Origin of the sequence: Rathayibacter sp. AY1A2, assembly GCF_002930935.1 — a bacterium.
GTDB lineage: Bacteria > Actinomycetota > Actinomycetes > Actinomycetales > Microbacteriaceae > Rathayibacter.
In genome coordinates this window covers 1-52,923 of the sequence record NZ_PSTP01000023.1, presented here as the reverse complement: position 1 = coordinate 52,923, position 52,923 = coordinate 1, and the positions used below count along the sequence as shown (strand labels likewise).

The window sequence follows — 52,923 nt, the reverse complement described above, 5'->3', positions numbered from 1 at the left end:
CCGCCGGCCCCCGCCGACGGCTCCGGCCCTGCCGCGCCCGTCGCCCCGCAGGCGCCCTCCGAGAGCACCTCTCCCGACACCGAGGACGCCCCCACCGGAAGCTGACACCCGACCACCCGCCCCGCTCGCGCGGGGGAACGCCGACGGCCCGGAGGACACTGTCCCCCGGGCCGTCGGCGTTCGTCAGCGCGCGTCGCGGCGGCGGCGCGTGACTCCGAGCGCGAGCGCTCCACCGGCGAGCAGGGCGAGGGCCGCCGCGGCGGTCCAGCCCGTCTCGACGCCGGTGCTCGCGAGTCCCGAGCCGGTCCGCGGAGGAACGGCGCCGGCCGGAGCAGGAGCCGGCGTGCGGGTCGGCTCGGCCGTGGGCTGCGCGGTCGGCGCCATGGTCGGCTCAGCCGTCGGCGCCACCGTCGGCTCGACGGTCGGCTCGACAGTCGGTACCGGAGTCGGCACCGTCCCCGCCCCGAACACGGACTCCGCGGAGCCGAGCGACGCGAGCACAGTCTCGCCGTTCGCGTCGTCCACGCCGTCGTTGTCGGTCACCGCGAACACCTCGCCGGAGCCGGTGATCCCGAGGCCCTCGAGCTTCTCCTGGGTCCAGCCGTTCCCGGCCTGCAGCGCGGGCAGCACGTCGACCGCGAGGGTCTTCTCGAGCATCGGCAGCGTCTCGCCGACCGCCGCGCCGGCCTCCGTCGGCAGCGGCACCGTGTACACGGCCTTCAGCGCGGCGTCCGGCCCGTTGAGCTTGTCGCGCTCGATCACCGCGAGCGTGCCCGCGGGGGTCAGCGTGATCTCCGAGAGCCCGTTCCAGTCGCCGTCCGCCCCGGACACGGCCTCCAGCGGGTAGCCGAAGAAGCTCCAGCTGTCGGCGGCGACGTCGTAGCGCCCGATCCGGACCACTCCGTCGGCGTCGATCGAGGCCTCGCGCTGCAGCGCCGTCCAGACGATCTCACCGGCGGCGCCGTCCTCGACGGTCACTCCCTCGAAGCCCTGCTTGCCCAGTGCGGAGGCGAGCTCCGCGGGCAGGGCGATCCGCTCGGTCACCGCGGCGTCCGCGTCGAGCCGCAGGAGCGCGTTGCCGTCGCCTGTCCCGCCCTCCGTCACGGCCCAGAAGCCGCCGTCGACGCGGGCGGCGATCCCCTCCAGATCCAGAGCGGCGGGCTCGCCGCCCTCGGTCACCGTGAGGGTCGTGTCGAGCAGCGCCGGCGAGACGGAGGTGTCGATCGAGTGGAGTGTGCTCGGCGCGTAGGCGCTGTCGCTCACCGCGTACAGGCGGTCGGGCGCCGCCGGGTCGGTCGAGAGGCCCGAGAGCGCACCCCAGGGCAGCGGCGATCCGTCGACGTCGGCCGACAGTACGGTCGGGAACGCGGGGGCGGAGGCGCCGAGCGCGTAGAGCTGCACGCTCGCGCGGACGGCGGCCTCGGCGTCGTCGGTCTCGCTCGAGACGACCAGCAGGTCGCGCTCGGGCAGGGCGAGCAGCCCCTCCGGGCCGGGCGTCGACGGCAGCGCCTGCACGAAGCGCGGCGCGGTCGGCTCCGACACGTCGTAGACGGCCACGAAGTTCGCCCGCTCGGCGCCGACGAACACGTAGGGGACGCCGTCGAAGGTGGCCGAGAGCAGGCCCTCGGGCTCGGAGCCCTTCGCGTCGGAGCGCTTGTCCGGGTAGAGCCCGAGGCGCACCGCGAGGTGGTCGAACGAGTTCCCGGCGTCCCACTGCACGGCCCCGGTCGCGGCGTCGAGGATCGACCAGCCGCGCGTGCCGCCCTTCCAGTCGCCCTCGTTCGCGATCGCGACGTGGTCGTCGCCGACCCAGCCGATCGCGTCGGGCTCGCGCGGGACGTCGGTGATCGAGCCGGTCAGCGAGATCGAGTCGTCGTCGAGCGTGTCGATGCCGCCGACGGAGGCGGTGCCCGCGGTGTACGAGGCGGTGACGGAGCGGGTGGCCAGGTCGACGATCGCGACGGCGTTGTTCTCCTGCAGCGTCACGGCGACGGCCGTGTCGGCCGGGTTGATCGAGACGTACTCGGGCTCCGGGTCCGACGGGGTGTCGAGGCCGGCGAGACCGGTGAGGTCGACGTGCTCCGGCACCCAGGCGGAGGGGTCGCCCGCGAGGTCCATCACCACGAGCTCCCCGGCGGGCGCCTGCGGGAGGTCGCCCTCCTCGCCGCCCTCGGGGGCGAGGTCCTCGTCGCGCTGGTTCTCGATCGCGATGACCGCGGTCGAGCCGTCGGTGGTGACGTCGATGGAGTCGGGCTGGCCGCCGAGCTCGATGCTCGCGACGGGCGCGAGGTCGTCGGCGTGCAGCACGCTGACGTGGCCGGAGGGGTTCGCGAAGTCGCCGTCGCTCGTGTCGACCACCGCGAGGACGTACTCGCCGGTCGCGTAGACCGACGTCGGCTCGCCGCCCACGCCGACGCCGCCGCGCGGCTCGAGGGCGTCGGGGTCCGAGATGTCGAGGACGTCGATGCGCTGCCCGGCGGAGTCCGTCGAGTAGACCAGGCGGCCGTCGGGCGACGCGCTCGAGATCTCGGCGACGGCGGAGTCGGCGGACGGGTCGGCCGCGTTCAGGTAGGCCGGCACCGTGGCGATGCGGGTGAAGAAGGAGTCGCCTGCGGCGGAGGCGGGCAGGGCCGCGGCTCCGAGGGTGCAGCCGGCGAGGGTGACGGCGAGGGCGAGGGCGGCGGTGCGGGTGGGGGTGCGGGTGCGGGTGTGACGAGAGGACACGGGTCTCCTGAGCGGCTTCGAAGGAACCCGCCCACGCTGGCCGCCCCCGGTGAACGCCCCGCCGCCCGCAGGTGTCCGCCCGGCGAACGCGCGGTGGCGGAGCCGCGACCGGGCGGGGGTCTCGAGACGCCGCGTGCCGCAGTCCGCCGCACGGACGCCTCGAGATCCGCCAGGCGGCGTGGTCAGCGCGCGAGACCCTCGGCGGCCGAGCCCCAGGAGCCGAGGGCCGCGCGGACTCGCTCGTCGCGCGCGAGCGTCAACGCCTCCGCGTACCCCTCCTCCAGCACGTCGTCGAGCCGCACCCGCGCACCCGTCTCGGAGGAGCGGACCGCCGCCTCCACCATCGCGAGGCTCCGCACGTTCGAGTGCACCTCGCCCGAGGGCACCGCCCCCGAGCCCAGCACCCGCACGAACTCCGCGAGCGAGCCCGCGATCTCCTCGGGCACGGGCTCGAGCGTGGCGGTCCGCACCGCCTCCGACTCGCGCGACTGCCACTCCGGAGCGCCGTCGCCGTCCCAGTGCGCGGTGCCGCCGGCCCCGTTCACGCGCCAGTCGCCGTTCCACGAGGTCTCGAGGCCGTCGGCGCACCAGCTGCCGGTGTAGCTGAAGCGCACTCCGCCGGCGAACTCGAACACGGCGCTCGCCGCGGCTCCGTCGGCGTACCAGCTCCAGCCCGGGTTGTACTCCTCGCAGTAGACCGCGACCGGGTCGCTGTCGAGCAGGTACCGCGCCGCGTCGAAGGCGTGGATCGCCATGTCGACCAGGAGCACGTGGTCCATCTCGTCGCGGAAGCCGCCGAAGCGGGGCGCCTTCGCGAAGTGCACGGAGGCGGTGCCCAGCTGCCCGAGCCCGGCGATCTGCTCGCGGAAGGCGGTGATCGCCGCGTAGTAGCGGCGCGACTGGCTGGTCATCAGGAGCCGGCCCGAGGCCTCGGCCGTCGCCGCGAGCACCAGCGCCTCGGCGATGGTCGGCGCGATCGGCTTCTCGGAGAGCACGGGCAGCCCGGCGAACAGCGCCTCCGAGCTGACGGGCAGATGCGCCCGCGGCACGGTCACGTTGACCACGGCGTCGGCGCCGGAGCGCGCGGCGACCTCGGCGACGGAGGTGCCGACCGCGACCGGGCCGACCCCCTCCTCCTCCGCGGCAGCCGTGGCGAGGTCGACGTCGAGGTCGACGAGGCCGACGAGCTCGGCGTCCGGGGAGTCGCGGATGGTGCGGATCCAGGCGCGGCCCATCGCGCCGGCGCCGACCTGGACGAGGCGGACCGTCATCGGACGAGCGCTCCCTCGTAGTCCTGGCCGTTGTGGAAGTCCTCGGTCTCGTAGCGCTGCAGCACCGGGAGGCTGCGCTCGGGGCGCGAGGAGCGCACCCACTCGACGCCGTTCGCGATCACGCGGCGCACCTCGGCCTGGTGGTAGACGGGGTAGTCCTGGTCGCCGGGGGAGAAGAAGAAGATGCGCCCGTGGCCGCGCTTCCAGGTCATGCCGGAGCGGAAGACCTCGCCGCCCGTGAAGGTCGAGAGGAACACGAGCTCGTCGGGCGCCGGCACGTCGAAGAACTCGCCGTACATCTCCTGCCGGGGGATCACGAAGGGGTGCGGGATCCCCTGGGCGATGGGGTGCGTGGGGTCGACGGTCCAGACCAGCTCGCGGTCCTGCTCCGAGCGCCAGCGCAGCGTGCAGGTGGTGCCCATGAGCTTGCCGAAGATCTTCGACCAGTGGCCGGAGTGCAGGACGACGAGGCCCATGCCCGAGAGGACGTGGCGCTGGACGCGCTCGACGATCTCGTCGGAGACGTCGCCGTGGGCCATGTGGCCCCACCAGACGAGCACGTCGGTGGCGTCGAGGACGTCCTCGGTGAGGCCGTGCTCGGGCTCGTCGAGCGTGGTGGTGGAGACGGTGGCGCGCTCGCCGAGGTTCTCGCGGATGCCGTCGGCGATCGTGCTGTGCATGCCGTCGGGGTAGATCGCGCGGACCTTCTCCTCGATCTGCTCATGGCGGTTCTCGCCCCAGACGAGGACGCGGACGGGGGAGGAGGGTGTGGTCACGGTGTTCCTTCTTCGACGGTGGAGACGGTGCGGCAGTGGGCGGCCCGACACAGGGTTAACCGCTTTACCGGCCGCGTCTCCTAGGATGCGGGAGACGTCCGCCCCGCGTCAACCACGGCCGGGCGGCGCGAGCGGAGGAGGCGCGGTGGCCACGATGAGGGACGTCGCGCGCCTCGCGGGGGTCTCGATCGCGACGGTCTCGTTCGTGGTCAACGACACCAAGCCCGTCTCGCCCGAGACCCGCGAGCGGGTGCGGGCGGCGATGCACGAGCTCGGCTTCCGGCCGCACGCCCTGGCCCGCGCCCTCGCGCGGCGCCGCTCGGGGATCGTCGCGGTCGTCTATCCGCTCGTGTCGAGCCGGCCGCTCAACACCGCCACCTCGTTCCTGCTCGGAGCTGCCGAGGCCGCGGCGGAGCAGGACCACTCGATCGTCCTGTGGCCGACGGTCGGCGGCTCCGACCGCCTCGCCGACCTGCGCGCCGACGGCCTGATCGACGGCGTCGTGCTGATGCAGGTCACCAGCGAGGACGAGCGCGTGCCGGTCCTGCGGGACTCCGGCACGCCCTTCGCCCTCATCGGGCGCACCCGCGACCCGTCCGCCCTCGACTGGGTCGACATCGACTTCGAGGGGATGGTCGAGGAGGCGCTCGGCCGGCTCGCCGGCCTGGGGCACGCGCGGGTGGCGCTCGTGCTCGGCCCGGACCGCGACGCCGCGGCCGACTTCGGCCCCTACGCGCGCACCCAGGAGGCGTTCGCGCTCGCCTGCGCGGCCCGCGGCGTCGAGGGCGTGCTGCTGCGCTGCGAGGAGTCGCCCGCCGGTGGCCGCACCCTCGCCCGCTCGTTCGCCCCCGCCTCCGCGACCGCCGTGGTGATCGTCAACGGGGGCGCCGCCGTCGGGTTCGCGCACGAGGTGCGGCACCGCGGGCTGCGCGTGCCCGAGGACCTCTCGATCGTCCTGCTCGCCTCCGACCCCGACGTCGCCGACCTGGCCGACCCGGCACTCGACCTGCTCGTCGCGCCCGGCCGCGAGCTCGGCCGCCGCGGAGTGGAGGCGCTGCTCGCCCGCCTCGCCGACCCGGCGGCGCCGCTCCTCCAGGAGCGCATCGGCGGCCCGTGGCGCCCCGGCGGCTCGGTCGCCCCTCCGCACTGACGGGCGCCCCGGGAAGCCCCGGGAGCGCGCGCTACGGCACGATCGAGTCGATGTAGCCGCCGTCGACGCGCACGGCGGCGCCCGTGGTGGCCGAGGCGAGCGGGGAAGCGAGGTACGCGACCATGTGGGCGATCTCCTCCGGCTCGATGAGGCGCTTCAGCAGCGACTGCGGCCGGTGCAGGCGCATGAACTCGCGCTGCGCCTCCTCCCACGGGAGCTCGCGGTCGACCAGCTCGTAGACGAAGTCCTCGACGCCGCCCGTGTGGGTCGGCCCGGCGAGCACGCTGTTCACCGTCACCCCGGTGCCGGCGGCGGCCTTGGCGAAGCCGCGCGAGACGCCCAGCAGCGCGGTCTTCGACACTCCGTAGTGGATCATCTCGGCGGGCGTGACGACGGCGGAGTCGCTGCCGATGTAGAGGACGCGGCCCCACTCGCGCTCCATCATCCCGGGGAGGTAGGCGCGGGTGAGGCGCACGCCGGTGAGCACGTTGACCTCGAAGTAGCGGCGCCACTCGTCGTCGTCGATGGAGAGCGCATCGGCGGAGCCGAAGATCCCGAGGTTGTTGACGAGCACGTCCACGTCGGCGGCCGCGCGCAGGAGGGAGGCCGTGCCCTTCTCCGTCGACACGTCGGCCGCGACTCCGCGCACCCGCGCCTCCGGCGCCGCCGCGCCGACGGCCTCGATCGCCCGGCGGATCGACCGCTCGGAGCGGGCGTTCACGATCACCTCGGCGCCCGCCTCCGCGAGCGTCGTCGCGATGGCCAGCCCGATGCCCTGCCCCGACCCCGTGACGAGGGCCGTGCGCCCGGTGAGATCCAACCCGATCATGCTGCTCCGCTCCGCGCAGCCGGCCGCCGGCCGCGCTCGGGGTCGAGCATGCCACCGAGCCCTGACATCCGGCCCGCTTCCGGCTGAGGACGCCCGCGGGTCGCCGCGGCATCGCTCGGAACGGCGGAGACCGTTGCCAACCGGACACTCGTGCGTTACGGTCTAATCAATCGGCAATACGTATTACCCGCGGGTAGTAGGCCGATGACCCAGACTGTCGACGAGGACGAGGCGGACGCGTGACCCCGATGCAAGCAGATGTCGCCGTGATCGGCGGCGGCCTCGGAGGAGTGGCGGCGGCGATCGCCCTCGCCCGCAACGGCCTCACGGTCGTGCTGACCGAGCAGTACCCGTGGCTGGGCGGCCAGCTCACCTCGCAGGGCGTCCCGCCGGACGAGCACACCTGGGTCGAGCAGTTCGGCGTCACCGCCGACTACCGGCGCCTCCGCGACGGCATCCGCGGCTACTACCGCCGCAACTACCCCCTCACCGCCGAGGCGATGCGCGACGACCGCCTGAACCCCGGCCGCGGACTCGTGAGCAGGCTCTGCGCCGAGCCCCGCGTCGCCGTCGCCGTGCTCGACGAGATGCTCGCCCCCTACCGCTCGAGCGGAGCGATCCGCGTCGTCACCGGCGTCGTCCCCTTCGCCGTCGACGGCGGCCCGGGCCGGATCGAGCGCGTCCTGCTGCGCGACGCGGTCTCGGGCGAGGAGCTCGCCGTCTCCGGACGGTACGTGATCGACGCGACCGAGACGGGGGAGCTGCTCCCCCTCGCGGAGGTCGACTACGTCACGGGCTCCGAGTCGCGCGACGAGCACGGCGAGCCCAGCGCTCCCGCCGTCGCCGACCCGATGAACGTGCAGGCCGTCACCTGGTGCTTCGGCTTCGACAGCGCGGACGGCGACCACACCATCGAGCGCCCGGCCGACTACGACTACTGGCACGAGTACGAGGTGCCGTTCTGGGGCGGGAAGCTCCTCTCCTTCACCGCGCCGAACCCGAGGACGCTGCGCCCCGAGACCCGCACGATGCACGTGAACGCCGTGGGCGACACCCGCACCGCCGACCAGCGCGCGCAGGGCGGGGACACCGACCTCTGGATGTTCCGCCGGATCCTCGCGACCGAGACCCTCCGACCGGGCGCGCTCGACAGCGACATCGTGCTCGCGAACTGGCCGATGCTCGACTACCTCGACAGCTCGATCCTCGACGTGCCGGAGCCGGAGAAGCACCTCGCCGGCGCCCGCGCGCTCTCGCTGTCGTACTTCTACTGGCTCCAGACCGAGGCGCCCCGGCCCGACGGCGGCCGCGGCTGGCCCGGGCTCCGGCTCCGCGGCGACGTGATGGGCACCGCCGACGGCCTCGCGCAGGCCCCCTACATCCGCGAGTCCCGCCGGATCCGCGCGCTCACCACGGTGCGCGAGCAGGACGTCTCCGTCGCCGCCCGCGGGACGGGGAGCCCCGCGCGCTTCGACGACTCCGTCGGCGTGGGCATGTACCGGATCGACCTGCACCCGACCACCGGAGGCGACAACTACCTCGACGTGGAGTGCTCGCCGTTCGAGATCCCGCTCGGCGCCCTCGTGCCGCGCACCCCGACGAACCTGCTGCCCGGGGGCAAGAACATCGGGACGACGCACATCACCAACGGCGCGTACCGCCTCCACCCCGTGGAGTGGAACATCGGCGAGGCCGTCGGCGAGCTGGCGGCCCTCGCCCTCGCCGAGGACCTGTCGCCCCACGAGATCGCCGCCGACCCCGCCCTCGTCGCCCGCCTGCAGGCGAGGCTCGAGTCGCGCGGCGTAGAGACCCACTGGCCCGACGTCGTCGGGTACTGACCGGGAACACCGAGAAGACCATTGGAGAAAGAGAGACGATGAGACCAGCGAAGAAGCTGATGGCCTCGCTCGCCGCAGTCGGAGTGATCGCCGCCCTCTCGGGCTGCGGCGCCGCCGGCGGCGGGGACGACTCAGCACCCGTCGCTCTGAGGATGTCCGTCTGGACCTCCGACGAGAAGCAGCTCGCCCTGTTCGACTCGATGGCCGACGAGTACATCGCCGACCACCCCGAGATCGAGTCCGTGACCTTCGAGTCCCTCCCGTTCGCGGACTACAACTCGACCCTGACCACGCAGGCCGCGGGCGGCAACGCCCCCGACCTCGCCTGGGTGGGCGACATCGCGAAGGACCTGATCGACGCCGGAGCGCTCGCTCCGCTGACCGAGACCTTCGAGGGGACCGAGGGCTACGAGTACGACGACATCCTGCCCAGCGTGGCGCAGTCGTTCAGCCAGGACGGCGAGCTCTACGCGTACCCGTTCTCCAACTCGCCGTTCGCGCTGTACGTGAACCAGGACCTCATCGCGCAGGCCGGGCAGACCGTCGACCCCGCGACGCTCACCTGGGAGGACGTCGACCGCATCGGCGCGGCCGTCAACGAGTCGACCGGCAAGGCCGGCTACATCATCCGCGACTTCGACTTCTCGGGCTGGCTGAGCCTCGCGAACCTCTGGGCGGGCTGGGGAGCCCAGCCGTGGAGCGACGACGGGACCCAGTGCACGATGGACTCGCCCGAGATGGTGGAGGCGTTCCAGTTCTTCCACGACTCGGTCTACGTCAGCGGCGCGACCCCCGGACCCGGCGTGACGGCGGACTTCTTCGCCGGCGACGCCGCGTTCACGACCGCGCAGGTCTCGCGGGCGAGCCTGCTCGACGGCTCGTTCCCGTTCGAGATCTACCCGCTGCCCGTCGGCCCCGCCGGCGAGTACGGCAACATCGGCCAGGCCGGCATGGCCGCGCTCGCAGGCGGCGACCACGTGGAGGAGGCGACCGGCTTCCTCTCGTTCATGACCAACCCGGAGAACTCCGCCAAGCTCGCGCAGTTCTTCCCGCCGCCCCGCGAGTCGCTGCTGTCCGGTGAGGAGCTGGCGAAGGTCAACACCCGCCTCAGCGCCGAGCAGCTCGACCGCGTCGTGGTCGACGAGCTCGCCGACGTGTCCGCCACCCCTCCGGTGACGAGCCCCGCCGAGATCACCTCGGTCGGCAAGACGGCGCTGGACCGCATGTGGTCGGCCGACGCCGACGTCGCCGAGGTGCTCGGAGGCGTCTGCGACGCCATCGCGCCCGTCCTCCAGGGGAAGTGATCCCGTGACCGCGACCTCGACGGACAGCCGCCGATCCGCTCCCGCCGGCGCCTACTGGAACCTCCGGCGCCGCGACGCGCTCGCCGGCTGGCTCTTCATCGCGCCCCAGCTGCTCGGTGTGATCGTGTTCGTGCTGCTGCCCGTCGGGCTCGCGGTCTGGTTCAGCCTCAACGAGTGGAACGTCTTCACCGGCTCCATGACCTTCGTGGGCGGCGAGAACTACGAGCGGGCGATCAACGACCCGAGCATCGGCGCGGTGCTCGGCACGACCGCGGTCTTCTCCGGGGGAGTGGTCGTCCTGAACCTCGCCCTCGGGCTGGGCCTGGCCGTGCTGCTCAACCGGAGGATCCCGGGCGGCGCCCTGTTCCGCACGCTCTTCTTCTCGCCCGTCGTCATCTCGGTGGTCGCCTGGACCCTCGTCTGGGGCTTCCTCCTCCAGGACAACGGCGCGATCAACGGCCTGCTCTCGCTGGTCGGCCTCGACGGGCCGAACTGGCTCCAGGAGGGACCCACCGCGATGGCGAGCGTCATCGTCACGCAGGTCATCCGCAGCGTCGGCGTCAACATGGTGCTCTTCCTCGCCGCGCTGCAGGGAGTGCCGGGCGACCTCTACGAGGCGGCCCGCCTGGACGGCGCGAGCCCCCGCGCGATCTTCTTCCGGATCACGCTGCCGCTCATCTCGCCCACCCTGCTCCTCACCGCCATCCTCACGATCGTCGGCTCGCTGCAGGCGTTCGCGCAGGTCGCCGTCCTGACCGAGGGCGGGCCGGAGCTGTCGACGACAGTGCTCGTCTACTACGTGTTCCAACAGGCCTTCGAGTTCAGCGACATCGGCTACGGCGCGACGCTCTCGCTGATGCTGCTCCTCTTCGTCCTGATCCTCACGGTCGTGCAGTGGCAGCTGCGCAGGAAATGGGTCTTCTATGAGAACTGACGCCGTCGTCGAGCAGGGGACCCCGCTCACGCCACGCCTCGAAGCCGTCCCGGAGCCGCCTGTCAAGCGCCGCCGCGGCCGCAGCCCGCTCATGACCGCCCTGCTCGTCGTGACGCTGATCCTGCTCGTGCTGCCGTTCGCGGTGCCGACGTTCTGGATGATCGCCTCGTCGTTCAAGCCGGTGAACGAGATCTTCTCGAACCCGCCGACCCTGCTGCCGGACTCGCCGAGCCTGGCGGGCTACGCCGAGGCGTTCCGGTTCCAGCCGTTCGCGCTCCAGTACTGGAACAGCCTCTACATCGCGGTCACGGTCACCGTGGTGACGCTGCTGGTCTCGAGCCTGGCCGGCTACGCCTTCGCCCGCATCCCGTTCCCGGGACGCAACGCGGTGTTCCTCGTCGTCCTGACCGGCCTGCTGGTGCCGACGGAGGTGACGATCATCCCGCTGTTCCAGATCTTCCGGCAGCTCGGCTTCATCGACACCCACGTGCCGCTGCTGCTGGTGCCGATGGTCGGAGCGCCGGCGGTGCTGGGCACGTTCATCATGCGGCAGTACTTCATCGCGATGCCCGGCGAGCTCGAGGAGGCCGCGCGCCTGGACGGCCTCGGCCGCTTCGGGATCTGGCGGCGCATCTTCCTGCCGCTGTCCAAGCCCGCGCTGTCGGCCGTCGCGATCCTGACCTTCCTCGGGTCCTGGAACATGTACCTCGAGCCGACGGTCTACCTGACCTCACCCGAGCTCTTCACTCTGCCCCAGGCGCTCACCCGCTTCACCGACGCCTACGGCGGGGAGATGTGGGACGTGCAGCTCGCCGCGGCGACGATGACGGTCGTGCCCGTGCTGGCCGTGTTCCTCCTCGCTCAGCGGCAGTTCGTGGAAGGGCTCGCGCACTCCGGTCTGAAAGGCTGACCCGGTGTTCACGGATCGCCCCCTCGCCGCCCTCCGCGAGTTCCGTGCGGAGGTCGCGGAGCCCGACGACTTCGACGCCTTCTGGCGGGCCACCCTCGCGCTCGGGCGGGAGGGCGGCCCCGCCGTGAGCGCCGCGCCGGTCGACGCGGGCCTCCCGCTGGTGCGGGTGCGGGACGTGCGGTTCCCCGGCTTCGCGGGCGAGCCGATCGCCGCCTGGCTGGTGACCCCCGCAGCGGACCCGGGCGCCCCGCTCCCCGTGGTGATCGAGTACCCCGGGTACGGCAGCGGACGGGGCCGTCCGATCGAGCACCTCTGGATCGCCGCCGCCGGGTACGCGCACCTGGTCGTCGACGCGCGAGGCCAGGGAGCCGGACGCCTCGCCCGCTCCGGAGCCACCCCCGACCCCCACGGCAGCGGACCCGCGTACCCCGGGGTCACGACCCGCGGCATCGAGTCGCCCGAGACGTACTACTACCGGCGCATGATCGCGGACGCGGCGCTCGCCGTCGACGCCGTGGAGGCGCTCCCCGGGCTGGACCCGGACCGCGTGTCGGTCTTCGGCGGCAGCCAGGGCGGAGCGCTCGCGACCGCCGCGGCGGCGCTGCGCCCCCGGGTGCGCGCGGCGATCGCCCTGGTGCCCTTCCTCTCCGACGTCCTCCGCGCCACGACCGTCACGAACGAGGCGCCCTACGTCGAGATCGCCCGCTACCTGGCGACCCGCCCCGAGGACCTCGACGCCGTCGAGCGGACCCTCTCCTACGTCGACGGCGTCCACTTCTCGCGGCGCCTGCGCTGCCGGGTGCACCGCTCGGTCGGCCTGATGGACCCGATCTGCCCGCCCTCGACGGTCTTCGCCTCCCACAACGTCTCCGGCGGCGAGACGTCGATCGACGTGTGGCCGTACAGCGGGCACGAGGGCGGCGGGGTCGGCGACCGCGAGCGGGCGCTGGAGGTGCTGCGAGAGGTCTTCGGGTGACCGGACGGGCGTGACCCCGCGTCTCAGGACGCCGGCGCCTCCTCCATCCCGAGCTGCATCGCCAGGTCCATGGCGCGCAGGCGGGCCGGCGAGACGTCGTAGGGCAGGCTCCGGATGATCTCGCCGGCGCTCCGGGCGCGGGAGCCCTGCGCGGGATCGGGGGCCGGCGCGGGGTCCTCGGGCGGGTGCGCCTCGTCCCACGCGTCGAAGATCGCCTCGTCCTCCTCGAGCTGACCGGACTCCTCGACGACGCGCATCAGCCGGGCCTCGAAGGCGTGCCGCTCCTGCGCCACCTGCTCCACCCGGGGGTCGTCCTCGGCGACCGTGTCGTCGAGGGTCTCCTCGGCGGCGTCGACGCGGTCGGCCTCCGCCCGCAGCGCCGGATCGGCGGCGAGGACGACGAAGCGGCCGGCCTGGGAGACGGCGCCCAGCGGGCCGAACATCCGCTCGGTGACCAGCAGGGTGTCGAGGTCGGCCTGGCGCAGCGAGCCCTCGGGTGCGCCCTCGAGGCGGCGCGAGACGATGTCGTCGAGCAGCCCCAGCCGGCCGCCGAGGGTCCGCATGCGCCGGACCGAGGCCCGCTTCCGCTGCAGCTCCTCCTCCTGCGCGGCGAGCGCGTCGTCCAGCCGCGCGAGGACGCCCGCGACCTCGTCCTCGCGGTCGGCGCTGTCCTCGGCGCCGGCCGGGGCTGAGACGGCGAAGGCGTCCCGGATGTCCTCGAGCGCGACCCCGGCGTCGGCCAGGCGGCGGATCCAGAGCAGCCGGATGATGTCGTCGTAGCCGTAGCGCCGACGACCGTCTCCGCCCCGCTCGCGCTCGGGAAGCAGGCCGAGCCGGTGGTAGTGGCGGATCGCCCGCGGAGTGACGCCGGCGAACGCGGCGGCGTCGCCGATCTGCACCTGGCGGGGCGGGGCGGGGAACGACTGCATGGGGGACCTCTCCGATCGGGACCTTGTGCATCGAGCAGACCACATGACGCAGGGGCAGGAGCAAGCCGACCCGGCCTGCTCCCGCCCCTCGTCCCCTCGCGCTCAGCGCGCCAGGCGCACCGTCGCGATCTCGAACGGACGCAGCTCGAGGCGCACGTCGGCCGACTCCGCCTCGACGGAGCTCTCGATGCGGACCTGCTCGGTGGGGCGCTCCATCAGGTCGGTGCGGGTGACCGCCCGGACGGCGAAGGCGGCGCGGAGGGTCGCTGCGGCGCGGCGGCCGAGCGACTCGTAGAGCCGCACGATCACGTCGCCGCTCCCGTCGTCCGCCGCCTTCACGGCCTCGACGATCACCGAGGGGTCGTCGATCGACACCAGGGGAGCGACGGGCGCGGCGCCGGTGAGCCTGCGGAGCGGGGTGTTCAACGCGTAGCCGGCCTCGACGGCGTCGGGCAGCTCGGCGCCGACCACGAGCGAGACCGCGAGGCGGTGGCGGCCCTGGTCGGCGTCCGGGTCGGGGAACAGCGGCGCGCGCAGGAGCGAGAGCCGGACCGTGGTCGTCGGTGTGCCGGCCGCGGCGCGGTCGCGGGTGATGTCGTGCCCGTAGGTGGAGTCGTTGACGACCGCGACGCCGAAGCCCGGCTCGCCGACGTGCACCCAGCGGTGCGCGACGGTCTCGAAGCGGGCGGCGTCCCACGTCGTGTTCACGTGGGTCGGGCGGTGCACGTGGCCGAACTGGATCTCGGACGTCGCCCGGTCCGAGAGCAGGTCGAGCGGGAAGGCGAGCTTGAGCAGCTTGCGGCGCTCGTGCCAGTCGATGTCGAGGCCGAGGTCGACGGCCGCCCGGCCGATCTGCAGCGAGACGGTCTGCACGACCGTGGAGCCGCCGAACGAGCGGGTGATCACGACCGCCGGCACCTCGCGGCCGAGCGGGTCGCTCACGGTGCCGGCGCGGACCGAGTCGACGCCGACGAGGTCCTCCACCGTGCGGCGGTAGTTGTCGTCGAGGTCCCAGGCGTCCCACTTGTTCGGGGTGTCGCGGTGGAGCTGGAGGAGCCCCGCGGCGGCGTCGGCGGGCACGACCTCCCGGCCGCTCGCGAGGTCCACGACCGACTCGAGGAGCCCGGAGGCGCCGATCCGCACCCGGACGAGCCCGTTGTCGAGCACGTGGGCGTCGCCGTCGGAGCGGAGCGTCGGGGCCGAGTGCTCCGCGGCGGGGTCGGCCGCGGCCGCGCCGAGCGCCGGCACGCCCCCGACGGCGAAGGGGGAGGAGTTCACCAGCAGCTCCGCGGAGCCCTCGCCGGCGAGGGCCCGGACGGTCTCGGCGATCATCTCCTCGATCCGCTGCGCGATGCGGGCGTAGTTCTCCTCCGCCTCGCGGTGCACCCAGGCGATGGAGGTGCCGGGCAGGATGTCGTGGAACTGCTGCAGGAGGACCGTCCGCCACATCTCGCGCAGCTCGTCGGCCGGGTACGGGACCCCGGCGCGGACGAGGGCCGTGGTCGCCCACAGCTCGATCTCGCGGAGCAGGTGCTCGCTGCGGCGGTTGCCCTGCTTGGTGCGCGCCTGCGACGTGTAGGTGCCGCGGTGGAACTCGAGGTAGAGCTCGCCCGACCAGGTGGGCGCGTCCGGGTACTCGGCCTGCGCCTCCTCGAAGAAGCGGCGGGGCGTGGACAGCTCGACGGTCGGCGAGCCCTCGAGGCTGCGCGTGCGGCGGGCGGCCGCGATCATCTCGCGGTTGGGGCCTCCTCCGCCGTCGCCGTAGCCGAAGGGCACGAGCGACATGGTGCCGCTGCCCTTCTCGGCGTACTGGCGCTCGGCTCGGGCGAGGTCCTCGCCGGAGAGGTCGGAGTTGTAGAGGTCGACGGGCGGGAAGTGCGTGAACACGCGGGTGCCGTCGATGCCCTCCCACCAGAAGGTGTGGTGGGGCATCGTGTTGGTCTCGTTCCACGAGATCTTCTGCGTGAGGAACCAGCGCCCGCCCGCTCCGGCGATGATCTGCGGCAGCGCGGCGGAGTAGCCGAAGGAGTCCGGGAGCCAGACCTCCTCCGTGTCGATCCCGAACTCGTCGAGGAAGAAGCGCTTGCCCTCGAGCAGCTGGCGCACGAGCGCCTCGCCGCCGGGCATGTTCGTGTCCGACTCGACCCACATCCCGCCGACCGGCACGAAGCGGCCCGCGAGCACGTGGCCGCGGACGCGCTCGAACAGCTCCGGGTGGTCGCGCTTCAGCCACGCGTACTGCTGCGCGGAGGAGGCGGCGAAGACGAAGCCCTCCTCGCGCTCGATCAGGTCGCAGACGTTGGAGAAGGTGCGGGCCACCTTGCGGGCGGTCTCGCGTTCGGGCCAGAGCCAGGCGGAGTCGATGTGGGCGTGGCCGACGGCGTGCAGGTGGTGCGCGCTGGCCGAGGCGGGGCGCTCGAGGACCGTCCGCAGCGCCTCCCGGCCCGCGGCGGCGGTGCCGGACACGTCGTCCGGATCGAGGACGTCGACGGCGCGGTCGAGGGCGCGCACGATCTCGGCGCGGCGCTGGGAGGACTCGGGCAGCTGCCCGATCAGCCCGACGAGCACGGCCATGTCCTGCTCCAGCTCCCAGACCTCCCGGTCGAGCAGCCCGAGCTCGAGGCGGCGGAGGCGGTAGAGCGGGTCGGACGGCAGGGCGCCGTCGGCGGGGCGGCCGCCGAGCGCCGTGGGGGTGAAGGACCAGTCGCCGGTGATGTTCGGGTTGGCGGCGGCCTCGATGTAGAGCTCGACCGTGCGGTCGCCCGCCTCGCGGCCGGGCAGCCGGTCGAGCGGGACCGACTGGTTGAACGGCTCGACGGCCTTCACGACCGTGCCGGTCGCGGTGAAGACGAGCCCCTCCGCCTCGAAGCCGGACTGGGCGCCGGTGTAGCCGAGGTCGACGACGAGCTCGGGCTCGCAGCCGTCGACGCCGACCCAGGAGGCGGGGATCTCGCCGCGCACGTGGAACCACACGGTGCCCCACGGGGCGCCCCACGGCTCCCCGATGCGGGCGGGCGCGTAGGACGCGGCCCGCGCCTGGTCGAAGGGGACCGGCTCGCCCGGAGCGGTCCACGACTCGATCCCGAGCGGCTCGACCGCCCGGTGGATCGCCGGCCGGAGGCTCTCGGCGCGGAAGCGGGCGATGCGGGCTTCGATGCGGGTGCTGTCGTCATGCATGCGTTCTGGTGCTCGTTCCGTGTGCGGTGGGGGAGGGCGGCGGCGCGGAGGGCGACGCCGCCCGGGGTCAGGAGGCGATGACGACGCGGTGCCCGTCGGGGAAGACGGCCACCTTCCGCCAGGTGTCGCCGGAGCGCTCCCAGCCCTCGTTGACCTGCCCGGCCGGAGGGGTCGGGATGGTCTCGGGGGCGCGGGCGACCGTGGTGTAGCCGGCCGCGCGCTCCACCCGGCCGCGGCCGAGCTCGAACGAGGTCAGGCGTCCGTCGTCGACGATCAGCGAGCCCTCGTCCACTCCCGCGGCGCCGCGCTCGATGAACGGGTTCACGAGGCGCGTCTGGGAGGAGTCGCTGCCCAGCACGATCGCCTTCTGCTGCGGGAAGCGGCCGAGGCTGAGCCCGTAGAAGCCGCCGAGGACGGTGAGGTTGCGCACCTCGAAGTCGGCCCCGCCGTTCGTCAGGCCGACGCCGAGGCAGTTCGCGCCCGAGGTCGGGAAGAAGTTCGGGTTCACGATCATGTGGCTCGTGCCGGCCTCGATCAGCACCTCCCAGCCGTCGCGGGAGCCCTCCGAGCGGAAGTTGATCAGGGTCAGGCCGGAGTTGACCGAGCGCCGGTTCTCGTTGCGGATCGACCGGAGGCCGACCGTGCCGCCGATGGCCTGGCAGTCGAGCAGCGTCATGTTCGTCGGCGCGAGGAGGAAGCCGCCGAGGCCGGGGCTGATCGCCTCGACGTTGGTCATCGAGCCGCCGATGGAGGCCTTGCCCGAGTCCTCCACGCCCCAGCCCGCGGGGGCGACGATCTTGATCTTGTTCCAGGAGTTGGCGTACGAGTACTCGTCGTCGACGCCCGAGACGAAGGTGGCGCGCTCGCGGAAGATGCCCGACTTGCCGGTCTTCTGGATCCACAGGTTGCGGAACTCGCAGTTGACCAGCGAGCGCAGCGACATCCCGTGGCCGCCGGAGGGCGTGCCCGTCATCTCGAAGTCGGCGAGGACGACGCCGGTGGCCTTGTTGTTGTTGGCGGGACCGGCCGCGTCGCCGGTCTGGCCGGAGACGGTGAAGATGTCGCGGGTCGAGCCCTCGATCTGGACGATCCTCGTCTGGCGCATGCCGGCGCCGACGATCTTCGGCCCGGCGTAGCCGTAGGGCGGCCCGTTCTCGGGCTGCACCGGGTAGCCGCGGTAGTCGACCGCGAGGCCCGTCACCCGGATCTCGCCGGCGGGCAGCGACACCTCGCCGCCCGGAGCGGTCATCGCCTTGTCGATGGCCGCCTGCACCGCGCGGGTGTTGTCTGCGCCGGCGCGGTCGTCCCAGCGGAACTCCTTGTCGAGCGGCGAGATCGGCCCCTCGGTGACGCTCAGGCGCTTCTTCTGCCCGGGAGCGTCGGCCGGGGGCGCGGCGGCGGCCGGAGTGGCGGCGCCGACGGCCCCTGCCGCGCCGGCGAGGGCGGCGGCGCCCCCGGCGAGGAAGAGGCGGCGCGAGTTGTCGGGCCTGCGCTGCGGATCGTGCTCGGGCTGCTGATCGGGCTTGTGCTGCCGATCGGGCCTCGGGGAGGCCGTGGTCTGGTTGTCTGGGTCTGCGGGATTCATCATCGTCGACGTTCCGCCCTCTCTCGCCCCGGATGGGCGTACGGCGATCCTTCGTCATCGGTAGCCTGAGGTCAAGACGTAATACCTATTACCAGGATGAAGCAGAGGTGTCCGGGTGCCGCGGATCACGCAGAAGGACATCGCGCGTCTCGCGGGAGTCAGCCAGACGACGGTGTCGTTCGTGCTCAACGACAAGGGCGAGCAGCTCGCCCGGGTCCCGGAGGCGACGCGGGCGCGGATCCTCAAGGCGATCCAGGAGACGGGGTACGTCGCCGACCCCATCGCGCGCCGCCTCAAGCAGGTCGGCACCGGCATGATCGGCGTCTACACCTACGAGAGCCTGTTCCCGCTCGACCGCGAGGACTTCTTCCACCCGTTCCTCGCCGGCATCGAGGAGGAGGCGCAGAACCGCGACATCGACCTCCTCCTGCTGACCAGCGGTCGCGTCGGCGGCCGTCGCGGCGGCCTCAGCGGCGGCACCACCCGGCTGCGCCTGGCCGACTCCTGCATCCTCCTCGGGCAGCGCATGCCCCGCGAGGAGCTCGAGTTCCTCAACGCGAGCGGCTTCTCCTTCGTCAGCATCGGCCGCCGCGACGACGCCGGCGGGCCCGTGCCCTACGTGGCCGCCGACTACGCGTCGATCGTCCGCGAGCTGATCTCCTGCGCGCGCGCCCTCGGCCACACCCGCTTCGCCTACGCCGGCCACGGCGAGGGCGTCGAGTCGTACACCGACCGCATGGCCGGCGCGCGGGCCGAGCTCGGCGACGGCTTCCTCCACCTCGTCCCGGGGCCGGAGGCGTCGCCGCGGGAGTGGATCCGCCGGATCGCCGCCGAGGGCGTCACGGTCGTCCTCGCCGAGCAGGAGGAGCAGTTCGTCCTCCTGCAGGAGGCCGCCGAGGCCGAGGGGGTGGCGGTGCCGGGCGACCTGTCGCTGGTGTCGCTCTCCGGATCGGCCGACCGCACCGGCTGGCAGGCCGGCTTCGAGCTGCCCCGGCGCGACATGGGCCGCCGCGCCGTGCAGATCCTCATCGAGGGCGACCCCGCGCGACGGGAGCAGCAGCTCCTCCGCTGCACGCTCGTCGACGGCGCCTCCCTGGCCGCGGCTCCGGCCTGACCGCTCAGTCTGAACGGCCGGGCTCAGCCCGAGTGGTGGCGCCCGATCGGCAGCACCAGCGGCGTACGCGAGACCGGGTCCTCGATCACGCGCGACTCCATCCCGAACACCGCGCGCACCGTCTCCGGCGTCACCACCTCGGCGGGCGTGCCCGAGGCGTACAGGGCTCCGTCGCGCACGGCGACGAGGTGGTCGGCGTAGCGGGCGGCGAGGTTGAGGTCGTGCAGCACGATCACGATGGTCGTCCCGCGCGAGCGGTTGAGGTCGGTGAGCAGGTCGAGCACCTCGACCTGGTGCGACACGTCGAGGTAGGTCGTCGGCTCGTCCAGGAGGAGCACGTCGGTCCGCTGGGCGAGGGCCATCGCGATCCACACACGCTGGCGCTGCCCGCCCGAGAGCTCGTCCACGGGGCGGTCGGCGAGCTCGAGCGTGCCGGTGTCGCGCAGCGCCTCCTCGACGATCGCGTCGTCGTCCGATCCGGAGCCGCGGCCGAAGAGGCCCCGGTGCGGGTAGCGGCCCCGGGCGACCAGGTCCGAGACGGCGATCCCCTCCGGCGCGATCGGGGTCTGCGGCAGCAGCCCCACCTGCTGCGCGACCTGGCGCGTCGGGAGCCGGTGGATCGCGCGCCCGTCGAGCAGGACGCTCCCCGAGCGCGGGGTGATCAGCCGCGCCATCGCGCGCAGGAGCGTCGACTTGCCGCAGGCGTTCGCGCCGACGATCACCGTGATCCGGCCGGGCGGCACGGCGAGCGAGAGCCCGTCGACCACGACGCGCTCGTCGTAGGCGAGGGTGACCGCGTCGGCGGCGAGGGTGGGCGGGGCGTCGGTCACAGGGAGCCTCCGGAGCGGTTGCGGCGGGCGAGGAGCCAGAGCAGGAAGGGCGCGCCGAGGGCGCCGGTGACGACGCCGACCGGGAAGCGCGCGCCCGAGAACAGCGCGCCGACGACGTACTGGGCGAGCAGGTCGGCGGCGAGCACCACGACCGCGCCGACCAGGGCGGAGGGGATCAGCAGCGTGCGCGCGCTCGGCAGGATCCGCCGCGCGATCGGCCCCGAGACGAAGGCGACGAACGCGATCGGGCCGGTGGCGGCGGTCGCGACGGCCACGAGGCCGACTCCGACCGCGAGCAGGGCCAGCCGGCTGCGCCGCACGTCGAGCCCGAGCGCGGTCGCCGACTCGTCGCCGAGCTGCAGCACGCCGAGCCGGCCCGAGAGCAGCAGCGCCAGCGGCACCAGCACGAGCATCGTCAGCGCGAGCGGCGGGACGGAGGGCCAGGCGGCCGAGTTGAGGCTGCCGGTCAGCCAGCGCAGCGACTCCTGGACGTCCTCGAAGTCGGCGCGGGTCTGCACGTAGGCGATCACGCTCTGGAACATCGCCGCGACGCCGATGCCGATGAGGATCAGCCGCGCCCCGATCACTCCGCCGCCCTCGGCCAGCCCGGCGATGATCAGGGCCGTCGCGAGCCCGGCCGCGACCGCGATCACCGAGACCGCGCCGCCCGAGAGCCCGAAGAACGCGATCGCGACGACGGCCGCCGCGCTCGCCCCCGACGTGATGCCGATGATGTCGGGGCTGGCGAGGGCGTTGCGCAGCATCGTCTGGAAGATCACGCCGCCCATCCCGAAGCCCACGCCCACCAGGACGGCCGTGATGGTGCGCGGCAGCCGCAGCGTGCCCACGGTGAAGGAGGCGCCCGGCACGGTCTCGCCGAGGATCACGCGGACGACCTCCGGCACCGAGTAGACCGTGCTGCCGACCGTGAGCGAGACGACGACGAGCGCCAGCACGAGCACCGCGAGGACCGCGCAGCCGATGACCGTGCGCCGACGGCGCAGCGTGCGGCCGGCCGCGATGCCGACCGCGGCGGGCGCCTCCGCGGTCCTCACAGCGCCCGCACCTTCGAGCGGCGCACGATCGCGATGAGCACCGGGGCGCCGATCAGCGCGGTCACGATGCCCACCTCGACGTCGCTCGGCCGGGCGACCACGCGGCCGACCACGTCGGCGACGAGCAGCAGCAGGGCGCCGAGCAGAGCGGAGGAGGGCAGCAGCCAGGCGTGCGCGGGGCCGGTGACGCGGCGGGCGAGGTGCGGGACGACCAGGCCGATGAATCCGATCGGTCCGGCGATCGCGGTCGCGGCGCCGCAGAGCAGCACGGCCGCGAGCCCCGCGACCAGGCGGATCCGCCCCACGCGCCGGCCGAGGCCGGTCGCCAGGTCGTCGCCGAGCGCCAGTGCGTCGAGCCCTCGCGCGCTGGAGAGGGCCAGCACCGCGCCGACCGCGAGGAACGGGAGGACCTGCAGGATGCTCGCGGTCTCGGCGCCGCCGACTCCGCCGACCTGCCAGAAGCGGAAGCGGTTCAGCGTGGTCTCCTGGGTGAGCAGGACCGCGCTGATGAGGGAGGTGAGCGCGGCGGCGGTGGCGGCTCCGGCGAGGGCGAGCTTCAGCGGAGTGGCGCCCTCGCGGCCGAGCGAGGCGACCGCGTAGACGAACGCCCCGGCGGCGGCGGCTCCGAGGAACGCGAGCCAGATGAACTGCGGCAGGCTCGTCGCTCCGACCCCGGCGATCCCGAGCACGACCGCGAGCGAGGCGCCGGAGTTGAGGCCGAGGATGCCCGGATCGGCGAGCGGGTTGCGGGTCAGGCCCTGCATCACGGCTCCGGCGAGCCCGAGCGCGGCGCCGACCAGGATCGCGAGGACCGTCCGCGGCACCCGCCCCTGCACCGCCGCGACGACGATGGACGCCGGATCGGGCGAGGTCAGCGCCGGCCAGACCTCGCCGAGCGGGATCTCGCGGGAGCCGTACACGAGCGAGAGGACCGAGGCGACGGCCAGCGCGACGAGGGCGACCGCCAGCGCGGTCGCCCTCGTCTTCCGGGTGGGTGCGGTGCGGGTCACGACACCTTGTCGGCGGCCGCGGCGAGGCCTGCGGTGTACTCGTCGAGCACCCACGGGATGCTGAGCAGGTTCGGCGACGAGGTGGCCATGGCGGCGGAGGAGCCGTCCTCCAGCACGTAGACGGAGCCGCGCTCGACGGCCGGGATCTTGGAGAGCAGCGGGTCGGCCTGCAGCGCGGCGAGGGTCGTGTCGTCGCCGTAGACGACGAGCACGTCGGCGTCGAGCTGGTCGGCGTTCTCGGAGCTGATGGTGCCGCTGAACGCCTCCGAGTCGCCGGAGAGCTCGGCGACGCTCGGGGCGACGTCGAGCCCGAGGTCCTCGACGAACTTCACGCGCGCGTCGTTCGGCGTGTAGTAGGTGAAGGTGCTCGCGTCGGTCGGGTCGTACCAGCCGTACATGAACGTGGTGCCCGCGAGCTGCGGGTAGGACGCGGTGGTCTGCGTGATGTCGCTCTCGATCTCGCCGACCTTCGCGACGGCCTCGTCCTCGAGGCCCAGCGCGGCGCCGTCGAGCTTCGCGGAGTCCTGCCAGGTCGTGCCCCAGGGCAGGCCCGGGTAGGCGACGGTGGGGGCGATCTGGCTGAGGGTGTCGTAGTCCTGCCGGGTGATGCCGGAGTAGGCCGAGAGGATCACGGTCGGGCTGAGGTCCGAGATCGCCTCGAAGGGCACGCCGTCGGTCTCGTCGAACAGGGTCGGGGTCTCGGCGCCGGAGGCGTCGAGCGCCTCCTTCGTCCACACCAGCAGGCCGTCGCCGTCCTCGTCGCCGTAGGAGGCGCGGGTGAAGCCGACCGGGGTCACACCCAGCGCGAGCGCCACGTCCTGGTTGGTCCAGCTCGTTGCGACGACGCGGTCGGCCGACTCGACGGTGGTGCTGCCGAAGGCGTGGTCGACGGTGACGGGGAAGCCCTCGCTGCTCTCGGCGGCGCTGCTCTCGGACGTGCCCTCGGAGCCGGCGTCGGCTCCTCCCGAGCAGGCGGTGAGCAGCAGGGCGGCGAGGCCGAGCGAGGCGACGGCGGTCAGGCGGAGGGGGGTGCGAGTGGCGGGCACGGCGATCCTTCGAAGGGGGTGGTGTGGGTTGCGAAGGTTAACCTAACCTAACCGCCTGGACGGGGCCAGTGGCCGGTGGGATCAGCGGACGGCTCGCACAGCCACCACCGCATCCATCCGTCGTCCGCGGCCCGTGCCCGCCGCGGGGGCGGGCCGCTGCTGACGGATCGATCGCGGGTGCGGCCCAGCGGGAGCATCGTTAGCGTGGAGGTCCGCGCCGATCGCCGGCGCCGAGGGGAGCCCCATGGATCAGACCGTCGAGATCGACGCCCGGGCGGAGGCCCTGCGCGCCGACCCCGAGAGCTTCGCCGCGATGGACGCGCTCTGGCGCAGCGTCTACGCCCTGCCTATGTGGTGCTTCATCGCGCGGGGGCCGGACGACGCGCCCACCCCCTTCGTCGGCGGCCTGGAGTCGGGGCCGATGGTCTTCGCCTTCACCACGGGGGAGCGCGCCCGCGCCGGGGCGCTGCACGCCGGCCTCTCCGACGAGGACGCGTCGCGCGTGCTGAAGGTGCCGATGCCGGCCGCGCTCGAGTGGATCGCGGCGATGGGGTCCTCCGGAGTCGCGGGAGTGGTCTTCGACCTGCCCCGCTTCGGGTACTTCGCGCCCCTCCAGAACCTGCTGCCGATGCGCGACTTCATGGCGGCGAACCCGCCGGCCTGAGCCCCGCCCCGTCGAGACCAGCGGATTCGCCGATACCAGCTGATCCGCCGGTTGTCGCCGCCCCGAACTGGTCACTGGACGACACCCGAGGATGGTGGGCCGGAGGCGCGCCCGTCCTCCGAGGACGAGGCCGGGAGCCGCCGATGGGGAAGCTGCACTACGACGGATCGGTCGAGATCGACGTCGAGGACCGGGTGCTCGCCCACCTGCAGATCGTCCTCACCGCGAAGCTGCGCCGGGGGGAGTCGTGCCTGCTCACCTGGCGCGACGAGAACGGGATGAGCGACGGCCGCAGCGCGATCGGGCTGCACCCCTCGCACACGCTCCGCTACAGCTACGCCGGCGGCCGCATGCCCCGCATCAAGCCCGCCTGGATCTCGGCGCTCACCGATCTCGCGAACTCCGCCGGCGGCCTCCGCTTCGTCCCCGAGCCGCCGGAGCCCGTGCGTCCCCCCGGCGGGAGCGCTCGCCGGTGACCGGCGGCCGGCCCTGTGCCCGGCCTCGGGCTCAGCAGCCGGAGTCGGCGGCGTCCGCGTCGAGCGCCGCCGCGGTGCCGAGCGCGATCAGCGACTGATCCGTCGCGACCGCGACCCTCGGGAAGCCGAGCGCTCGCAGCAGCCCGGCGCGCTCGCGGTCCCCCGCGTAGGCCCCGGCGCCCTTGCCCGCGCGCCGGGCCGCCGCGGCGATCCTCGGCAGCGGGTCGTCCGGTCCGTCCGCGGCGAGCAGGTCGGACAGGTCCCGTCCGAGGCCGATCGCGAGGTCGAACGGGCCGACGAAGACTCCGCTCACGCCCGGCACCGCGAGGATCCGATCGACGGCGTCGAGGCCGGCCCGCGTCTCGATCATGACCCAGAGCGCGGTGCGCGCCTCGGCGGCCGACGGGGGAGCGGCGCCCCAGAGATCGGACATCGGCCCCCAGCTGCGGCGGCCGAGCGGCGGGTAGTGCGCGGCGCGGACGGCCGCGAGCGCCTCCTCGACCGTCTCGATCATCGGGACGACCACGATGTCTGCTCCGGCGTCGAGCGCCCTGCCGATCAGGGCGTCGGAGAGCCCGGCGACCCGGACGCCGACGGGCGGCCTCCCGCTCACGGCGCCGAGCGCGCGCAGGGAGGCGAGGACCGCGGCGTCGTCGAACGCGCCGTGCTGCGCGTCCAGGCACAGCCACGCCGGCCCGCCGCGCGCGATCTGCGCGACCGTCAGCGGCTCCCCGAGCCGGCACCACACCCCGTCGGCCCGACCGTCTCCGAGAACCCGTTCCGCATCCACGGGTCCGATCCTCGCGCACGGAGCGCCGCCTAGGCGAGGACCGCCAGCGCCGTCGACAGGATCCCGAGGACGACGCCCGCCCCGAGCAGGATCAGGCCGGTCAGGCGCAGCGCCCGCACCGCGTCGCTCCACCGGTGCAGGCGGATGCGGTGCGGATCCTCCTCGCGGTAGTGCACCTCCCGCTGGTCCGACCGCGTCGGCGTCAGCGGGTCCCCGGCGGACAGCGGACGCGACCGGACCTCGCCGGCCCGGGTCACCCAGTGCAGCGCGAGGGGCGGACCCTCCTCGAGGTAGGCGGTCGTCGTCAGCCAGCGTCCGTCGATCAGCGCCGCGACGAACGCGGCGAGCAGGAACAGCACGCCGAGGGGGAGGGTGACCAGCGAGAGGGCCTCGGAGATCGTCTCCAGCATGCAGCGTCCCTCCGACCGGATCCGGTGCTGAGCGTACCGAGTCGGCGGCCGGCGCGTCCGCAGTGGGACGCGCCCCGCCGCCGAGCCCGCGGGCCTCAGCCCCAGGCGACCTCGAGGTCGACGACGAACGTCACTCCGAAGCGATCGCGCAGCATCCCGTACAGGGGCGACCAGGCCGCCGGGGCCAGAGGCACGACGACCGCCGCCCCCTCCGAGAGGCCGTCCCAGAGGCGGTGCAGCTCGTCGGCGTCGGAGCCGCGGAGCGACACGAACACCGGGATCGTGCCCGGGTCGTAGGACGTGTGCGCGGGGACGTCGTACGCCATGACGCGGAAGCCGGCCTCGGAGACGACCTGGCCCCACATCAGCTGGTCGGCCTCGTCGGGCGCGGTGACAGCGTTCGCGTCCGCGTAGGACATCGCGTCGAGCCGGCCTCCCGTGACCGAGGAGTAGAACTCCAGCGCCTCGCGGGCCTGTCCGCGGAAGTTGAGGTGGGTCGTCGTGGTGATGCTCATGGTGCGCTCCTCGCAGTCGTGCCGGGTCGATCACCCGGTGCCCCGACGCTCCCAGGAGAAGAGGACGGTGACGGTCCTCTTCTCGGAATATCCTCGGGACGTGCCCACGACGACCGAGCGGCTCCTCCTGCTCCTCTCCCTCCTGCAGACCCGCCGCGACTGGCCGGGCGGAGTGCTCGCCGAGCGCCTGGGGATCGCGCCGCGCACGGTGCGTCGCGACGTCGACCGGCTCCGCACGATGGGCTACCGGATCGACGCGGCGAAGGGCCCCGGCGGCGGGTACCGGCTCGAGGCCGGCGCCGAGCTCCCGCCGCTGCTCTTCGACGACGAGCAGGTGCTCGCCCTCACCGCCGCCCTGCGTGCGCCGATCGCGGGGCTCGAGGAGGCGTCGGCCCGTGCGCTGGCGACGGTGCGGCAGGTCCTGCCCGCCCGGCTCCGGCCCCGAGCGGATGCGCTGCGCTTCACGGTCGCGGCGGCGCCGGCTCCCGCGGTCCCCTCGGAGCGGCTGGTCGCGGTCGCGGCGGCCGTCCGGGCCTCGGAGGTGCTCCGCTTCGCGCACGCGGAGGCGGTGCGCCGCGTCGAGCCCCACCACCTGGTCGCGCGTCAGGGCCGCTGGTACCTCATCGGCTTCGACCTCGACCGCGACGACTGGCGGGTGTTCCGCGTCGACCGGCTCGAGCCGCGCTCACCCCGCGGTGCCCGCTTCCGCCGCCGGGCGCTGCCGGTCCGGAGTCCCGCCGAGTTCCTGGAGGCGCGGTTCCGCGGCGGAGCGCCCGGGGAGGGGTGGCCGTGCCGCGGCTCGGTGGTGCTGGAGGCGCCCGCCGCCGAGGTCTTGCCCTACGCGGGCGACGGGGAGGTGGAGGACCTCGGCGACGCGGGCTGCCGACTCGCCCTCGGCGCCTGGTCGTGGGAGGCGCTCGCCGCGTCGTTCGGCCGGTTCGACGCTCCGATGGCCGGGGCCGAGCCGCCCGAGCTGGCCGCCGCGTCCCGCGTGCTCGCGGAGCGGTACGCCGCGGCGGGAGCCTGACAGGACCGCGGCGGCCGTCCGGCGCCGCTACTTCACCGAGTACCGGGCGCTCCCCGTGCTGCCGTCCGCCGTCGCGACCGTCAGCGTCCAGCAGGTGCCCCGCTTCGCGGGCACCGTCCACGCCTTCACGTAGCGGTTCGTCGCGGTGTCGTAGCGGAGGCGTCCGGTCAGGGTGGTCGTCGGCGCTCCGGTGAGGACGGCGCCGGCGGTGCAGGAGGTCTGCTTCTGCGTGACGCTGCGCACGTCGGCGAGGGCGGAGTGGCGGAACGTTCCCGCGGAGGACGTCGAGGTCACCCGGAACGTCATGCCGGTCGCGGCTCCGGCGGCCACGCTTCTCACCGAGGTGCTGAGCCCGCCGATCGTCCACGGGGTCACGGTGTAGGACGCGGTGAGGGTCGAGACGTTGCCCGCCCGGTCGGTCGCGGTCGCCCGGTACACGTGCGGACCGACGGAGCGGCCGCCGCCCGTGATCACGCAGTCGCCGGTGAGGCCCGAGAGTGCGTCGTCCGCGAGGCAGCGCGCTTCCGGGAGCGCCGTGCCGTAGGGGTAGGACCCCTCGGGCTTCGACGTGAACGAGAGCTGCGGCTTCGTGGAGTCGATGTCGATGCCGCTGCGGGTCGTCGTGGCACGGTTGCCCGCGTTGTCGACGGCGGTGCCGGTGACGCTCTGGCCGGGGCCCTCGCGCAGGATCCGCGCGGGGGTGCAGCTGCGGATCCCGGAGCCGCTGCCGTCGGCGCAGGAGAAGCCGACGGAGACGGGGGAGCGGAACCAGCCTGCGGCGTTCGGAGCCGTCGGCGTGGTCGTCGCGGCGATGGTGGGGACGCCGGTGTCGACGATCCGGTAGGTCGCGGTGGCGGTCGTGGTCAGTCCTCCGGGGTCGGTACAGGTGCAGGTCGCCGTGCGGGTGCCGAGGCCGTTCACGAGCGTGCCGGTGACGACGGCCTCCTCGCTGAACGTTCCGCTCTCCGCATCCGTGATCGCGCAGGCGGCCCTCGGCTCCGAGCCCTTCTCGTAGGAGGCGCCGTCGGTGGCGGAGGCGACCGTCACGACGGGCGGGGTGTTCGCGGGGACCACGGTGACCGTGTGCGGCACGCCGGCCGTGGTGCCGTACGCGTTCCGCGCGCTCACCGTGAAGGTGGAGTCGCCTGCGGTGGTCGGCTTGCCCGAGACGACGCCCTCCGGCGAGAGGGCCACCCCCGCGGGAAGGGCGCCGGACGAGACCTCGAAGGTCGCGGCCGGGCCGGACGCCGTGAAGGTCGCGGAGTAGCGGGTCCTGGTCTTGACGAGCGTCTCGGCGGTGTCGGCGGTGAGGGTCGGCAGCGGGCCGATCGCGAAGGCGTGGTTGAAGCCGACCGCGATGCCGGTGGCGCCGGTGATCCCGGCCGGGACGTCCAGCTCCGTGTCGCCGTCGGGGTGCAGGGAGACGACGGTGCCGTCGGACGTGAGCAGGACGCTGAAGCCGATGCCGGCGGCGATCGCGGTGATGCCGCCGAGATCGGCGGGGACCCGCGGCAAGCCGGAGTCGACGGGGTCGCCCCAGGTGACGACGGTGCCGTCCCGCTTCAGGGCGAGGCTGTGGGAGTAGCTGACCGAGACGGCGACGACGTCCCGGAGGCCCGCCGGGGCGGTGTACGCGCCCCTGTCGTCGCCGCCCCACGCCACGACCGTCCCGTCGGCGCGCAGCGCGAGGCTGTTCCAGCCGCCCGCGGCGATCGCGACCACTCCGGAGAGACCCGCCGGCACGTCGGTCGCTCCGAACTGATCGGAGCCCCAGGCCGCCACGGTCCCGTCGCCCCGCAGAGCGAGGGTGTGGTAGCTGCCCGCGGCGACGGCGGTCACGCCGCCGAGTCCGGCCGGGACGTCGGTCTGGCCCTGACGGTCGTCGCCCCACGCGACGACCGTCCCCTCCATCGTGAGGGCGATGCTGTGGAGGTACCCGGTCGAGATCGCGGTCACCTCGCGGAGCCCGGCCGGCACGTCCCGCTCGCCCTCCAGATCCGCTCCCCAGGCCTCGACGGTGCCGTCGGTGTGGAGCGCGAGGGTGTGGCTGTAGCTGCTCGCGACGTCCGTGAGGTCGGACATGCCCGCCGGCACGTCCCACTCCCCGTTGAGGTAGCGCCCCCAGGCGGCGACGCCGTTGGCGAGGTGGTCGTTCCCGACCGGCACCGGGTCCGGCTCGGCGGAGGCGAGGGGGGCCGCGGTGCCGGCGAGCAGCGCGACGGTCGCGGTCAGAGCGAGCAGAGTGCGGCGCAGGCCCGCGGCGGTGCGGGCGGGGCGCGGAGAAGCGGGGTCGGTCACGGGCTCACGCTAGGGGCCGGCTCTCCTCCGCGGCGGGGGCGGGGGCGCCCTGTAGCGGACATGTCCTCTAGAGGGCGGAGCGCCGCTCCTCCAGGGCGGAGCCCGTCCCCTCCAGGGCGGAGCCTGGCCCCTCGAGGCCCGCGGCGGAAGGGCTTGCCCGGATCCGCGGCGGGGGATTGGCTGGAGGGCAGGAGAGAGAGGTGTCACCATGACGCAGACCTTCCCCGCCTGGTTGCGGGATCAGCAGAAGAGGGACGACGAGGTCGGCCGCTTCGCGCAGGCCTTCGGCGGTCGCGACGACCTGCCCGAGCACGGCGGCCGCGCGATCTACGACGGCTACTTCGCCAGCGAGCCCGAGTCGGCGCAGGCCGATCTGGACCGCGCCTGGATGGAGTTCGAGGCGCACCCCGAGCCGTCCGCCACGTCCGACGAGCCGGAGGGACTCCGATGAGCGACCAGACCCCGAGCCCCGTCGAGGACCCGGACGACCAGTCCGACAAGCCGTCGCAGGCCGAGGGCGAGGACGAGCGCGACACCCCGCACGAGGTCCTGCCCGCCGAGGGCAAGCCCTCGAAGGCCGAGGGCTGAGCCGACGCACTGAGCCGACGCACTGAGCCGACGCACTGAGCCGACGCACTCCCCGGAGGGGCGCATCCTGCAGAGGGTGCGCCCCTCCGTCGCGTCAGCGCCCGGTGACCGCCAGCAGCTCGTGCGCCGCGGCGCTGTCCGGGTAGCGGGAGAGCACGCGCTCCAGATCGCGCCGAGCCGGAGCCGTGCGCCCGTCCGAGAGGAGCGTGCTCGCGCGCTCGAGCAGCGCCTCCGCCCGCAGCTCCACGGGCCGCGCACTGGTGACGGTCGGGCGCACCACCCGGTCGAACGCCTCGAGGGCGCCCTCGATCACGCCGAGCTCGCGAAGAGCGACGCCGCGGCGGATGAGCACCGCGGCGGAGGCGGCGTCCACGTTCTCGACGGGCGCCGAGAACTCGGCCACGTCGCTCCAGCGGCGGCGGGCGGAGTAGAGGGAGGCGAGCGTCGACGCCGCGAGGGTCGACGGCTCCAGGGTCTCGACCGCCACGGCAGCCGCGGCCGGATCCATCGGTGCTGCCAGCTCGGCGTAGAGCAGGCGCAGCGCCGGGGCGTCGAGCGGCACCTCCACGTCGAGGCCGCCGCTCAGCGGCAGGCGGACGGTCAGCGCGATCCCGTAGCGGCGGAGGAAGGAGTCGGCCGACGGGTCGTAGCGGATGCGCACCAGCCAGCCGGTGAGCCGCAGAGCGCGGTCGTCGTCCGCGGAGTGCAGGGCGTCGCGGACGAGCTCGACGACGGCCGCGAGGCGCGAGCCCTCGGGGGAGCCGGTGGTCGCCTCGTGCAGGTCCTCCGCCGGCGCCCCGGCGCGCACGAGCCGGAGCAGGGGCGCCTCCCACGCCGGAGCGAGGGCGGAGGGGCGCACGAGACCCGGCCCGCCGGGCATGCTGAGCCAGCCGGACAGCCGGGAGCGGTGGTCCTCGAGGGAGAGCGGGTCGCCGGCCGCCCGGAGCCGGGGGCGCGCGAGGGCACGGAGCTCACCGCTCCGCCGGAAGCCGACTGCCACGGCCGATCCCCCTCCGCGTGCGACGGCGGCTGAGGACCGTCGATCCGCCGAGTCTACGGCGTCGCCCCCCGCCGTCACCCCCGAACGGGGAGCGACGCGCTGGCGGCGATCCCCCGCCTCCCGTCGTCGCCCCCCGGCGCTGTCAGGCGCCGATCGAGCCCGCCGTGCGCAGCGGCATCACGTCGGGCTTCTCGGCGGTGCTCGCGATCGTCACGACCGCCTTCTCCTCGTTCGAGCGGAGCACGGCGTCCATGATCTCGAGCACGTGCAGGGCCACGCGGCCGGAGGCGCGGTGCGGGCGGTCCTCCGCGATCGCCTCCGCGAGGTCGGCCAGTCCCACTCCGCGACCGGTGTCGATCACGCCGGCGGAGTCGGGGACGACCCGCCAGTCCTCGTCGCGGACGGCGACCTCGACCGGGTCCGAGAACATGTTCGGATCCGGGACCGAGATGGTGCCCTCGGTGCCGTAGACCTCGAACTTCGGGGCCCGGCTGCGCCAGACCTCGAAGCTCACGGTGACGGTCGTGGCGACTCCGCTCGCGTGCTCGAGCAGCGCGGTGATGTGCGTGTCGATCGTCACCTCGATCGGCGTGCCCGCCTTCGGCCCGGTCTCGATCGTGCGCGGGCGGTCGGAGCGGGTGGCCAGGCCCGTGACGCGGACGACCGGCCCGAAGAAGTGCACGAGCGCCGTCAGGTAGTACGGGCCCATGTCCAGCAGCGGGCCGCCGCCGGGCTGGTAGTAGAACTCGGGCGCCGGGTGCCAGCGCTCGTGGCCGGGCGCGGCCCAGTGCACCTGCGCGGCGATCGGGGTCCCGATCGCGCCGGAGTCGAGGGTGAGGCGCGCGGTCTGCACCCCGGTCCCGAGCACCGTGTCCGGGGCGCTCGCGAAGCGCAGGCCCAGCTCGTCCGCGAGGTCGAGCATCGGCGCGGCCTCGGCCGGGTTCAGCCCGAGCGGCTTCTCGGCGAAGACGTGCTTGCCCGCCTTCAGGGCGCGGGTGCCGATCTCGACGTGCGCCGCCGGGATCGTGAGGTTCAGCACCGCGTCGATCTCCGGGTCGTCGATCAGCGCGTCGACGGTGAGGGCGCGGACGCCCTGCTCGTCGGCGACCTGCTGCGCCCGCTCCTGGTTCAGGTCGGCGACCGCGACGAGGCGGAGGCCGGGGAAGGTCGGGAGGTTCGCGAGGTACTGCTCGCTGATCTTCCCGACGCCGATGATGCCGACTCTCAGCGGGACGCCCACAGCATTCCCCTCTCGATGATCGTGCGGACGTTGTCGTCCTGGAGGATCTCGACGCGGTGGCCCGGCGTCGAGACGAAGATGCGGCCCTCGCCCCAGAGGCGGGTCCAGATCGCGGGGGAGGTGATGGGGCGCTTCCACGGATCCCACGGGCGGACGGCCTGCGTGGTCGTGGCGAGCACGTCGTTGTAGTCGTCGTGCAGCACCCAGTACTGCTCCGTGACCAGCTCGAAGTCGGAGATGCCCTGCGTGATCGGGTGGTCGGCGGCGAGGGCCGTCATCTCGATCGTGTGCGGCATGTAGTTGTCCGACTGCTCGCCGGTGCGCTCGTCCGGGTGCTTGCCGGGGTGCGAGGCGAACTGGCCGCCGATCAGCTGCAGGTAGTCGGAGTTGTCGCGGTAGGAATCGGCGATCCCGCCGTGCCAGCCGGCGAGGCCCGTGCCGCGCTCGACCGCCGCGCGGAGGCCCAGGAACTCCTCCCACTGGATGGAGGTCATCGTGTTCGACTGCACGATCAGGTCGACCGTCCGCATGTACGCCTCGTCGGCGTACACGGCGGTCGACTCCTCGACGCGCACGTCGTAGCCGTTGTCGCGGAGGAACGGCAGGAACAGCTCGGTCGCCTCGACCGGTTGGTGGCCGTCCCAGCCCCCTCGGACGACGAGGGCCGTCTTGCCGGGAGTGGTCGGGGAGTGGTCGGTCATCGTCGTCCTCAAGTGCGGGCGGATCGCTCCGCGGTTCGTCATCGAACAGGACTTGCGCAACTTCTGTGCGGGAGCCCCGGCGTCCGACCATCATGCACCGCGGTTCCCGGCGGAGCAAGCCGTCCTGGCGCAGGGCTAGTTGCGAAAGTCGGCATCCGCTACGGTGAGCACATGCCCGACCACGACGACGTCTCCGGAGCGACCACCCGCCCGACCATGGCGCTCATCGCCGAGCGCGCCGGGACGAGCGTCCCCACCGTCTCGAAGGTGCTCAACGGCGGCACCGACGTCTCGGAGGCGACCCGTCTGCGCGTGATGGAGGCGGCGCACGCGCTCGGCTACCGCCGCCGACCGCGTCTGCGCCCGCCGGTCGAGGATCCGCACTCCGCCCAGATCGTCGACGTCGTCGTCGGCCACATCGGCGGCACCTGGATCGGACCGGTCCTCGAGGGGATCGAGGCCGAGGCCTCCGCCGCCGGGGCCGACCTGGTGCTCACCCGCGCCCGCGACGACGGCGCCTGGATCAGCCGCCTCCTCCGCCGCCCCTCACTCGGCGCCATCGTGGTGCTGGTCAACGTCTCGGCCGCGCAGCTGCACCTGCTGACCACCGCCGAGCTGCCCGTCGTCGTCGTCGACCCCAGCACGCGGCCGCCGGCCGACGTCGCGAGCGTCGGCGCGACCAACTGGGACGGGGGCCGCATGGCCGCCGAGCACCTCCTCGACGCCGGCCACACCCGCTTCGGCGTCCTCGGCGGCACCCGCACCCAGCTCTACAGCAGCGCCCGGATCGACGGCTTCACCACCGCGCTCCGCGCCGCCGGGGTCGAGGATCCGCGCGTCGCCTACTGCGACTGGGACCGCGAGCTGGCCCGCGAGGCCGCCGGGCTGATGCTCGCTGAGCCGGACGTGCCGACCGCCTTCTTCGCCTGCTCCGACGTGATGGCGCTCGGCGTCTACGAGGCCGCCGACGACGCCGGCCTCCGCATCCCGCGAGACCTCAGCGTCATCGGCTTCGACGACGTCGAGGAGTCGGCCTGGGCGACCCCGCCGATGACCACGATCCAGCAGCCCATCGGCGAGATGGGCGCCATCGCCTTCCGGATGCTGCACCAGGCGCACCGGTCGGCGACCCCGCTCGCCTCGGGAGCCTCGGCCACCCGCATGGAGCTGGAGACGCGGCTGATCCGCCGCGCCTCCGTCGCGCCCGTGCGCGTCTAGCGCCGCCCGCTCGCCCTCCCACCCCCGCCCCCTCGGGATCGATGCGTCACGAACGGTCCTCATCCGCCCGCCGTGACGACCGTTCGTGACGCATCGACCCCGGCGGGCGCCGCGGTCCCGCGGCCCCCGCCCTCAGTGCCCCGCGCCGAGGTTCCCGGCGAGGCGGCCGTGCATCCGGGTGGAGGCGTCGTTCATGCCCGCGATCACGGCGCGGGTGCCGTGGCGCTCGTACTTGGTCGTGACGGCGTCCAGCGCGGCGACGGTCGAGGCGTCCCAGATGTGGGAGCCGGAGAGGTCGATCACGACGTGCGCAGGGTCCTCCGCGTAGGAGAACTGCGTGGTGAGGTCGTTGCTGGAGGCGAAGAACAGCTCGCCGGTGACCGTGTAGTGGGCCGTCGATCCGTCGGCCGAGAGGGTGCGCTCGACGGTGGCGAAGTGGGCGACCCGGCGGGCGAAGACGACCATGGCGGCGAGGACGCCGACGACGACTCCGATCGCCAGGTTGTGGGTGAGGACGACCACGACGACCGTGGCGATCATGACGACCGTCTCGCCCACGGGCATCCGCTTCAGAGTCGACGGGCGGATGCTGTGCCAGTCGAACGTCGCCACCGAGACCATCACCATCACCGCGACCAGCGCGGCCATCGGGATGATCGCGACGAGGTCGCCGAGCGCGACGACGAGGATCAGGAGGAACACGCCGGCGAGGAAGGTCGAGATGCGGGTGCGGGCGCCGGACGCCTTCACGTTGATCATCGTCTGGCCGATCATCGCGCAGCCGCCCATGCCGCCGAACAGGCCGGAGAGCACGTTCGCGGCGCCCTGCCCGAGCGACTCGCGGGTCTTGCGGGAGGGGGTGTCGGTGATGTCGTCGACGAGCTTCGCGGTCATCAGCGACTCGAGGAGCCCGACGAGCGCCATCGCGACGGCGTACGGTGCGATGGTCGTGAAGGTCTCCCAGGTCAGCGGCACGTTCGGCACGAACAGCTCGGGGAGGCTGCGGGGCAGCTCGCCCTGATCGCCCACGGTCGGGACGGCGACCGCCGTGACGACGACCGCCGCGGTGATCAGGACGATGGCGACGAGAGGCGCCGGAACGGCCTTCGTCAGGCGCGGCATCACGACCATGATCACGATGCCGACGGCGACCAGCGGGTAGACCAGCCAGGGCACGCCGATCAGGTTGGGGATCTGCGCCGAGAAGATCAGGATCGCCAGCGCGTTCACGAATCCGACCATCACGCTGCGGGGGATGAAGCGCATGAGCTTCGCCACTCCGAGCAGCCCGAGCACGATCTGGAACACGCCCGCGAGGATCACCGTCGCGATGAAGTAGTCCATCCCGTAGTCGCGGGCGACGGGGGCGATCACGAGGGCGACGGCGCCCGTGGCGGCGGTGATCATCGCGGGGCGTCCGCCGAGGAACGCGATCGACACGGCCATCACGAACGACGAGAAGAGGCCGACCCGCGGATCCACGCCCGCGATGATCGAGAACGAGATCGCCTCGGGGATGAGCGCGAGCGCGACCACGAGGCCGGCGAGGACCTCGCGGGTCAGGATGCGGGGGGTGCGCAGCGCCGTCATCACGGTGGGCTCGGCGTGCGGGCGGGCAGGGGTCTTCGAGGCGAGGGCCATCGCGGCGGCTCCAGGGAGTGGGAGGGGTGCTCGACGAGGAGCGCGGAGGGCTGCGGCATCGGGTCGGCGGAAGCGGGCGGGGATGCCAAGCTTGCAGAGGCGTGTCAGCAGCACGTGCAACCCTACCCTCACGTAAGGGTAGATCTGAAGGGGTGAGCAGGATCGGCACCATGCACATCGGCGAGCTCGCCGAGCGGACCGGCCTCTCGCTCCGGACCCTGCGCCACTACGACGAGATCGGCCTCGTGAAGGCGTCCGGCCGCACCGAGGGCGGCTTCCGCCTCTACACGTCCACCGACTACGACCGCCTGATCCTCATCCGCCGCATGAAGCCGCTCGGCTTCTCGCTGGAGGAGATGGCCGCGCTGCTCCGCGTGATCGACACCCTCGAGGCCGAGGGCGACGACGCGCCGGCCGAGGTCCGCGCGCAGCTCGACGCCTTCGTCGCGCAGGCCCGCGAGCGCCGCGAGGCGCTGAGCGCCCAGCTCGCGATGGCCGACGAGTTCGTCGAGCTGCTCACCAGCCGCTGAGCCCGGTCGCCCGGCCGCCTGCGCGATCGATGCGTCGCGAACGGCTCCCACGCGGCTCCGATGACGACCGTTCGCGACGCATCGGATCCCCGGGAGCGCGGGAGAGCCGCTCAGGTCGCGCTCGCGTCGGGCAGCTGCTCCGGGCAGTCGCCGCCCGGCTCGGTGGCGAGCTCGAAGTGCCAGATCTCGTTCGCGTAGGTCTGGCAGAGCCCGTAGTCGGTGCCGTGCTGCGCGAGCCAGCTGTCCGCGTCCGTGTAGCCGATGTCGACCGCGTCGCCGGTGAGGTGGGCGGAGGAGGTGACGGATGCGACGCGGCAGCCGCGGCCCGACGGCGGCCGTCAGCCGCGCGGGCCGCGGGCCAGCAGGGCGTGCAGCAGCGGCAGCGCCGACGCGATCATCAGCACGGTCCCGAAGCCGCTGTCGTCCGGGCGCACGACGGCGCCGGCGATCAGCAGGCCCGCGAACAGCACGGCCGAGATCACGCGGCGGACGGTGCCCTCGAGCCGGTTCAGCCGGCGCTCGATGGTGGGGACGGTGACCGCGAGCTCGCCGTCGTCGAGGGTCGTGACGAGCTCGTCGAGCCGGCGCGGCAGGCGCCAGATCAGGCCGAGCGTGTCGACGGCCTGCTTGCCGACGTCCTGCACGACGGAGCCGCGCTCCTCGCGGATCAGCTGCTGCGCGTAGGGCTCGACCGAGTCCCACAGGTTGAAGGCCGGGTCGAGCGCGCTGCAGACGCCCGAGGTCAGCGACATCGCGCGGATGACGAGCAGGAAGTTCTCGGGGAGCTGGAACGGCAGCGCGCGCACGACGTCGCCGAACTGCACGGCGAAGTCGCGGAACTCGCGCGGATCCACCTCCCGCAGCTCGGCGAAGCCCATGCCGCCGAAGCGGGCGAAGAGCTGCGTGAGCGCCCGCTCCAGCTCGCGGGAGTCGGCCGAGGGGAGGAGGACGCCGACCGCTCGGGCCGCGTCGACGAGCCCCTTGCCGTCGCGGGAGGCGGCGGCGATCAGCATCCGGCGCAGGCCCGCGCGGGTGCTCGGCGGCACCTCGCCCATCATCCCGAAGTCGATGAAGGTGAGGCGCCAGGGCAGCTCGCCCCCGGGGGTCGGCGTGACGAAGACGTTGCCGGGGTGCGGATCCGCGTGGAAGTAGCCGTTGGTGAAGAGCTGGTCGAACATCACGGCCGCGAAGACCGGAGCGACCTCCCGCGGGTCGATCCCGGCGGCCAGCAGCGCGGCGTGGTCGGTGATCTTGATCGCGGTGACGTCCTCGAGCGTGAGGACCTTGCGGGTCGAGCGCTCCCAGACCACGTCCGGGACGGCCACCCGGGCGTCGCCCGCGAAGTCGGCGGCGAAGCGGACGGAGTTGGCCGCCTCCTGCAGGTAGTCGATCTCCTCGAGGCTGGTGACCGCGAACTCCTCGACGAGGGCCGGGGCGTCGACGCGGTCCGAGACGAGGCGCACGTGGCTGAGCCAGCCGCCGACGCGGCGCAGAGCCGCGAGGTCGACCTCGACGATCTGGTCGATCCCCGGCCGCTGCACCTTCATGATGGCGGCGGAGTAGCCGGTGTCCTCGGCGTCGACGGGGGAGAGCCGGGCGCGGTGAGCCTGCCCGAGAGAGGCGGCGGCGACGGGCGACTCGTCGACTCCGGCGTACGCGCGCTCGAGCGGCAGCCCGAGCTCGGACTCGGCCAGCGCCCGGATCCGCGGGAACGGGACGGGCGGGACCTCGTCCTGCAGCCCCTCCAGCTCCCGGGTGATCTCGGGCGGCAGCACGTCCAGGCGCGACGACATGAACTGGCCGACCTTGATCATCAGGCCGCCGAGGTCGACCGCGAGCACGTGGAAGCTGCGGGCGAAGCGGCGCATCCGGCCGGGCCGGGTGCGGAGCGCGACGCGCGTGAGCCCCACCCGCGGCAGGAGCAGGTCGAAGAACCAGGTGACCGCGAGATGCCACGCGGCGAAGCGGAGGATCCGGCGGTAGCGCCGCCGGTCCTCCCGCTCTCGGTGGCCCGGGGCGGCAGGACCCGGGCTGACCGAGGCCACCCGGGTCAGTCCTGCGCGAGGATCGCGTACAGGCGGCGGCGCACGTCCTCGAGTTCGGCGACGGCCTTGCGGATCTGCTCGGGGGTGCCCGAGCGTCCGACCTGGGCCGCGGCCTGGGCGAGCTCGAGGCCCGCCTTGGGCAGGGCGCCGAAGTCGACGTGGTCGGAGTCGTTCCACGGGGTCGAGGTGCCGTGCTCGGCGACCGTCGCGCGGCCGGCGTCGGTCAGCGTGTAGGTCTTGCGGCCGTTCTGCTCGTCGGCCGTGATGAGGCCCTCGTCCGCGAGGAGCTGGAGGGTCGGGTAGACGGAGCCGGGGCTCGGCTTCCAGTCGCCTCCGCTGCGCTCCTCGATCTCGCGGATGATCTGGTAGCCGTGCATGGGCTGCTCGGCGAGGAGCGCGAGCACCGCGGTGCGCACGTCCCCGCGGCCGACCCGGGAGCCGACGCGCTTCTCCATGCGGGAGCGGGCCTGCTCCATCGCGCGCCAGATGCTCTCGATGGGCGTGCCGGTGCCGAACGCGCCGGTCGATGACGATCCGTTCATGATGACCTCCTGTTTCTCCGAACGATACTCAGCGATATGGGTGGCGACTGTGAACGACTGCCGCGTCGGCTCAGAGCTTCGCGAGCTTCGCCCGGGCGACGAGGAACAGCCCGTACATGACCAGTCCCGCGCTGACGAGGGTCAGGGCGATCGTGCCGTACGGAGGGACGTCGAGGAAGCGGATGGCCCCGTCGAGCCCGGTCGCCTGGCGGGCGTCGCCGGTCAGCGCCGCGACCACGAAGATCCCGCCGGCCAGGCCCAGAGCGAGCCCCTTCGTGATGTAGCCGGTCGCGCCGAGGATCAGCACGGCCGTCCCCGTCGGGCCCTCGGGGATGCGGACGAGCTTGCGGAAGCCGCGCCGGATCCCGATCGCGACGAAGCCGATCCCGCTGCCCAGCACGATCCCGCCGACGATCACGAGGATCACGACGCCGACGGTGCTCGTCAGCAGCTCGGTGTTGATGCGGCGGATCGTGGCCGAGGAGCTCGTCGAGCCGCCGAGCGCGAAGACGAGCGTGGTGCCCGCGAGCGTGAGCGAGGCGAAGCCCTTGCCCGACTCGACGATCCGGCGGCCCAGGCGGGCGGGGAGCCCCGGCGCGGAGGAGCGCCCGCCGAGGGAGAGCTGCCAGAGGCCGAGCGCGACCAGCCCGACCAGCGCGGCCCAGACCACCACGAGCCCGACGGGGGAGTCGGCCATGCGCCCGATCGCTCCGGACGCGTCCGCCTCCCGCGAGGTCTCGTCGCTGACCGCGACGCGCAGGGCGAGGCCGCCGATCAGGAGGTGGATCAGTCCGTTGACGGCGAAGCCCGTGCGGGCGAGGCGCCGGAAGCGCCGGGTCCGGACTCCGGCGCGCGGCGACGGCACGCTCGCAGTGGACATCGCGCAACCCTCTCATCCCCGGCGGCCCCGGCGCCTCCTGACCCGCCGACGCGCGCGTGGCGACCCTCTCCCCGGCCCGGGTGCCCGAGTCGTCGGATGGAGGTGCGGTGCAGATCGCACCGCAGCAGGACGAGAGAAGGAACCCCATGCGTGCACGCCGACGTCGCGCGGGCGGTCGCCGAGGGCCGAGGCGGGGCGGACGTCCCGGACCGGTCCCGAGCAGCGGAGGGCGGCGATGATGACCGGAGCGACGCTCCTCGTCCGCCGCCCGTCGAGCACGGCCTCGCGGGTGCTGGTGCTCCACGCGACCGCGGTCGAGCTGGAGCTGCTGGTGGACGCGCTGCTCGGGCTCGCCGAGGAGACGCCGTGCCTGGACGTGCGGGTGGCGGCGAGGTCGCGGGCGGCGCTCCTGCTGGCGACCGTCGATCCGGAGGCGGTGCTGCCGCTGGCCGAGGCGCGGCGGGTCCGCGTCGAACTCCGCCGCAAGCGCGAGGAGCTGGAGCGCGGCGGGATCGGGTGCCGGCACGTCGTCGAGGCGCGGGTCGGCCGTCGGTAGGTCCGGAGCGGGTCCCATCGGCCGCCGGCCTCGCGACGAAGTCCTGACGGAGGTCGGTCACCGCCGATGTGCGCCGCGCCGTCCCTCCCTCTTCAGCAGCAGCCGCAGGCCTCGGAGTCCTCGCTCGTCAGCGCGGAGATCGGCGTCGTGCAGGACTCGCCGCGCCAGGCCTCCAGGCCCTCGCGGACGGCGACCGCGGCGATCACGAGGCCGGCGACGGGGTCGGCCCACGTCCATCCGAGCGTGCTGTTCAGCAGCAGGCCCACCAGGACGGCGGCGGAGAGGTACGAGCAGAGGAGCGTCTGCTTCGAGTCCGCGACGGCCGAGGCCGAGCCGAGCTCGCGGCCGGTCCGGCGCTCGAGCAGGGAGAACGCGGGCATCACCAGCAGGCTGACGGCGGCCAGCACGATGCCGACGGGGGAGTGCTGGGCCTCCGAGAATCCGAGCAGCGCCCGGACCGAGTCGACTGCGACGAACGCGGCCAGGCCGAGGAACGAGACGGCGATCACCCGCAGGGCGGTGCGCTCGCGCGCCTCCGGATCGCGGCCCGAGAACTGCCAGGCGACGGCCGCGGCGGAGAGCACCTCCACCACGGAGTCGAGGCCGAAGGCGACGAGCGCGGTGGACGACGCGACCGTCCCGGCGGCGAGGGCCACGATCGCCTCCACCACGTTGTAGGCGATGGTCGCGCCGACGATCCAGCGGATGCGCCTCTGCAGCACGCGGCGGCGGGCGGGGAGGAGCGGAGCGCGCAGGGCGGTCATGCGCAGCGGCAGTCGTCGCCGGAGCAGCAGTCCGGATCGACGACCAGGGCCAGGCGGAGCAGGTGGTCGAGCGCCCCGGCGATCCGGGTCTCGGCCAGCCGGTACCAGGTGTACCGGCCGTCCTTCACGGCCTCCACCAGCCCGCATCCGCGGAGGCACGCGAGCTGATTCGACATCACCTGCCGCGAGACCCCGAGCGCGTCCGCGAGGTCGGAGGGGACGGCCGGAGCCTCGCGCAGCGCGAGCAGGATCCGGGACCGGGTCTCGTCCGCCAGGGCGGATCCGAGGCGCGCGAGAGCAGCGGAGTGGGTGAGGGTCGCGGTGGCGGGCACGGGAGCGACGGTACACGCGATGCTGTATCGAGCGCGAGGGCGGTGGTCTCTCCTCGAACGTGCGACCCCCCCCTCCTGCTCCCCCCGTCGGGTGGGCGGACGGGCCGCACTGCCGCGGATCCCCGGGGCCGGCCTCCACGGCGCGCCCCGAGCGGCCCGCGCGCCGTGCCAGGATCCCCTTGATCACGGCGCCCGTCCGCCGCTCCGCCGCTCGGTCTCCTGGAAGGGCCACGGACCCGCCTTGCTCGATGCCACGACCCTCCGCGTCGCCTTCGGGGTCACCGCCCTCACCCTCTTCCTGCTGTTCGCGCTGGTCACCTACCGGTCGACGCGCTCGTCCTTCAGCTTCTGGTGGTGCACGGCGCTCGCGCTGTTCATGGGCGGCTCGCTCGCCTACCTCCGCGACGGCACGGCCGACCAGGTGTGGGCGAATCCGCTCGGCAACGGGCTCATCGTGGCCGGCGCCGCCGCGGTCTGGGCGGCGAGCCGCTCCCTCCGCGGCAGGCCGACGCCGTGGTGGCTGGTGGTCGCTCCGACCGTGGTGGTGACGGGCGTGTCCAGCCTCGACTCGCCCGCCGTCAACGACTGGTCGGGAGGGCCGCTCTACCTCGCCTCGATGGCGCTCCTCATCGGCCTGTCGACCCGCGAGATCGCGCTGCTCGGCGCCGGGCGCTCGCGCACGCGCTGGCCGCTGCTGCTGAGCTCCGGCGCCCTCTCCCTCTACTACGCGCTCCGGTTCGCCGTGTTCCTGGCCGCGGGGCTGCGCAGCGAGCTGTTCGCGACCTGGTTCGGGACCCCGACCACCACGCTGATCACGCTCGTGCTGCTGGTCGTGGTGTCGTTCAGCATGGCGTCGCTCAGCGGCGAGCAGGTCGCGCAGATGCTCACCGCCGGCGCCGCCCGCTCGCGGCAGGAGCTCGCCGACGGCGAGAGGGTGCAGCGGCGGCTCGAGCCCCGCTCGGTCCCGGACCTCCCGGGCTACGACGTCGCCGGCGCCTGCGTGCCCAGCGGGACGGTGAGCGGCGACTTCTTCGACTGGCGCTGCACGCCCGACGGGCTCGCCGTCACCGTCGCCGACGTGATGGGCAAGGGGGTCGGCGCCGCGATGATCGCGGCCACGGTCCGCGCCGCCCTGCGCGTCACTCCTCCCGCTCTCGGCCCCGCGGCGACGATGGCGCTCATCGACCGGGTCGTCGAGCCGGATCTGTCGGCGAACGACGCGTTCGTCACGCTCCTCCACCTGCGGCTCAGCGCCTCGACCGGCGACATCGCGCTCGTCGACGCCGGGCACGGACTCGGGATCGTCTGCCGCGCCGACGGCTCGCGCGAGCGCATCCCCTCCGCCCACCTGCCGCTCGGCCTCCTCGGCACGCAGGAGTGGGAGCCGACCGGCCTCCGACTCCACCCCGGCGACCTGCTGCTGATCTGCAGCGACGGCGTGCTGGACCTCTTCGACGGCTCCCTCGCCGCCCTCGACCGGGTGGCCGACGCGGCCGTCGCCGCCCCCGCGACCGCCGCCGCTGCGGTCGCCGGCGTCACCCGCCTGGCGGCCGAGGGGCTGCTGGCGGACGACGTGACCGTGGTGGCGATCCGGCGGACCTCGGGGAGCTGACCCGGCCTCAGCCCCGCCCCGCCTGCAGCCGGAGCCCGGCCAGCAGCAGGTCGAGGCCGGAGCGGAACACGTCGAGGTCGTCGTGCGTCGCCATGACGTCGGCCGCGTGGTGGCCGAAGGGGAACTCCTCCGGATCGAGGGCGCGCCAGCGGTCGGCCAGGTGCTCGAGGAACACGCCCCTCTCCATCCCGCTCTCAAGGAACTCGCGGGGCGGCGGCTGCGCCAGGTCGGCCGCGACTCCGACGACGTAGCTGACGATGGACGACACGGCGTGGAACCGCTGCCGGGGCGTCAGGTCGAGAGCCATGAGCTGCTGCCCGAGGCGCTCGTACATCGCCATCGAGTTGGGCTGCACCCCGGTCGTGCGGAGCATGTAGAGGCCGAACCAGGGTCGGCGGACGCACTCGTCGAAGAGGGCCAGTGCGACGGCGCGGACGTTGTCGATCGGGTCCGGCCCGTGGGTGAGCGGCTCGCTGTCTGCGAGGACCCGACCCATGACCTCGTCGGTCGCCCGCTCCAGCAGCTCGTCGCGGCTGCCGACGTACCAGTAGATGCTCGCCACGCCGCCGCCGAGTCGGGCCGCGAGCGCGCGGAACGTGAGGGCCGACTCCCCGGACTCGTCGAGGATCGCGATCGCCTCGGCCAGCACGGTGTCGAGCGAGTGCGACGCTCGGCGGCGGCCCCGGGCGGGGGAGGGCGCGGCAGCGGTCTCCGTCGGGCGATCTGCAGGCATGGCTTGCATCTTACCGAACGGCGTTCCATACTATCGAACGCCGTACGAGAGTCGAACGGCGTTCGATAGGAAGGCGCCTCGATGTCCGCTCCGACGACCACCTCCGCCGAGTCCCGCGCTCACACCTCCCTCCGCTCCGCGGCACTCCCGCTCGCCGCTCTCTGCCTCGCGTTCTTCGTCGAGATGGTCGACAACACGCTGCTCTCGATCGCCCTCCCGACGATCGGACGCTCACTCGACGGGTCGACCGCCGGACTGCAGTGGGTGACCGGTGCCTACTCCCTGACCTTCGGCGGGCTGCTGCTGACAGCCGGGTCCGCCGCCGACCGGTTCGGCCGCCGCCGCGTGCTCCTCACCGGCCTCGCCGCGTTCGGGCTGATCAGCCTCGCCGTCGTCCTCGTCACCGACATCGGCCAGCTGATCGCCCTCCGCGCGGCGCTCGGCTGCGCCGCGGCCGCCATGGCGCCCGTCACGATGTCGCTGGTGTTCCGGCTCTTCGACGACGAGAGGCTCCGCATGCGGTCGATCACGATCGTGATGATCGTCGGGATGTCCGGCATGGTCCTCGGCCCCCTCCTCGGCGGCTCGATCCTCAGCACCGTCAGCTGGCAGTGGCTGCTCGTCGTCAACGCCCCGATCGCGCTGCTGGTCTGGATCGGCGTGCGCCTCGGAGTCCCCGCGGACCGGCGCGCCGACCTCACCTCCGGTCGGCTCGACCTGCCGGGGACCGCCCTCACCGTCGCCGCGGTGGGGCTCGGCTGCTACACGCTCACCAGCGGAGTCGAGAACGGCTGGCTGTCGCTCCTCACGATCGCCTGCGCCGCGGGCACCGTCGCCGCCGTCGCGGGATTCGTCGTCCGCGAGCGCCGCGCCGTCTCGCCCATGATCGACCTCGCGATCTTCCGCGCCGGCCCCGCGCGGGGAGCGGCGCTCACGCAGCTCGGCGCCTCGGTCGCCTTCGCGAGCGTCCTGTTCGGCCTGATCCTGCACTTCCAGTACGCCTACGGCTGGAGCCCGGTGCGCGCCGGCCTCGCGAACCTGCCCGTCATCGTCACGATGCTCGCCGCCACTCCGATCACCGAGCGCCTCGCCGCGAAGCTGGGGCACCGCGCGGCCTGCCTGATCGGCACCGGGCTCCTGGTCGGCGCGCTGCTCGGGATGTCCTGGGCGGTGGACCGGGGCTACCTCGCGATCGCCGTGATGATGGTCGTGATGACGGTGGGCCTGCGGACGATCATGACCATCTGCGCCGTCGCCCTCGTCGAGGCGATGCCCGCGAACCGCACGTCGATCGGTGCGGCGCTCAACGACACGGCCCAGGAGATCGGCACCAGCATCGGCACGGCCGTCGTCGGCACGCTGATCGCCGCACTGGTGGCGACCACCCTCCCGTCGGGCGCGTGGAGCGCGGACCTCGTCCGGAGCTTCTTCGCGGGTGAGCGGGTCGCCTTCCTGGTCGTGGCGGTCCTCGTCGGCGTGATCGCGACGATCGGCTCGCTGTCCCTCAGCGACTCCCGCTCCACCGAGGAGCCGGCGGCGGCCTAGTCCATCGGGTCGCGCCGGGCGTCCTCGAGGTCGGCGATGTCCGTGTACTCGAGGAAGTCCAGCGGCGGGATGTCCGTCATCTCCTCGCTCCAGGAGGGGCGGGCCGGCTGCATGCGGCGCGTCTCGAGCTCGATGTGGGCGATGACCTCCGCGGAGCGCCGGACGCTCAGGGCAGGACGGTTGACAGCCGCCCGTCGAGTCCGGTGGGGGAGGCCTTCCGCCGGCGTTCCGCGGTGGAGCCCGTGCTCAGAGCTGCGCGAGCAGCCTCTCGCACGCCTGCTCGCAGCGGCGGCAGGCCTCGGCGCAGATCCGGCAGTGCTCGTGCATCCCGGCGTGCTGCTCGCAGTCGTCGGCGCAGGCGCGGCAGGCCAGGAGGCAGGCCTCGACGAGGGCGCGGACGGCCGCGGATCCGACGACGCCGCGGCGCGAGAGCACGGCGCCGGTCGCGGCGCACACGTCGGCGCAGGCGAGGTCGGTGCGGATGCAGTGGACCAGCTCGGCGACCGACTCCTCGCCGAGGCACGCGTCGGCGCAGGCGGTGCAGGTGAGCGCGCAGGCGCCGCACGCGTCGATGCACTCGGCCAGGACCTCCGGATCGACGCCGCGCAGCTCCTCGGGGTGGCTCCGGATCATGTCGCTCGTGCTGCTCATGGCGCGTCCTCTCGTCGTGACCCCGGCGGGTCGATCGGTCCGGGCGACGCTACGGGCCCGCCCGCCGCCGGGCGAGGGCCTGGCCAGGCACCGCGGCCGGTGATAGCCGGGCCGTCAGCCCCTCACGACGAAGGCGTCGTGGATCAGGTTGCCCCCGGTCGCCGCCGGATTCCGTGTGCTGCCGCGGGTGATCGTGACGGTGTGGGTGCCGGCGGGCAGGGTCCCGCTGGTCCAGACGGTCTGGGCGGAGCGGGTGGTGGCGCTGTAGCGGTCGACCGAGGCCACGAGGACGCCGTCGAGGCGGACCTCGTCGATCCCGGACGTGCTGGACCGGCGGCTCACCCACGAGACTCCGGTGCCGGTGAAGCGGAGGGTGGCGGAGGCGCCCCCTGTCGACGAGAAGGAGACACCGCCGCCGCTGTCCGCGGAGGAGGAGGTGGTGGACCAGGTGCCCGTGACGGCGACGGCCGGCGAGCCGTTCTGGTGGGTGCCGGCCCCGACGGCGGCGAGCGGAGTCGCGGTGGCGGTCGGCGTGGAGGTCGAGGTCGGCGCTGCCGTCGCGGTCGGCGTGGGCGTGGCCGTCGGCACCGGAGTGGCGGCCCTCTTCGCGAGCACGATGGACGCCGTCGCTCCCTTCAGCCCGTTCGGCCGGAACGTGATCGTCGTCGCGGTGCTCGTCCTGCTCGTCACGCTCAGGGCGGCGCTCGAGGACACCGTGCCCGCGGTCGGCCGCGCGAGCGTCACGGTGAGCGCGCTCGTCGAGACCTGCGTCGGGTCGACGGTCGAGACGGTCACCGTGTCCGCGTCCTCCCGGATCGAGACCAGTCCGGCGCCGGTGATGCTCGCGACCCGGGTGCCTCCGACGAGGACGGGGCTCGTGGTCCCGGCCTTCCACGACACGGCGCTCACGGTGCCGGTCGAGCGGTCGCGGGCGGCGCTCAGCTGGGGTGTGTTGCTGAGCACGGTCACGTCCGGGTCCGCCGCGTACGCGGCGGTCGCCGCCTCGGAGGCGCCGGGGAGGACCGTGTACGCGTACGAGGCGCCGGTCGGGTTCGTGCCGTGGCTCGTCGTGAGGGAGTAGTAGTGGCCGGTCACCGGCGCCGTCGGACCGGTGGCGCTCACGGCGCTCCAGGCTCCGGTGCGGGTCCGCCCCTGCGCGGTCAGGGCGATCGGCGTCGGGAAGACGTAGCCCACCGACTCCGCGGAGCCGGTGATCGAGGCCCAGCGGGCGGTGCTCGTGGCGGTCGCCTCCGCACCGCGGAGGACGCCGTCGACGCGGAGCCTCGCGTCGGGAGCGACGTCGCGGCGGTCGTCGATCACCGTCTCCGCGCGCCGGCGCACCCCGTCCCAGCCGGTCCCGGACATGTCGGTCGCCGTGATCCCGGAGCCGAGCGCGAGGATCTCGTCGTCGAAGGTGAACCAGGCCTTCTTCGCGACCAGGCTCACCGACGCCGCGTCGAAGTCGAGCGCCGCGATCCCCGTCCGCCGCGACGGGCTCTCGAGGCTCCCGGTGAAGGTCGTCGTCGGGCGGGACGACGCGCCCTCGCCCGCGCTCCGGACGATCGTGTCCTCGGTGGTGCCGGGCATCCGGTACGGGTTCGCCGTGGCCCAGTAGCCGTCGTCGTACTGGCGCCCGCTTCCCAGGTGGAGCGAGGTCGCGCCGTCGCCGGTGTACCAGCCGCTGCGGTTCTCGCCGTTGAGCGACTCGTAGCGGGCGATCCGTGTGCTCGACAGGCCGACGGCGAAGCCCGAGGTCGCCGTGGTCCGCGTGAAGCGGTCCATGCCGGCGAAGGCCCGGACGCCCGAGCCGATCGGGGTCGCGGTCAGGCCCGTGTCGGCGAGGACGAGCCGCGCGCGCACGACGTCGCTGACGGATCCGGCCGTCTCGATGCTCACGGGGCTGCCGGCGTTGCAGGCCAGCCAGCTCTTCGCCAGCGCGTTCGTCCGGGTCCGGACCGCGGGCGGGGCGCTGTCGGCGAGGCGCAGCACCGCCGCCTGCAGCTGGACGCCGACGTCGCCGTCCTCCGACTCCGCCCGCGCGGTCTCGCGGCCGCGGACCGTCGACATCACGGCGCCGCACCAGGTGACGGGGGCGAAGGAGGAGGCGAGCCGGTCGTACACGCCGAGCCCCTCCGGGCTCGTGATCTCCCAGCGGGAGCCGTCGAGCAGCGAGTACAGGTCGTCGAGGGTGTCGAGCATCGAGAGCCCGTACCCGCCGCTGTAGGCGAAGACGCTGTGCTGCACGAAGGAGCCGTCGGCGTGGAAGCCGTCGCCGGACGCCACCGTCCTCAGCGCCGGGTCGATGCCGGCGGCCGCCTCCGCGATCTTCGCCGGCTGCTTCAGAAGCACTGCCCGCCCGGCGATGACCGCCGCCGTCCAGACGCGGTTGGCGCCGGTCCGGGTGACGGTGTCGGCGAAGCGCGTCGAGGCCGACAGGTAGGCCTGCACCTGCGCCGCCGAGAGGTCGGGGTAGAGGAGGGCGGTGATGCTGTTCAGCTCGAGCGGGATGCCGATCTGCTGCTCCCACCAGCGGGAGGTGCCGGTGGTGGAGCGGTTGTAGCGGTTCGCCGAGAGCCAGTCGGCGGTCGTGACGACGTCGCGGAGGAGCGCCGGGTCGCCGCTGAGGGCGGTGCCGGGGGTCTTCAGCGCGGTCGCGAGGACGGTGACCCGCTTGTAGGCGGTCCACACCTCCACCGCCGAGGTGCCCGTGACCAGATCGGGCCAGGGCTCGCCGCCGTCGGTCTCGAGCGTCGACCAGTAGCCCTCGGCCTCGGCGACGAGGCGGCCCTTCGCCGCGGCGAGGCCGCCGACGCTCCCGCTTCCCGGGATCGTGCCCGTCAGATCGGCGACGAGGGCGAGGCGCATCGCGTCGTACTCGTCGCCCGCCGAGTCGACGGCGGACGCTGTCGGCGCGGTGGCGAGCGGGAGGATCAGGACGGTCACGAGCAGGAGCGCCGCAGCGAGTGGGCTCCCGCGCCGGGGCGCGTCGGATCGAGAGGGTCGGTTCGTCTCCGCGCGCGATCGGCGGAGGGGACGCGGCTGAGTGGGCACGGGCGCTCCTGAGGCGACGCCCACGAGCCTGCGGGCTTCGGGTGCTCGCGGGTCGCCGGGGGAGCGTCGGGTGAAGAGTAGGGGTCCGCTCCGTCCGGCGGCAAGAGGCGGAGGCGAGGACGGCCGGGATCGGCCACCGCCGACGCTCCCGACCGCGCGATCTGCGACAGCCGTACCCCGTGAGGGGTACAGAGGCGCCGAAGGTCCCCCACCCGTCAAGCGGGGCGATACGGTCGGAGGTGCGTGTGCGCTCCGGGGAGTCCCGGCGCGGCGCGCAGGGGGAAGGGGGCACGGATGATCGAGGCCGAGCAGGATCCGCGGCTGGTGGCGCTCGAGGCGCTCGAGATGATGGGGTCGGCTCCGGAGGAGCGCTTCGACCGGATCACACGGATGGCCGAGGAGCTGTTCCGCGTGCCCGTGGCCGAGATCCACTTCCTCGACGACACCACGCTGTTCACGAAGTCCCCGCAGCGTCCGGACGCCGTGCTCGCCTACCCGCGCGCCGGCACTTTCTGCGACGCGACGCTCGAGAAGCGCACCACCTTCGTCGTGCCGGACCTCGGTGCCGACGAGGCGTGGGCCGGGCACGAGCACGTCGCGGGGTACCCGCACGTCCGCTTCTACGCCGGGCGGCCGCTGTCGGTCGAGGGCGACCTTCAGCTGGGCACCCTCTGCCTCATCGACTTCGTGCCCCGGAGCCTCACCCCGGACGAGCGGCAGCTGCTCGAGGAGTTCGGCGAGTGGGTCGAGCGGGAGCTGCGCGACACGGCGGAGCGCGACCGCGCCGCCGACATGCAGACGCAGATGGCTCCCTCCTCCCTCCACCACCCTGCCGGCTACGAGCTCTCGGGGCTCTCGCTGCCGCGGTGGACGATCACCGGCGACTTCTACAGCTGGCGCGGCGACGACGAGACGGTCGACCTGACCCTCGTGGACGTGATGGGCAAGGGGACGGCAGCGGCGATCGTGGCCGCGTCCATCCGCTCCGCGTTCCGGGCGCGCCTGGGCGGCGACCCCGACGCGGTCGTCAGCGCGGTGAGCGCGCAGCTGCACGACGACTTCACGGCCACCGAGACCTTCGCGACCCTCTTCCACGGGCGCCTCGACACCGCGTCCGGCCGGATCGACTTCGTCGACGCGGGCCACGGGCTCACCGTCCTCCTCCGCGCCGACGGCTCGTTCCAGCGGCTCGCGGCACTGGGCCTCCCGCTGGGCATCGCGGAGGACGGCGGCTGGATCACCCAGACCGTGGAGCTCGCGGTCGGCGACTCGCTCCTGGCCTTCACCGACGGCGTCCTCGACCTCTACGACGGGACCCTGCAGTCCCTGGCGCGCGCGGTCGACCTCGCCCGCGACTCCGCCGACACCGCCGAGTTCCTGCAGGCGCTGAGGGCGCTCGCCGCCTCCGGCTCCGCGTCCGACGACATCACCGCCCTCGTGCTGACCCGCACGGGCGCCGACCGCTCCGCCGAGAAGGACCCCGCATGACGTTCACGACCGAGACGATCGCCCCCGACATCGCCGTGCTGCGGGGGGAGGGGCGGCTCAACGCGGCCTCGGCTCCGGAGCTGCGCTCGGCCGTCCGCCGGGCGATCGACGAGGGCAGCCCCCGCATCGTCGTCGAGCTCAGCGCGGTGACGTTCATGGACTCCTCCGGTCTCGGCGCCCTGGTCGGCGCTCTCAAGACCGCGCGGCAGGCGGGCGGCGACCTGCGGATCGCGGCTCCCAGCGGGCAGGTCGTGATGGTGCTGCAGCTGTCCAACCTGGACCGGGTGCTCACCCTCTTCGACACCGCCGGCGACGCGTACCGTGACTGAGCGCAGCGTCGGGTTCCGCACGCCCCCGGACGACACCGAGGTCGTCCACGAGATGCTCGCCGGGCTCTGGGGCGAGCGGCCGGACCTGCCGGCCCGCGACCGCATGGCCGTCGAGACGGCGCTGGTCGAGCTGGTCGACAACGTCATCCAGCACGCGACGTCGACGACGACGATCGTCTGCCGCCTCGTCGTGCGCGTCGAGGGAGACGCGATCCACGCGGAGCTGGTCGACACGGCCGATCCGCCGGAAATCGGCACGGGGCCGCGGGAGATGCCGGACGTCTTCGCGGAGTCGGGCCGCGGGCTCGCCCTCATCCAGGCGCTGACGACCACGTTCGAGCACGAGCGCTCGGAGGGGCGCAACGTCTGGACCCTGACCCGGGCGCTGGACTCCTAGCGACTGGCGCGGATCAGCGGATCGTGTGCGCGGTGATGACCGCGGCGGCACGCGCCAGGTCGTCCGCCATGCCGTTCAGCCCGGGGGAGGCCTTCAGCACCTCCGCGCTGACCTCGTCGTAGCGCTCGTCCACCTGCGCGAGCAGCTGCTCCCCGGAGGCGGTGAGGCGCAGCAGGACGCTGCGGCGGTCCTGCGGGTTGGCGAGCCGGTCGACGTGGCCGGCGGTCGCCAGCCGGTCGAGGAGCGCGGTCACGGCGCCCGTCGAGAGGGAGAGCTCGAGACCCAGCCACTTCGGCGTGAGGTCGGGCGACTCGCCGAGCACCTCGAGCGCGGTGAGCTCCGAGATGCCCACGCCCACGCCCGCGGCGATGCTCGCGCGGAGGTGCCGCTGCGCGTTCTCGAGCAGCCGGAGCGACTGCCGCAGCTGCACGGCGGGCGCGTCCTGGTCGACGTCGCGCGGGGTCGGTCTCTCGGTGGTCATTCGTCCTTCTCGGGGTAGGGCTGGGGTCATCGTACGGGTCGCCCTCGAGGGTCCCGGCCTGTCACCCGGACAGGGGGTGAAAGAACGATTGCAATGTATCTTGGTCATCAAGTAACTTAGCGGTCAATCGAGTTCGGCGGACCACCAGCCGGACCCTCCCCCTTCAGCATCAGCCCGCCCCACCCGATCAGGAGTCCTGCCATGTCGACCCACACCGCCAAGTCCAAGCGCGTCCGCTTCGCTCCCCTCGCCATCGCGACGAGCATCGCCGCCGCCGCTCTCCTCTCCGTCTCGATGTCCGGCACCCTGTCCGGCTTCGTCGCGAGCATCTCCAACACCGGCAACACCGCCGCCTCCGGCTCGCTCGTCATGGAGGAGAAGTCGACCGGTGCCAGCCCCATCACCTGCCTCAGCACCGACGGCGGCTCGATCAGCACCAACACCGCGACCTGCGCGACCATCAACAAGTTCGGCGGATCGACCACGATGGTCCCCGGCCAGACCGTCACCACCGCGATCACGCTGAAGAACACCGGCACCGTCAACGCCAACACCTTCACGCTGACCCCCGGCGCCACCTGCTCGCAGAGCAACAACGTCGCGGCCGGCGCCTCCGGCTCCGCCACCGACTTCTGCGGCAAGCTCAACGTCGTGATCACCTCCGGCGGGACCACCGTCTTCACCGGCACCGCCGCGACCCTCGCCGGCTCGGCCGTCAAGACCCTCAACACCGCCCCGGTCACCCCCGGCACCTCCACCCCCTTCTCCATCGCCGTGACCCTCGACTCGTCGGCCACCAACGCCTACCAGGGCCTGTCCGCCTCGCTCCCGCTCACCTGGACCTTCGCGAGCTGATCCCCTCTCCACCCGGCCCGGAGCGCCCCCGCGCGACGGGCCGGGGGAGGAGCGTCCCGCAGCGCTCCTCCTGCACCGCCCCCGAGAACCCCCCTCCCCCGAGATC

The 52,923-nt window shown here is 73.6% G+C and carries 49 protein-coding genes; 21 read left to right on the top strand and 28 right to left on the bottom strand.

Translation table 11 applies throughout. The features are described from left to right. Positions 1–183: 183 nt before the first annotated feature. The 3 genes from C5B93_RS15105 to C5B93_RS15095 all read right to left on the bottom strand — a co-directional run bounded on the left by C5B93_RS15105 (position 184) and on the right by C5B93_RS15095 (position 4,771). A complete protein-coding gene (locus C5B93_RS15105) occupies positions 184–2,724 on the bottom strand; it encodes an esterase-like activity of phytase family protein (RefSeq protein WP_104292806.1) in 2,541 nt (846 codons plus the stop codon). A 182-nt stretch (positions 2,725–2,906) separates the two neighbouring features. Next, positions 2,907–3,995 (bottom strand): Gfo/Idh/MocA family protein, encoded by a 1,089-nt coding sequence (locus tag C5B93_RS15100; RefSeq protein WP_104267971.1) that lies wholly within the window; start codon positions 3,993–3,995, stop codon positions 2,907–2,909. Then, complete coding sequence (locus tag C5B93_RS15095) at positions 3,992–4,771, bottom strand: ThuA domain-containing protein (RefSeq protein ID WP_104248280.1); 780 nt, start codon at positions 4,769–4,771, stop codon at positions 3,992–3,994. Before C5B93_RS15095 ends, C5B93_RS15100 begins: the two co-directional genes overlap by 4 nt. Positions 4,772–4,925: 154 nt before the next feature. Between C5B93_RS15095 and C5B93_RS15090 the strand changes: the two genes are divergently transcribed. Further along, positions 4,926–5,921 (top strand): LacI family DNA-binding transcriptional regulator, encoded by a 996-nt coding sequence (locus C5B93_RS15090; RefSeq protein WP_258068239.1) that lies wholly within the window; start codon positions 4,926–4,928, stop codon positions 5,919–5,921. Positions 5,922–5,952: 31 nt separating this feature from the next. Here the strand turns inward: C5B93_RS15090 and C5B93_RS15085 are convergent, their stop codons facing one another. Next, the gene (locus C5B93_RS15085; RefSeq protein ID WP_104292809.1) at positions 5,953–6,747 is read right to left on the bottom strand and encodes an SDR family NAD(P)-dependent oxidoreductase; all 795 of its coding nucleotides are present in this window, start codon (positions 6,745–6,747) and stop codon (positions 5,953–5,955) included. Positions 6,748–6,998: 251 nt separating this feature from the next. On the opposite strand from C5B93_RS15085, the gene C5B93_RS15080 reads away from it, so the two are divergent. The 5 genes from C5B93_RS15080 to C5B93_RS15060 are packed head-to-tail and all read left to right on the top strand — an operon-like array spanning position 6,999 to position 12,712. Next, positions 6,999–8,588 carry an FAD-dependent oxidoreductase gene (locus C5B93_RS15080; protein ID WP_104292808.1) on the top strand — a complete coding sequence of 530 codons (1,590 nt, stop codon included), beginning with the start codon at positions 6,999–7,001 and terminating at the stop codon, positions 8,586–8,588. 38 nt (positions 8,589–8,626) lie between these two features. Beyond that, a complete protein-coding gene (locus C5B93_RS15075) occupies positions 8,627–9,892 on the top strand; it encodes a sugar ABC transporter substrate-binding protein (RefSeq protein WP_104292804.1) in 1,266 nt (421 codons plus the stop codon). A 4-nt stretch (positions 9,893–9,896) separates the two neighbouring features. Then, the gene (locus C5B93_RS15070; RefSeq protein WP_104234014.1) at positions 9,897–10,826 is read left to right on the top strand and encodes a carbohydrate ABC transporter permease; all 930 of its coding nucleotides are present in this window, start codon (positions 9,897–9,899) and stop codon (positions 10,824–10,826) included. Further along, entirely contained in the window at positions 10,816–11,736 is a 921-nt protein-coding gene (locus C5B93_RS15065) for a carbohydrate ABC transporter permease (RefSeq protein WP_244229554.1), read from the top strand. The genes C5B93_RS15070 and C5B93_RS15065 overlap by 11 nt, the downstream gene beginning before the upstream one ends. Before the next feature lie 4 nt (positions 11,737–11,740). Then, complete coding sequence (locus tag C5B93_RS15060) at positions 11,741–12,712, top strand: acetylxylan esterase (RefSeq protein ID WP_104292803.1); 972 nt, start codon at positions 11,741–11,743, stop codon at positions 12,710–12,712. 23 nt (positions 12,713–12,735) lie between these two features. Here C5B93_RS15060 and C5B93_RS15055 read toward each other — a convergent pair whose 3' ends face one another. The 3 genes from C5B93_RS15055 to C5B93_RS15045 form a co-directional block, all read right to left on the bottom strand. Next, positions 12,736–13,641, bottom strand: a complete 906-nt coding sequence (locus C5B93_RS15055; RefSeq protein ID WP_219814052.1) for a MerR family transcriptional regulator — start codon at positions 13,639–13,641, stop codon at positions 12,736–12,738. A gap of 102 nt (positions 13,642–13,743) precedes the next feature. Next, on the bottom strand, positions 13,744–16,818 hold the full coding sequence (locus tag C5B93_RS15050; RefSeq protein WP_104292801.1) for a glycoside hydrolase family 38 C-terminal domain-containing protein: 3,075 nt from the start codon (positions 16,816–16,818) through the stop codon (positions 13,744–13,746). A 67-nt stretch (positions 16,819–16,885) separates the two neighbouring features. Beyond that, positions 16,886–18,406, bottom strand: coding sequence for a hypothetical protein (locus C5B93_RS15045; RefSeq protein ID WP_104234018.1), 1,521 nt, complete (start codon positions 18,404–18,406; stop codon positions 16,886–16,888). 112 nt (positions 18,407–18,518) lie between these two features. Between C5B93_RS15045 and C5B93_RS15040 the strand changes: the two genes are divergently transcribed. Beyond that, on the top strand, positions 18,519–19,517 hold the full coding sequence (locus tag C5B93_RS15040) for a LacI family DNA-binding transcriptional regulator (protein ID WP_104227154.1): 999 nt from the start codon (positions 18,519–18,521) through the stop codon (positions 19,515–19,517). Between the two features lie 23 nt (positions 19,518–19,540). Here the strand turns inward: C5B93_RS15040 and C5B93_RS15035 are convergent, their stop codons facing one another. Genes C5B93_RS15035 through C5B93_RS15020 form a run of 4 tightly spaced genes read right to left on the bottom strand, consistent with a single transcriptional unit; the run spans position 19,541 to position 23,458 of the window. Continuing rightward, entirely contained in the window at positions 19,541–20,347 is an 807-nt protein-coding gene (locus tag C5B93_RS15035; RefSeq protein ID WP_104224308.1) for an ABC transporter ATP-binding protein, read from the bottom strand. Continuing rightward, a complete protein-coding gene (locus C5B93_RS15030) occupies positions 20,344–21,402 on the bottom strand; it encodes an iron chelate uptake ABC transporter family permease subunit (RefSeq protein WP_104261585.1) in 1,059 nt (352 codons plus the stop codon). The genes C5B93_RS15035 and C5B93_RS15030 overlap by 4 nt, the downstream gene beginning before the upstream one ends. After that, positions 21,399–22,412: an iron ABC transporter permease gene (locus C5B93_RS15025; protein ID WP_104292800.1), complete on the bottom strand. Its 1,014-nt coding sequence runs from the start codon at positions 22,410–22,412 to the stop codon at positions 21,399–21,401. The genes C5B93_RS15030 and C5B93_RS15025 overlap by 4 nt, the downstream gene beginning before the upstream one ends. Further along, a complete protein-coding gene (locus C5B93_RS15020) occupies positions 22,409–23,458 on the bottom strand; it encodes an iron-siderophore ABC transporter substrate-binding protein (RefSeq protein WP_181027213.1) in 1,050 nt (349 codons plus the stop codon). Before C5B93_RS15020 ends, C5B93_RS15025 begins: the two co-directional genes overlap by 4 nt. A 244-nt stretch (positions 23,459–23,702) precedes the next feature. On the opposite strand from C5B93_RS15020, the gene C5B93_RS15015 reads away from it, so the two are divergent. Together C5B93_RS15015 and C5B93_RS15010 are read left to right on the top strand one after the other, a co-directional pair. Further along, positions 23,703–24,122 (top strand): hypothetical protein, encoded by a 420-nt coding sequence (locus tag C5B93_RS15015; RefSeq protein WP_104224305.1) that lies wholly within the window; start codon positions 23,703–23,705, stop codon positions 24,120–24,122. A gap of 143 nt (positions 24,123–24,265) precedes the next feature. Next, complete coding sequence (locus C5B93_RS15010; RefSeq protein ID WP_104292799.1) at positions 24,266–24,598, top strand: ATP-dependent DNA ligase; 333 nt, start codon at positions 24,266–24,268, stop codon at positions 24,596–24,598. Positions 24,599–24,629: 31 nt separating this feature from the next. On the opposite strand, the gene C5B93_RS17365 is transcribed toward C5B93_RS15010, so the two are convergent. The 3 genes from C5B93_RS17365 to C5B93_RS15000 all read right to left on the bottom strand — a co-directional run bounded on the left by C5B93_RS17365 (position 24,630) and on the right by C5B93_RS15000 (position 26,313). After that, positions 24,630–25,388: an HpcH/HpaI aldolase/citrate lyase family protein gene (locus tag C5B93_RS17365; protein ID WP_181068409.1), complete on the bottom strand. Its 759-nt coding sequence runs from the start codon at positions 25,386–25,388 to the stop codon at positions 24,630–24,632. Between the two features lie 29 nt (positions 25,389–25,417). Beyond that, a complete protein-coding gene (locus C5B93_RS17360) occupies positions 25,418–25,798 on the bottom strand; it encodes a hypothetical protein (protein ID WP_104267914.1) in 381 nt (126 codons plus the stop codon). 95 nt (positions 25,799–25,893) lie between these two features. Next, the gene (locus C5B93_RS15000) at positions 25,894–26,313 is read right to left on the bottom strand and encodes a VOC family protein (RefSeq protein WP_104292797.1); all 420 of its coding nucleotides are present in this window, start codon (positions 26,311–26,313) and stop codon (positions 25,894–25,896) included. Positions 26,314–26,413: 100 nt separating this feature from the next. Between C5B93_RS15000 and C5B93_RS14995 the strand changes: the two genes are divergently transcribed. After that, positions 26,414–27,340, top strand: coding sequence for a YafY family protein (locus tag C5B93_RS14995; protein WP_258068238.1), 927 nt, complete (start codon positions 26,414–26,416; stop codon positions 27,338–27,340). A gap of 27 nt (positions 27,341–27,367) precedes the next feature. Here the strand turns inward: C5B93_RS14995 and C5B93_RS14990 are convergent, their stop codons facing one another. Continuing rightward, positions 27,368–29,638 (bottom strand): PxKF domain-containing protein, encoded by a 2,271-nt coding sequence (locus C5B93_RS14990; protein ID WP_104292796.1) that lies wholly within the window; start codon positions 29,636–29,638, stop codon positions 27,368–27,370. A gap of 208 nt (positions 29,639–29,846) precedes the next feature. Between C5B93_RS14990 and C5B93_RS14985 the strand changes: the two genes are divergently transcribed. Both C5B93_RS14985 and C5B93_RS17355 read left to right on the top strand, forming a co-directional pair. Next, on the top strand, positions 29,847–30,089 hold the full coding sequence (locus C5B93_RS14985) for a hypothetical protein (RefSeq protein WP_104227148.1): 243 nt from the start codon (positions 29,847–29,849) through the stop codon (positions 30,087–30,089). Further along, complete coding sequence (locus C5B93_RS17355) at positions 30,086–30,226, top strand: hypothetical protein (RefSeq protein ID WP_159940045.1); 141 nt, start codon at positions 30,086–30,088, stop codon at positions 30,224–30,226. Before C5B93_RS14985 ends, C5B93_RS17355 begins: the two co-directional genes overlap by 4 nt. 94 nt (positions 30,227–30,320) lie before the next feature. Here the strand turns inward: C5B93_RS17355 and C5B93_RS14980 are convergent, their stop codons facing one another. The 3 genes from C5B93_RS14980 to C5B93_RS14970 form a co-directional block, all read right to left on the bottom strand. Next, entirely contained in the window at positions 30,321–31,226 is a 906-nt protein-coding gene (locus C5B93_RS14980) for a tol-pal system YbgF family protein (RefSeq protein WP_104292795.1), read from the bottom strand. Between the two features lie 142 nt (positions 31,227–31,368). Beyond that, positions 31,369–32,466: a Gfo/Idh/MocA family protein gene (locus tag C5B93_RS14975; RefSeq protein WP_104255953.1), complete on the bottom strand. Its 1,098-nt coding sequence runs from the start codon at positions 32,464–32,466 to the stop codon at positions 31,369–31,371. Further along, positions 32,451–33,167 (bottom strand): ThuA domain-containing protein, encoded by a 717-nt coding sequence (locus tag C5B93_RS14970; RefSeq protein WP_104224320.1) that lies wholly within the window; start codon positions 33,165–33,167, stop codon positions 32,451–32,453. Before C5B93_RS14970 ends, C5B93_RS14975 begins: the two co-directional genes overlap by 16 nt. Before the next feature lie 171 nt (positions 33,168–33,338). Here C5B93_RS14970 and C5B93_RS14965 point away from each other — a divergent pair, with 171 nt between their 5' ends. Next, the gene (locus C5B93_RS14965) at positions 33,339–34,385 is read left to right on the top strand and encodes a LacI family DNA-binding transcriptional regulator (RefSeq protein WP_104292794.1); all 1,047 of its coding nucleotides are present in this window, start codon (positions 33,339–33,341) and stop codon (positions 34,383–34,385) included. A 132-nt stretch (positions 34,386–34,517) separates the two neighbouring features. On the opposite strand, the gene C5B93_RS14960 is transcribed toward C5B93_RS14965, so the two are convergent. After that, complete coding sequence (locus C5B93_RS14960; protein WP_104261213.1) at positions 34,518–36,026, bottom strand: SulP family inorganic anion transporter; 1,509 nt, start codon at positions 36,024–36,026, stop codon at positions 34,518–34,520. A gap of 170 nt (positions 36,027–36,196) precedes the next feature. On the opposite strand from C5B93_RS14960, the gene C5B93_RS14955 reads away from it, so the two are divergent. Then, entirely contained in the window at positions 36,197–36,556 is a 360-nt protein-coding gene (locus tag C5B93_RS14955; RefSeq protein ID WP_104227142.1) for a MerR family DNA-binding transcriptional regulator, read from the top strand. Positions 36,557–36,894: 338 nt separating this feature from the next. On the opposite strand, the gene C5B93_RS14945 is transcribed toward C5B93_RS14955, so the two are convergent. From C5B93_RS14945 to C5B93_RS14935, 3 genes are all read right to left on the bottom strand, one after another. Then, complete coding sequence (locus tag C5B93_RS14945) at positions 36,895–38,601, bottom strand: AarF/ABC1/UbiB kinase family protein (protein ID WP_104267906.1); 1,707 nt, start codon at positions 38,599–38,601, stop codon at positions 36,895–36,897. 5 nt (positions 38,602–38,606) lie between these two features. Then, entirely contained in the window at positions 38,607–39,143 is a 537-nt protein-coding gene (locus C5B93_RS14940) for a PadR family transcriptional regulator (protein ID WP_104224292.1), read from the bottom strand. Positions 39,144–39,213: 70 nt separating this feature from the next. Beyond that, positions 39,214–40,023 (bottom strand): DUF1206 domain-containing protein, encoded by an 810-nt coding sequence (locus tag C5B93_RS14935; protein WP_104227140.1) that lies wholly within the window; start codon positions 40,021–40,023, stop codon positions 39,214–39,216. Positions 40,024–40,258: 235 nt separating this feature from the next. On the opposite strand from C5B93_RS14935, the gene C5B93_RS14930 reads away from it, so the two are divergent. After that, positions 40,259–40,579, top strand: coding sequence for a hypothetical protein (locus C5B93_RS14930; protein ID WP_104292793.1), 321 nt, complete (start codon positions 40,259–40,261; stop codon positions 40,577–40,579). Positions 40,580–40,671: 92 nt separating this feature from the next. On the opposite strand, the gene C5B93_RS14925 is transcribed toward C5B93_RS14930, so the two are convergent. Both C5B93_RS14925 and C5B93_RS14920 read right to left on the bottom strand, forming a co-directional pair. Beyond that, complete coding sequence (locus C5B93_RS14925; RefSeq protein ID WP_104292792.1) at positions 40,672–41,343, bottom strand: cation diffusion facilitator family transporter; 672 nt, start codon at positions 41,341–41,343, stop codon at positions 40,672–40,674. Beyond that, positions 41,340–41,675: a helix-turn-helix transcriptional regulator gene (locus C5B93_RS14920; protein WP_104234042.1), complete on the bottom strand. Its 336-nt coding sequence runs from the start codon at positions 41,673–41,675 to the stop codon at positions 41,340–41,342. The genes C5B93_RS14925 and C5B93_RS14920 overlap by 4 nt, the downstream gene beginning before the upstream one ends. 241 nt (positions 41,676–41,916) lie before the next feature. On the opposite strand from C5B93_RS14920, the gene C5B93_RS14915 reads away from it, so the two are divergent. Then, the gene (locus tag C5B93_RS14915) at positions 41,917–43,287 is read left to right on the top strand and encodes a PP2C family protein-serine/threonine phosphatase (RefSeq protein WP_104269622.1); all 1,371 of its coding nucleotides are present in this window, start codon (positions 41,917–41,919) and stop codon (positions 43,285–43,287) included. A gap of 7 nt (positions 43,288–43,294) precedes the next feature. Here C5B93_RS14915 and C5B93_RS14910 read toward each other — a convergent pair whose 3' ends face one another. Further along, on the bottom strand, positions 43,295–44,020 hold the full coding sequence (locus tag C5B93_RS14910; protein ID WP_219814051.1) for a TetR/AcrR family transcriptional regulator: 726 nt from the start codon (positions 44,018–44,020) through the stop codon (positions 43,295–43,297). Positions 44,021–44,101: 81 nt separating this feature from the next. Here C5B93_RS14910 and C5B93_RS14905 point away from each other — a divergent pair, with 81 nt between their 5' ends. Further along, positions 44,102–45,565 carry an MFS transporter gene (locus C5B93_RS14905; RefSeq protein ID WP_104292790.1) on the top strand — a complete coding sequence of 488 codons (1,464 nt, stop codon included), beginning with the start codon at positions 44,102–44,104 and terminating at the stop codon, positions 45,563–45,565. Positions 45,566–45,811: 246 nt separating this feature from the next. On the opposite strand, the gene C5B93_RS14900 is transcribed toward C5B93_RS14905, so the two are convergent. Next, positions 45,812–46,216 (bottom strand): four-helix bundle copper-binding protein, encoded by a 405-nt coding sequence (locus C5B93_RS14900; protein ID WP_104255963.1) that lies wholly within the window; start codon positions 46,214–46,216, stop codon positions 45,812–45,814. 114 nt (positions 46,217–46,330) lie between these two features. Beyond that, positions 46,331–49,159 (bottom strand): polysaccharide lyase 8 family protein, encoded by a 2,829-nt coding sequence (locus C5B93_RS14895; RefSeq protein ID WP_104292789.1) that lies wholly within the window; start codon positions 49,157–49,159, stop codon positions 46,331–46,333. Between the two features lie 402 nt (positions 49,160–49,561). On the opposite strand from C5B93_RS14895, the gene C5B93_RS14890 reads away from it, so the two are divergent. The 3 genes from C5B93_RS14890 to C5B93_RS14880 are packed head-to-tail and all read left to right on the top strand — an operon-like array spanning position 49,562 to position 51,481. Further along, positions 49,562–50,755 carry a PP2C family protein-serine/threonine phosphatase gene (locus tag C5B93_RS14890; RefSeq protein ID WP_104224280.1) on the top strand — a complete coding sequence of 398 codons (1,194 nt, stop codon included), beginning with the start codon at positions 49,562–49,564 and terminating at the stop codon, positions 50,753–50,755. After that, positions 50,752–51,084 carry an STAS domain-containing protein gene (locus C5B93_RS14885; RefSeq protein ID WP_104267899.1) on the top strand — a complete coding sequence of 111 codons (333 nt, stop codon included), beginning with the start codon at positions 50,752–50,754 and terminating at the stop codon, positions 51,082–51,084. The genes C5B93_RS14890 and C5B93_RS14885 overlap by 4 nt, the downstream gene beginning before the upstream one ends. Next, complete coding sequence (locus tag C5B93_RS14880; RefSeq protein WP_104267898.1) at positions 51,077–51,481, top strand: ATP-binding protein; 405 nt, start codon at positions 51,077–51,079, stop codon at positions 51,479–51,481. The genes C5B93_RS14885 and C5B93_RS14880 overlap by 8 nt, the downstream gene beginning before the upstream one ends. Positions 51,482–51,494: 13 nt before the next feature. Here the strand turns inward: C5B93_RS14880 and C5B93_RS14875 are convergent, their stop codons facing one another. Continuing rightward, a complete protein-coding gene (locus C5B93_RS14875; protein ID WP_104224277.1) occupies positions 51,495–51,962 on the bottom strand; it encodes a MarR family transcriptional regulator in 468 nt (155 codons plus the stop codon). Between the two features lie 201 nt (positions 51,963–52,163). Here C5B93_RS14875 and C5B93_RS14870 point away from each other — a divergent pair, with 201 nt between their 5' ends. Then, on the top strand, positions 52,164–52,817 hold the full coding sequence (locus C5B93_RS14870) for a hypothetical protein (RefSeq protein ID WP_104224276.1): 654 nt from the start codon (positions 52,164–52,166) through the stop codon (positions 52,815–52,817). The last annotated feature ends 106 nt before the right edge of the window (positions 52,818–52,923 follow it).

Coding starts and splice junctions, on each gene's coding strand:
- C5B93_RS15100 (WP_104267971.1), bottom strand. CDS start 3,995: ATGACGGTCCGCCTCGTCCAGGTCGGCGCCGGCGCGATGGGCCGCGCC.
- C5B93_RS15090 (WP_258068239.1), top strand. CDS start 4,926: ATGAGGGACGTCGCGCGCCTCGCGGGGGTCTCGATCGCGACGGTCTCG.
- C5B93_RS15080 (WP_104292808.1), top strand. CDS start 6,999: ATGCAAGCAGATGTCGCCGTGATCGGCGGCGGCCTCGGAGGAGTGGCG.
- C5B93_RS15075 (WP_104292804.1), top strand. CDS start 8,627: ATGAGACCAGCGAAGAAGCTGATGGCCTCGCTCGCCGCAGTCGGAGTG.
- C5B93_RS15065 (WP_244229554.1), top strand. CDS start 10,816: ATGAGAACTGACGCCGTCGTCGAGCAGGGGACCCCGCTCACGCCACGC.
- C5B93_RS15055 (WP_219814052.1), bottom strand. CDS start 13,641: ATGCAGTCGTTCCCCGCCCCGCCCCGCCAGGTGCAGATCGGCGACGCC.
- C5B93_RS15050 (WP_104292801.1), bottom strand. CDS start 16,818: ATGCATGACGACAGCACCCGCATCGAAGCCCGCATCGCCCGCTTCCGC.
- C5B93_RS15045 (WP_104234018.1), bottom strand. CDS start 18,406: ATGATGAATCCCGCAGACCCAGACAACCAGACCACGGCCTCCCCGAGG.
- C5B93_RS15015 (WP_104224305.1), top strand. CDS start 23,703: ATGGATCAGACCGTCGAGATCGACGCCCGGGCGGAGGCCCTGCGCGCC.
- C5B93_RS15010 (WP_104292799.1), top strand. CDS start 24,266: ATGGGGAAGCTGCACTACGACGGATCGGTCGAGATCGACGTCGAGGAC.
- C5B93_RS17360 (WP_104267914.1), bottom strand. CDS start 25,798: ATGCTGGAGACGATCTCCGAGGCCCTCTCGCTGGTCACCCTCCCCCTC.
- C5B93_RS15000 (WP_104292797.1), bottom strand. CDS start 26,313: ATGAGCATCACCACGACGACCCACCTCAACTTCCGCGGACAGGCCCGC.
- C5B93_RS14985 (WP_104227148.1), top strand. CDS start 29,847: ATGACGCAGACCTTCCCCGCCTGGTTGCGGGATCAGCAGAAGAGGGAC.
- C5B93_RS17355 (WP_159940045.1), top strand. CDS start 30,086: ATGAGCGACCAGACCCCGAGCCCCGTCGAGGACCCGGACGACCAGTCC.
- C5B93_RS14970 (WP_104224320.1), bottom strand. CDS start 33,167: ATGACCGACCACTCCCCGACCACTCCCGGCAAGACGGCCCTCGTCGTC.
- C5B93_RS14965 (WP_104292794.1), top strand. CDS start 33,339: ATGCCCGACCACGACGACGTCTCCGGAGCGACCACCCGCCCGACCATG.
- C5B93_RS14960 (WP_104261213.1), bottom strand. CDS start 36,026: ATGGCCCTCGCCTCGAAGACCCCTGCCCGCCCGCACGCCGAGCCCACC.
- C5B93_RS14955 (WP_104227142.1), top strand. CDS start 36,197: ATGCACATCGGCGAGCTCGCCGAGCGGACCGGCCTCTCGCTCCGGACC.
- C5B93_RS14940 (WP_104224292.1), bottom strand. CDS start 39,143: ATGAACGGATCGTCATCGACCGGCGCGTTCGGCACCGGCACGCCCATC.
- C5B93_RS14935 (WP_104227140.1), bottom strand. CDS start 40,023: ATGTCCACTGCGAGCGTGCCGTCGCCGCGCGCCGGAGTCCGGACCCGG.
- C5B93_RS14930 (WP_104292793.1), top strand. CDS start 40,259: ATGATGACCGGAGCGACGCTCCTCGTCCGCCGCCCGTCGAGCACGGCC.
- C5B93_RS14925 (WP_104292792.1), bottom strand. CDS start 41,343: ATGACCGCCCTGCGCGCTCCGCTCCTCCCCGCCCGCCGCCGCGTGCTG.
- C5B93_RS14910 (WP_219814051.1), bottom strand. CDS start 44,020: ATGCCTGCAGATCGCCCGACGGAGACCGCTGCCGCGCCCTCCCCCGCC.
- C5B93_RS14905 (WP_104292790.1), top strand. CDS start 44,102: ATGTCCGCTCCGACGACCACCTCCGCCGAGTCCCGCGCTCACACCTCC.
- C5B93_RS14900 (WP_104255963.1), bottom strand. CDS start 46,216: ATGAGCAGCACGAGCGACATGATCCGGAGCCACCCCGAGGAGCTGCGC.
- C5B93_RS14890 (WP_104224280.1), top strand. CDS start 49,562: ATGATCGAGGCCGAGCAGGATCCGCGGCTGGTGGCGCTCGAGGCGCTC.
- C5B93_RS14885 (WP_104267899.1), top strand. CDS start 50,752: ATGACGTTCACGACCGAGACGATCGCCCCCGACATCGCCGTGCTGCGG.
- C5B93_RS14875 (WP_104224277.1), bottom strand. CDS start 51,962: ATGACCACCGAGAGACCGACCCCGCGCGACGTCGACCAGGACGCGCCC.
- C5B93_RS14870 (WP_104224276.1), top strand. CDS start 52,164: ATGTCGACCCACACCGCCAAGTCCAAGCGCGTCCGCTTCGCTCCCCTC.